Origin of the sequence: Stenotrophomonas maltophilia, from assembly GCF_002799245.1 — a bacterium.
GTDB lineage: Bacteria > Pseudomonadota > Gammaproteobacteria > Xanthomonadales > Xanthomonadaceae > Stenotrophomonas > Stenotrophomonas maltophilia_S.
In genome coordinates this window covers 112438-163070 of record NZ_NEQV01000005.1, presented here as the reverse complement: position 1 = coordinate 163070, position 50633 = coordinate 112438, and the positions used below count along the sequence as shown (strand labels likewise).

Sequence of the window (50633 nt, the reverse complement as noted above, 5' to 3'; positions counted from 1 at the left end):
CGGGGTTCCGGCGGTTCCTCTACCGGCGGTGGCCCCGGGGCAATGATCGTGACCCGTGGCAGCTCGCCGATCTTCTCGGCCAGCAGCACAGTGCCGTCCTGCAGCTCCCGGCGCAGGTTCGCGATTCCGAGGCCATTCCGTTTGGCCTCTTCGAGCACGAAGCCCAGCAGCTTCCTTGCTTCCGGGACGTGCTGAGCCGCGACTTCCCGATCGCCAACGACCACGATCGGCGTCCACCCGCTGTACCGCGGCCCGCTCATCAGGTGACGTCGCCCTCGTCCTTGGCCGACAGCACGTATTCCAGCGCCAGCTTGTCGCCGGCGAGCTGGTTGGTGCGCGGCGTTGCGAAGCGGGTAGCTGCGATCAGGATGTTCGCCGTGGCGCCCTTGGCGGACCCCGTCAGCAAGCCGATGCCGTAGAGGTTGTAGGGCCCGCCTGCCGAGTAGACCAGCGTCGCCGCGGCAAGCGCGGCGCTATTGCCGATCGCCTCAGCCGTCGAGGGTGTGGTGGTCCAGGGCAGACGGCTGGCGTTGGTGTACCCCGTGAACTCGGTGGCCACGTCCTTGAAGGTGGATCCCTTCCAGTCCGCTGCCGGCGTCACGTTGCCCGCGAATGGCGCCAGGTAAAAGGCTGTCTGCTGGCTGGTGCCCCCGAGTGCGGTGTTGAGGATGTAGTTCAGGCCCTCCTTGACCAGTCGATTCGGGTCCACCTGCCATGGACCGAACTCACCGCCTGCAGTGGCGTGGGCATGCCGGAAAGTGCCGCCGATGGTCGCGCGCGCCGCGGGAATGTAGATGCCCGCTTCGGACAGCTCGTATTTGTGCCGGCGGATTGCGCGAATGGCGTCGCGCCCCACCGTGCCCAGATTCTGCAGGGCCTTCATGATTTTCATCGGTTTGCTCCTTCGGTGGTTACCATTTGCCCGCGGGGCAGGAAGCCCCTTGGAATCGGGTCTTGCTTGCCAGGGGACAGCTGCAGAGCCTGCAGCGCAGGAAAAGGCGGCGTCCGAGCCGTTCGACGTTCGGACACGCACGGCAGATATCCAGGCGACGCTTCACGTCGTCTGGCTTGGCCAACACAGCCATGGCTCAGGGGTCTCGGTGGATGACGTGGGCGACTGCCCGGTCGGTGACGGCCAGCGCCTGGCCCTTGGGTGCCCGCAGCGCTGCGACGAGCTGGCTCAGTCCGTCCTGCTGGCGCAGTAGCAGTGCGGCATGGTCGGCGTCATCAACGACCGCCTCACCCTTCTTCAACCCCTGCACCTGGCCGCCCGGCAGCCCGATGCAGAAGTAGCCATCGCGGGCGAGCCAGATCAGCACCGGTGCCGCGGACTGCAGTCCAATCACGTCACCGTTGACGACCATGGCCGAGCCCGGCACCGCGCCGCTACCGCGCGCGACTGCCTGGGTGTAATCCTTGGGGTCCGCGCCGGCGTACCAGTAGGTCCGCGCGCCGGCGGCGACATAGAGGCCTGCGCCATCCGGGGTTCCGTCGCCAATGGGTTCCATCAGATCGATCGGCGCGTTGAAGCGCATGCGGTTGGTCGCGGGCCGGAACATCCCGTATCGCAGCGCCTCCGACCACAGCACCTCCTGGCCACTGGCTACGAACTGCCGGCCGTGCGCACCACGGACGATGTGGCCCGGTGGCAGTGGCCGCAGGAACTGCGTGGTGAGCGCCCTCCCCTCGCCCGGCGCCAGCACCGGTGCCGAGCGGGTGCCGGCGGGCAGGATGACGTACTGCCGCATCACCTGGTCATTCGGCCCGGAGACGTACACCGCGACCGAGACTGTGTCCGGCGCCACCGGCAGCGGAATATCACTGAGCTCGAACCCGCCGCCCTCGGCGACGTCGATCGCCGCGGCCAGGGTACTGCCCGATTCCCGCCCCAACCGATCGATGAAGGTCGCCGCTACCTGGTACTGACCTGGTGCAAGGGCGCTGTCAGAGGTTGGTTCCAACAGCGGTTGGCCCGCAGGGTGTTCCGGCGACCAGGGTTGCACCTGCAGGTCGATGTCGAGGACGCCGCTGGCGGTGCTGTTGCTGAAGAAGACGCGATCGCCGATCAGTGCATAGCTCAGCGGATCCAGGCCGACATCGATGCCCAGCGCTTCCACACGCTCATCCTCGTGCAGGGCATGAAGCTGACCGCCATCGACGAAGAGCCCGTGCTGCAGTTGCCCATGGCTCCACAGCGAATGAGTCAGCGCGCCCGGGCGGAAGCGCTGGTGCCCGCGCCGGCGCTGCGGCCGGCCGGCGGCGTCCAGGTCAACGTTGTCGGCCTCGCGCAGCGCGCGCGGGATGCCGTTCTCATCGGTCGGCAGCGCTCCTTCCCCGGCCACGTTGTTGATGCCCAGGGGCCAGGGGCCTGCTGGGCGGAGATCTTCATCGCGAACGGGCATGTCAGAACCACATGGGTTGGGTGCCGGTGGTGGGGTCGATCGACAACTGCTGCAGCGCCCGCGCGGTGGGCCGCTCGCCGAAGTAGCTCTCGAACAGTGCGAGGTGACGGTCGGCGTCGGCGGTGCTGCGCTGCTCGGAATCGCGCTTGTTCAATGCCCGCCAGCAGGCCCAGTGCACCAGCTTCGGGTGGTGGATGGCATCGATCACCGGCTCATCCTCGCTGTCTTCCATCGCCTCGGCGGCTTCTGGCACGCGCCAGAGGGTGAGCTGCAGCACGTCCGACTCTGCCGGTACCGGGCTGACCGATACCTCGCGCGCCTGCCGATCGCGCACCAGATACTCCGGGCGCCCTGCCTCGGTGCGCCAGTGGCAGTGCCGTCCGTCCAGGGCGCCGCTGGTGGTCCGGCAGAGCGGGTCGGACAGATTGCTGGCCAGCACCGCGCGGCGAATCACGTACACGGTTGGATGGAGCGTGTAGTCAGCGCGGCCCGGCTCCAGGTCGATGTGGCAAATATCGGGGCGGCCGCTCTCCACGAGCAGCCGCGCCCGAATGCACGCCTCTTCCACAGCTTCGTTGAGATGGCGGGTCAGCACGGCGTCACTCCACAGGTAGGGAGCCACGTCGTCGTCGAGCTCTTCCCGGCATTCCTCGATCAACTGGCTGAGGGTGCGCGCCTCCACGTCAGGCTTCCTCGAGCGCCTGGCTCAGCACCTTCAGGGTGGTGCTGCGCTGGTCGGGTTCGGGCTTGGCCAGCTCCAGGTCGAGGGCGGCCTTGATCACGACCTTGGCGATGCCGCCCTTGGCCAACTCGGCCTTCAGCTTCTGCCAGCTCAGTCCGTTCAGTTGGGCCGCGGCTTCGACGATCTCCGGCGGCAGCGTAGCTGCGACGTTCGCGCCTGCTGGCGGCTCACTGCTGCCGGTGTCGGTGCTCGTGGTGCTGCTGGCGCCCGCGTCCGCGCCGCCGGCATCGGTACCGGTGTTGCTGACAACCGGCGGCGCCGGCGGTTCCTGGCCTGCGGCCGGGTCGACCGGCGGGACCGGCTTGGCGGTGGTCTGCAGGCTCTGGGCCCGGGCGATGTAGTAAGCCTCCGGAATGCCCAGCAGCCGCTGGATGTGGTCGGAGTTCTCGACGTCGGCGACGTGCTCCGAATCGGCATTGGCGGGATCGATCGGCACGAAGAAGTACACGGTGCCGTCCAGCTCCACGGGCGCCTTCGGGCGCTTGAACTTGCATGCAATCAGCATGGGATGCTCCTGGTAGGCGGGGCTGCAGGCGCAGCCCCGCTACGGTTGGGGGCTCAGGCCGGGAAAGCAGCCAGGCGCAGGATCAGCTCGCCCTGCTGGGCACCGGGGGCGGTATTGAGCTTCACGTACACCGGGCGGTTCACCGGCTTGGAGCCCAGGGCCTCGGCAATCAGATGCAGGCTCACCGGGACGAATGCGGCGGTATCGGCAACCACCGCGGTCGGCGCGATAACGGTGTTGCCGGCCGCCGAGGCGCCATCGATCGCGTCGGGGATGAAGACGCTCACGTTCTGCGCGGCGAGCTTGCCGCCGGCGTCCAGCTTGGCGAACAGGCCGGAGCCCTGGCTGTGCAGCTTGTGGTTGGCCGGCAGCTCACCGATCAACACCAGATCGCCATCCGCACCGGCTTCAACCGGCCAGCTGTAGTCGTTGACCACCAGCAGGCCGGCGGCCGGCGACGATGCGCCGCTATTGCGGCCAATTGCGAGTTTCGTGGACATGGATTTCTCCTGCGAAGGATGTAGGTTCTGAACGCAAGAGCCCCGGCGTGCCGGGGCTCTTGGTGTGAGGCTTACTGCGGGTTCGGATCGGCCGCGGCGGTGTCCAGGGCGATCGTGCCGAAGTCCTTGCCGTTGAAGCGCGTCTTCTTGATGCCGAAGATTGCGCCGGCGCAGATCTCGATGTCGTTGCCATGGTCGAGCGGAACCTCGGACCAGTCGAAGCGCAGTCCGTTGCCCGGCGAACCGAAGGCCAACACCAGGGCCTGGCGGCCCAGGTACAGCGCGCGAGCCGCTGCAACGTTGCCACCGGCGCCGTAGTCCCCGAAGCGCACCACGGACTTGTGCTTGTGCAGGATCGTGTTGCCGATCATGCCCAGGTTGTCCTTGAAGATCGGGTTGCTGGCACCTTCAGCAGCCGCAGCCGCCTTCTGGATGTCCAGCCAGTTGCCCGGATCCGTTGAGGTCTTCAGGTCATGCGCCTGGAACGGGTGCATGACGGTGACGAAGTGCTCGCCGCCGGCAATGGTGATCGGCTGGATCTCCGCCACCTGGGTCGAACCACCACCCTGCGAAGCGGCCTTGGTGTTGGCGCGCTCGATCAGGACCCGGCTCATCTTGCCGGCCGCGGTCAGCGATGCCTTGCTGGCGCCGTCGCCGAACAGGATGTGCGAGCTGTCCGGCGACTCGAACGCGTTGCCTGCGCGGCCTGCGTAGTTCAGCGGGACGTTGTAGTCCTCGTTGATGCCGCGGGCGCCCGAGCCGTACATGAAGAAGAGCTCGTCGTAGAAGCGCGCCCAGAATTCCGTCAGGCGGTTGCGGCCGACCTTGCGCAGGTCGTGGACGGTGCGCTTGCGGCTCATACGGCCACCGCAGCTCACCGGCTTGCGGGCCTGGTCGATGAAGACCTTATCGGTGAAGAAGTCGAGCTTCTCGCCCTTGCCCTCGGCCTTCTGGTCGCCTTCGATGACGCCACCGGACAGCTGCACGGACAGGTCGTAGCTGATGGTGTCGCCCGCTTCCTGTTCCAGGTCGGTCTGCAGCATGACCGGCATCGAGGTCTCCGACCCCTTGCCCATCATCTTGCGCGTCCAGTAGGACTGTTTGGATACCGAAACCATGAGGTCCGCAGACCACAGCTTCCGGGCCTTGGGGTCGTTCAGACCCACGATCGTCTGTGCCATGTTGCTTCTCCAGGGAGATCACGGCACTTCTGCGCCTCTGTCGTTGACCCGCACTACTGCGCAGGTGTTTGAGGATGTTCAGCCCGCTGTGGGCGTTGGCCGGCGCGCCACGCGCTGCAGCGCGCCGCCAGTAGGTTGCTGCTCACCGGCTCGCGTGATGGTCACCGGGGTGTTCGACTCGATGATCACGCGCGAGCGCTTGCCGCTCTTCTCGGTGAAGGTGATCGATGCGCCTGACCCGGACGGGATCAGGACCACGTCGCCAGGCTCCAGGGTGGTGTGCAGCTTGGGCATGAGGCTCAGTTGTCCGCCACGAAGGAGCCCGGCACGTCGCGCAGGATCCGATCGCGTTCACTCTCCGACTTGCCTGCCAGGAATGACTCGATGTCCTCGATGTTGTCCATCCCGGCGGCCGCATCGGCGGTCGAGCGGGAGGTCGGGTCTGCCGCCGCGGGCACGGTGCTCAGGGTGTTCGGCACTTCGGCCAGCGGCGCGCTGCGGTCCGGCTTTGCCGGCGCCTGCGCTACCGGCGGCGCCGTTGCCGCGGCGGAGGCCTGCAGCAGACCCTCGGTCACCAGCAGATCGCGCGCGCCGGCCAGGATGTCCCAGTCGGTGAGCTGGCGGCCAGCAGCTGCGGCCTCGTTGACCACCGACTGCATCGCCTGCTCCCACGCAGCGAAACGCATCGGGCTTGCGGCGATCGCGGCATTCTCCGGGCGGGAGAGGAACTGGCGCTGCAGGTATGCCCAGGATTGGTCGGCATTCTGCTGGCTCATCTGCTGCTGCAGGGTGGCCATGTCCTGGGCGCGCTCGACGCGGCTGCGCTCGTCGCGCAGATCCTCGTACTGCTGCTCGTAGGCCTCATCCTCCACGTCGCCGGCCTTGTACTTCTCCTTCAGGGCCTGCAGCTTGCCGTTGATGTCGCCGATTTCCTTTCCATAGTCACGCTCGTCCGCCGCATAGGTCGGCACGAAGGGCGTCGCCGGCGGCGGTTCGGACACTGCCGGGACCGCCGAGGCGGCGCCTTCAACAGCTGCAGCAGCTGCTGCAGCCGGCTGTGCCACACCTTCCGCTGGCGTTGCTGCAGCTGCAGGAGAAGCTGAGCCATCGGACGCCGGCGTAGCGGTCGCGGGTGCTGCGGCGGCCGCCGACGTCTCGGCGGTGCCGGTTGCTGCGGCGGCATCGCCAGGGGCGGCACCGTCGGCGCTGGCCAGCGCCGCACGCTCGCCCTCGGTCATTTCCAGTTCGTTCGCGGCCAGCGACTGCTGGCCCGCGTTGTCAGGCTGCTGCATGAGCGGTTTCCTCGGGGGTCTGTTGGGTGCTCAGGAGGCGGTCGGCCGCCGGAGCGAGGGGGAGCAGGATCTCGATCAGCTCGGCGACGTTGAGGGCGTCACCCTTGGTCTTGATCTGCAAAGACTTGGCCTTGGCCATGATCTCTTCGCGCTTGGCCTCGTCCAGTCCGACCTTGGCCATACGCTCGCGCAGGGCGACGTCCCGCTCCTGTGCTTCCTGCTGCTGGCGCGCCTGCGCCTCGGGGCTGTCGACGTCCTGCTCGTTGTCGGACTGCCCGGTGATCTTGCGGATCCGCTGCACCACCTCGTCCTTGCCCGGCATGTCGATCATGTCGAAGGCGAGGTCCAGCAGCTGGACGGACATCTCCGGCGGCAGCTTGCCGAGCATGTCAAAGAACTGCTCCGCAAAGGCCTGCCGCATTGATTCGCGGAAGTCCTGCTGGTCGACGATGAAATCGGCCTGGTTGCGACTGATGTCGTTGTCGACCACCCAGATATTGTTCAGGGTGTCCAGGCGCAGTTGGTTGATCACCCGCCAGTCCAGACCCTTACGCTCGCCAACGATCCGGAACTGCCGTTCCTCGGTCATGAACTGCTCGGTGAGCGACAGCTGCTTTTCGCCGCTGAGCTGAATGCCCAGACGGTAGTTGTCGAAAAGTTCCGCGGTACTCACGGCGCCTTCCTGCTGCTTGGCCAGGATCGCCCGGCCACTGGCCGCGTTGGTCTCGCGTCCCAGTAGCTCGCGGTTCACGCCGGTGCCGTCATGGATGTGGGCCGCGTCGAGCTCGAGGAGCTTGATCTGCGCCTCGGCCACGTCGAGGTTACGCTCCACCTTGATCCTGCCCAGTCCGTTGTTCTTCAGCGGGATCACGCCATTCGGCTTGGCGATCTCACGCTTCACTTCCTCGATGCGGTCCTCATCGATGGCGCCGTCCTCGTAGAACAGCTGGTTCGTGCTCAGCGCCCAGAGCAGCTTGCTCATGCGCTTGTTCAGATCTTCCTGGGAGTCGCGCACGCCGCGGACCAGGCCGTATTCCATTCCGTCGCGGTTGCGGCGATAGCACCAGTACGGGGTATACGGGAAGCGCCCGTGGCGGAACGGGCTGCGTTTGAGCTGCAGCAGGCCGCCTTCGGTGAAGATTGCGCACCACATTTCCTCGACCACAGCGTCGGACAGCGAGTAGACCGGCGAGGCCTGGCCCTTCATTGCTGCCAGCGCCGCCTGGTGCTCGGCATTGTTCGGGTCGAAGCGATCACCCCGGAACTCACCACCCCACAGGCGCTTGTGCGCGACCGGGCGTTTGAACCAGCACTCGATCAGGCGGACCCGCAGGCGACACCGGCTGTCCAGGGAGGCCCTGCCGGTGATGCGCCGGCCGGTCACGGTGTGGCCACGGCTGTCGTATCGGCGGAAGACCTGGGGCAGGTCCAGCTCTTCGTCGAAGGCGCCGTTGTCGCCGTCGTAGTGGTCCTGGGCCGCCCGGTTCACCAGCTCGATGCGATCGGGGAACATCGCTTCGGAATAGTCCAGGTCGGCGAACTTCTCCCGTAGTAGGAATCGGCAGTCGCTCAGGTCCAGGGCGCGGCTGACCGGATCGCGCCGCATCTGCCGCCAGGGAATGTGGCCCACCATCACCGGCTCGTCGGCGCGATCGGTCCGGATCGATTCCTCGGTCCAACCGCACCCGGCGATCGCGGCGTCCTTGAACGCCTGGCTGCGCGCCCAGGGAATGCGGTTCGTGTCGCTGAGGTACTTCATCAGCTCCGACTTCACCGCGGCAATGTCGACGTCGTCCTCCGCACGTGGGTGCACGACACCATCGATGCGGGTACGGCGCTCGGTGCCGATGACCCAGTCGATGGCCATCTTGATCTTGTTGTAGGTCAGCGGCGCCTGGTGGCGCGCTGCGAGCACCGCGCGGTCTTCTTCGGACCACTGGATATGGTCGTAGAAGTCGTAGTCCAGCATCTGCTCGATGCGGTTGTCGTAGAACGCATCGAGGGCGGTGTACCAGTAGTCCAGCAGCTTCGCATGGAGGCGACGGTTCTCCATGCTGTCCAGCGGGTGGCCTTCCACGTCCGGCGGCGCCGCGGTGGCCACGTCGGCAGCGCCGGGGTCGTAGGCCGGCTCGCTGCGCAAGTTCTCGATCGTCTGCATCAGTTCACCTTCTGCCCGTTGATCTTGATCTGGATCCCCATCCGCGCCATCTCGCCGAGCCACTGCTCCCGGGTCTGCTCCGCCGGCGGCCGCAGGTTCTTCACGTCGTCGCAGAATTCGAGAATGGCGTCGTGGATGCGGTGCCGATAGGCCGGGACGTCAAGGCCGTAGAGCGCAACCGAGGCGTTCTGAAGACGGGCGACCATGTCGCCGATGTGGTGGTGCCGGCCCCGATCCCTGTCCTCCGGGCGGAAGATCCAGAAGTCGCGGAACGGCACCAGGTAGGCCGGGCTGCCATAGGCGATCATCCCGGTCACGGGGTTCACACCCTCGACACGGCGGTTTTCGTTCCGGATGTAGAGGGCGGCATCGTCGTCGCCATCGCGCACGATGTGGGTCAGGTACAGGGTGAGGTCTCCCTTCTTGCCACACCACACGAAGCCATCTGGGGCGAGCTCGAGCTCGGCGCTCATGCCTCAGCTCCAAGCAGCTCCAGGGCTGCGTCCAGCTCTTCCACTACCGCCGCTGCGGCCTGGTCCGGTGACAGGACGTGGTCCTCGACCAGGCTGCCGTGGTTCTCGCCCCCTGGCAGGTACCGCGCGTAGGCGCGCGCCTGCTGCAGGTGGATGGCCAGCTGCTCGACGTCATGGTCTTCCACGTCAGTTCGCCTTCCTGGCGAGGTCGGAGGCGATCTGGGCAGCGATCGCCGGATGGGTGCCGGCAACGTCCTGGGCAATGCGCTGCAGGACGGTGCGAGCGGTGAGCTCGCTCAGCTCGTGGCTGCCGCGGTAGTCGACCATCGTGTCGCCTTCCGGCGATCGCAACATGAAAGCGACGCTTACCAGTTGCCCTTCATCAGCGGCGGCCACCAGCATCGACAGCAGGTCGACCAGCTCGACCGTGGTGGGTTGGTTCCGCTCGCGGCGGGAAACGCTCATGCAGTTCTCCAGTTGTCGTTGTCGGCGCCGCGCGATTCGCCGACGCGGCGGCCGCTGCTGCTGACGTAGCCCTGGGCGACCTGCCGGAACGCGTCGGCAGGGTTACTGGCCCAGTTGTGGAATGGGAGGTCGGAATACGTTTCGGTCTTCTCGTTCCAGACCTTGGTGTAGCGGCGCAGGGCCTCCAGCCCGCCGCGGCCCTCACCGGCCTTGGGCGGGCCGCACCGGACCCTGTCGAATCGGCAGCGCGGCAGGATGTTGCGGACCATTTCGATGCCCTCGGTGATGTCATTGATCCGGGGCACTACCACGATCGGCTTGACCCCCAGCTTGCCAGCGACCTGCACCCGATTCTCGTTGGCGGACCAGTCCTCATTGGCACCGTCGTGCGGCCAGTAGTGCTTGCCGTACAGGTAGCCACGCTCCTTCAACACCTTGGCGTAGTGCGCCACGCCAAAGCCGGAGTTTTCGTAGAAATCGACGAAGTCCAGCCAGGGGCCGTTCTCCTGCATGAACCAGATGCTCGTCGCGTCGCTGCGGCCGATGTCCCAGAAGGTGTGGATGGGCACCTGCGGGTTGATCGGCAGGTCGGTGATCCGTCCGCTGCTGTCGGCGGCGGCCATTTCCTTGCCGTAGTACGCACCTTCGGTGCTCGCCTGGAAGGCCTCTTCCGGCGTACTGGGGTGCTCGCGCTTCATCTTGTCGCGCTGCTCGGCCGCCTTCTTGACGTACCAGGCCTTCTGCTCAGGCCGCAGCGTGTAGTGCATCTCCGCCTCGACCTTGGCGAAGTAGGCCTCATCCTCGGCGGTGAGCGTGACGCCATCCGGGTCGAGCTCGTTGATCGGATCCCGGAACCACGGATAGAAGTGGAAGCGGTAGTCCATCGCCGTCAGCTTGGCCGTGCCGGCGCGGATCTGCCGGTCCAGCTCGATCGCTGTCTGGCAGCGCTCGTAGAAGTCGCCTGCGGCACCGTAGGCGGTCGACTCGATCACCACGATGTTGCCGGAGGCGATCGCGTTCAGTGCACCGGATGCCACCTCTCCCGCCCGCTCCGGGTACATGGCGCACATCGGGCCGTACTCGGAGATATGCAGGAACGTCAGCGTGCCGCCACGGTGGGACACCGAGACCTCGATGCTGGAGCCATTGGCCAGCTCAAGAACGCCGTCGCGCATGTCCCGGCGGACGGCCGGCCGGATCTTCTTCAACCAGTCCGGCAGGTTGTCGTAGGCGTAGAGCACCTTGCTGCGGAAGAACTTAGCGGCGTCCCCGGCGGTGTGGGCGACCACGCCGGCCTTGGTGTTCTTCTTGAACAGCGCCATGTCCAGGGCCCGGATGCAGGCCCAGGTCGTGATGCCGTGCTGGCGCGACTTCAGCGCCAGGTTGAGCGTGTGCAGGTTGTCATCGAGGTCCGCCTGCACCTCGTTCAGCTTGAACTGCACCCGCCGACCGAACTTGTCGGTGATGTAGTACAGGTTGTTCAGGCGCCACCACCGATCGCCCAACTTCTCGATGATTCGGCTGGCGTCCTGGTCGCTAAGTTCCTCCACGGCTTACTTGCTCCGCGAGCTCGAAGGCCCGGGGCCGGTGTCGGACCCATCGATGAGATCCATCACATCGCCAAGGATCCGCGTCTGGCTCTCGATCGGGCCACCGTTCTTGCCGGTGTGCTCGACCTTCTTGGCGAACATGCCGAAGTGCGTGCCTAGGGTCTTCACCGCGTCAAGGCGGCTGACCAGCTTGATCTTCTTGGTGAGGCCGACCGCACGCCGCTCGTCGCCTCGCCCTTCCCATTCTTCGAACACCTCCACGCCCTGGACCAGGCTGGCCTCTTCTGCCGTGAGCTCGCTCATCGGCTTCAGGTTGCCGTGCTGATCGAACAGGGTGCGGATGTCACCCAGCGCCATGAACGCCAGCCGGGCCAGCACCGCTTCCTGATCGACCCGCTGCGACAGCAGCAGCTCTTCCTTCCTGCTGGCCAGGTAGGCCTGCACCTTGGAGTTGGCCAGCAGCCTCGCTGCGGCAGCACTGGCCGCGGCGCCGGTGGCCTTGTAGCCGGCGCGTACGTAGGCGGCCGTGCCATTGAAGTCGACCAGGTACTCGTCCGCGAACCGCCGTTGCTGGTCCTGCAGGCCCGTCGCCGGGTCAATCTTTCCGGCCACTGGCGGGGTTCCTCTCAGATTGGATCAAAGTTGCACTGCGGGGCCGTCACCTACCCCGAGCGGGAGCTCTACGCTGGACGGCCAGTTGAACCGGGACGGCTGAGGCAGCAGCGCCTGCACCTGTTCCCACGTCTCGATGTTGGCGGGCGGGTTTACCACCAGCGCTTCCAACGCCTGATTCACAGCGTCGCGCCACGCGACCATCGCACGGGCTTCGAGCCGATAACGCTCCACCCCACTGTCGAAGTAGCTGCAACAGCTTTCGACCGTGTCGTACCGGCGCTCCTGCACGAACTCCGTCATCCACTTCCATGCGGCTGCACGAATGGCGCGGTAGTGCTCCGGCGAGTGCAGCTCGTAGGGCGGTGGGATCGGTAGCGGGGTGCTCGTCTCCAGCCATTCTGTCGGCCACAGGTAATGACCGCGCGGGATGAAAGCGCCGGTTTCGATGCAGTACAGCACATCTGGATTTGCGGTAAGCCGGTACATGTCAAAGCTCCGCGTCAGCAGTCCAGTGACCTTGAAGGTTGATCTGATTACTCGCCACGGTGCTTGCGAAGACGTAGAACCCGCATTGCCCTGCGCCTGCAACTGTTGCTGCGCGTTGTGACGATGCGGCATCGTCAGTCATGAATCCGCCAGACCCGCCGTACTTCGGATAGATAGTTACAGCTGGTGTTGCACGCATCGGTGAATCGAAAGCAATCTGTATGCCGCTGCTGTAAGAGGCGTTCGCAAGAGTCTGCAACAGGATCACGAACAGGCCCTGCCCTGAATTAGAACCCGGAGCGACGTCAAGATCGTAGCTCTTGCGGAAGTACCTACGACACATCAGCAGTTCCAGCGCGTCGGGGCGGGTGTCGAACGGAGTGGCCAAAGAACCATTTTCCAGTTGCGCGTTTGCGATCCAGTAGGTACCGCTGCGCTGGCCCAGAGATGCCGTAACCGTGTTGTAGTCAGACCCTGCATCGAACCAAATCTGCAAGATGAGGGAGTTGGACGCGCCGATAGTTTTACCGGAGACAGAAGGGATTGCGAAAGTCGCGGTGATGGTCTGCCAACCGGCAACCAGGGAGAACTTTTGTGCGGTTGTGTTGACCGCAGCACTCCCGTTGACGCCGAAGTTCTGCGCAATATTCACCGATACCTGACTGACGGCCTGCGAGAAAATACGGACCGAAAAAGTCACGTTCTTACCGGAAGACGTACGAACGTCTTCAATGTGCTGGCGGACGAACGCGATGTTCCCGCTACCTGCGACGCTGTTGACGATCACGCGCTTTGCATATCGTGCTGGAGGATCAAGGCTGCCGTCATTGATAGCCATCGCGTCGACCTGAGTGGACGAACCGATGCTCCATGTCTCCCAGCGGTCAGCCACGTAGCGCCGCGTTGCGCTGGCCGGCGAGGTAGTTGCGCGCTGCCAATAGCGGAAGTCGCCGTTGATCAGCAGATTCCGCCCGCCGTACCCCTCGATGAGGGTACCGGCCAGCGTATCCGCTGCGGCCAACTCTTCGACGCGGGCCGTGTCCTGGTTGAGGATCAGCGGGGTGCGGGTGGCCATCAGGTGGTCGCCTGAACGGTGAACGTGCCACCAGCGCGCAGGCCGATCGTCATCGCGTAGGTCGAGGTCAGGGCGACGTTGAACACTCCGCCAGCCCGGAGCCCGACCGCGAGCTGCAGCGGAACACCGATCAAGATGTCATCGGCGGGCAGCTCCCTGGTGCGATTGCTCGCATCGAGGACGAGCGGACGGCGCGCAGCCATATCAGGCCCGGACCACCGGATTGCCGATCTCGGCGTTGATCTCGCCTACGTCGGTGGCCACGCCCAGGATCTGCAGGATGTGGCCCGCCGTGGTGCTGCCCGATGCCAGCGGCACTACACCGCCGGGGGTGGTGTGGCTCAGCACGTAGGTCGCGCCCGGGGTAAGCCCCGAAAGCGAGCTGTTCGGCCCTTCGAAGTACACGGTGGCGTCACTGCCGATGGCGCCGACGCCAGCGCGCACGAAGCCATGGGCGCGCTTGCCTGCGTTTGCGGCGCTGGCATCAGCCTTGCGCACCTTGGCCGTGCCGGCGTCGTCCCAGATGTTCACGTAGTCGCCGGCGGCCAGTACCTCGCTGGCCGGGTAGATCTTGGTGTCTGCGCCAATGCCAGCCGGCAGCAGCGAGTCGTCGAAGCGGCCATCCGGGCCCAGGGCCGCGATCTTGCCGGCATCGGCAGCACCAGCTGACGCGGTGACGCCTTCGACCTCAGTGGTGATGTTGTTCTTGAGCTGCAGGGTCTTGTCGGCCATGGGTTCAGATCCGCGCAATGGGTGAGTCGAAGTCGATCATCAGGGTGGTGGCGTTGAGCGCCCGGCCAACGCACAACAACCAGCCGGTGGTGCCCGGGGCTTGCGTGAGCGCGCCGTCGGTGCCGCACCACACCGCGCCGTCGCGCCAGGTCCAGCTGGCTTCCTCGATCGTGCCGGCCAGGCGCACCGCGACCTCGCCGCTGTTGGCCGACTGCAGGGCGATGCCAATGCAGGCCTGCGCGTGTTCCAGCACCGCCGTGTCCGGGTGATAGGCCTTGCCGTTGTCCAGGCGAACCACGCGGTGACCATGGATCGGCTGGCCAACTGGGTACGTCGCTTCTGGCGAGGTGCCGGCCGGACCGGCCGGGCCCTGCGCGCCGCGCGCTGCAACCTCGACCGTCCGCGTGTCTGCCTGGATTGCCTCGACCTGTGTCGGGCGGGCCGTTGCGACGATCGGTGTGCGGGGATCGCGAATGGCGACGGCACCGCGGCGCTCGACCACGATCACGCGGGCCGCGCCCTCGCTGGCTCGAATCACAGGCATCAGCGTGTCGTCTCGCCCTGGACCGTGACCTTGCCGGCCACCAGCGGGATCACGTACTCCGGATCCGCGCCCGCCGGCTTGAACAGCTCCAGGCTGTAGCAGTGCTTCACCTTGCGTGCGTTCGCCGGGTTCAGCACCTCGGTGGCCACCGCTGGCACGGTAATCGAGACCATCCCGTCCAACGGATCGGCAATGACCAGCGAACCGGCCGCGGTACTGAGCTCCATGACCAGGGTGTCGGCCTCGGTCAGCCCGAACTGGCCCGCCAGCGTCCGCACCTGCATCCGCGCCTGGTAGCCGGTCAGGTCGAACGGGCTCCCATCCGGGTTGGTGTAGGTGAAGTCGTCCTCCCAGGTCGCGCCGCGCACGACCGTGAGGCTGAAGCTGGCGGGCGTCCGGCTCACAGGGTCAGCTGGGCGTGCAGTGCGTTGACGAAGTCGAGGGTCTGCGCAGCTGCGTCTCGCCTCTTGAACAGGTCTTCGAGCAACGGGGACGCACCGACGGCACGTCCGGTGGATGCCTGGGAGTCGGGCTTCGCCTCTGCCAGCGCCGGCGCGAGGCGAAGCGCCAGCTGCTCGACAGCGATGTGCAGATCCTGCTGGGCCCGCGCCAAGTCCTTCACGGCGGATTCGATCGGGGTCTGCGGGTCCGCCAGTGGGGTTGTGCCGGCTTGCTGGTTCAACATGCTGCTCTCCTATGGCGTCGGGATGGCGATCAAAGCTGGATTACGTTCTTGGCGTCGAGCCGGCGCAGGCACTGTTCGCAGGCCTTCCGTCGCACGTCGCAGGTGCGGAGCTTGTCGGCCAGCTGGCCGACCACGTCCCCGCCGATGCTGTCCCAGGCGTCCGCGGCGGCAGGATCGGCCGTCACACGCACGCCGGTGTCTTCGCCGGCGTCGACGCACGGCCGGAAGCACATCGCGTCGCACTGCGCCGGCACACGCTGCAGGTGCTGCGTGCAGCCCACCAGCAGGATCAGTGCCGCGATCGGGAGAGCCTGGCGCAGCTTCATGGCGTCAGCGCTGCGGCCAGTGCCAGCGGCCGGGGTGGCTGCCGGATTCCTCACTGGCCTCGTCACGGCTGGTGACCCACAGCACGTCATTACCGTCCAGGAACACCTGGGCGTTGACCTGGCCGTTCGGCTGGACCGCCACGACCAGGGCGGGCAGCACGTCGCCGGCGGCTGCCCGGTTGCCGACGTGGGCCTGTGCACCGACTGGCCAGGTGCTGTCGAGCAGCCGCTCCTGCATGGACGGACCGTCGGTCCGGCGCGCATTGATGCGCAGCGCGTCGGTGTCGCTCAGGGTGTAGTGGACGATCCGTCCGATCGAGGGCTTCTGGGTCACTTCCCGGTCCTGCTGGTCGGCCCGAGGGCCTGGTTGATGGCGTCGACCCGGGCCTGACCCGGGGCGCAGTTGGCTGGCAGTGGCTGCGCTGCAGCTGCCGCTCGGTAGATGGTTCTGGTTCGCTCGCCGCGTGCAGCGATCGCCTCGAGCCGCTGCAGCAGCTCGGCGCTGTCGGTCTGAGCCTGGCGTGCGATCCCGGCCGTCACCTCCAGCGTGTCTTCGAGGGTCGCGGCGCGAGCTGCAGCTGCAGCCTCACGGCGATCGCCGTACTGCCTGACGTTGAGCCAGAGCGACATGGCCAGCAGGCCGGCCAGGATGGCCACCCACTTCCAGGCTGCCCACCAGGCCCTGATCGCCGACCTGGTGATCACTGCAGGCGGCCTTGGCAGGTGGCCATTTCCCACTGCCGGCGATCGATGATGCCGCCGCACTTCGAACGCCACTGCGGAAGCGCGCAATCGCGCTTCACGCCGTCGATCCTGACGAGCCGCCACTTCCACATTTCGGTGCATGCGGCCTGGCGCTCGCCGGCGTTGAGCCGCTTCGCCGCGGTGCTGGCACAGAAGGCCGGCGTGCCGATGTTGTAGGCGAAGTGGCCCCAAGCCTTGATCTCATGGAATTCGAACTCACCACGGACGCACTGCCCCATGTGGCCGAGCATGGTCCGCACGTAGGCCGTCTCCAGCCTGGTGCACTCGTCGTCGGTGTAGCGCTTGCCCTTCACCACCGCCGGGCCAGTGATGCCGGCGCAGACAGTCAGGATGCCGGCCGAATCGTAGTACGGCGTATATCGGCGCCCTTCGTGCGCTGAGTCGTTCGTGCCCAGGGCAGCGACGAGCGCTCCGATCAACGCCAGCGGCGCGGCGGCGAAGCCGACGCGTTGCTTGGTGCTGAGCTTGGTATCAGCCACGGCGGCGGATCCACGCCCAGAATCGCTTGGCGTTGCCCATGCGGGCGGTCCACCAGGCCGACCAGTCACCCCAGTTCTTCACCATGACGGTGAAAGTCTGGACGATGGTGAAGATGATCGTGCCGATCAGGGCCCAGTCGCTCAGGGTGTAGCCCGGCGAGTAGGTTGCAGCGGTGACGCTGACGGCCGCTCCGATCTTCGAACCTGCGACCGCCAGGTCCGTCGTGATCTGCTCTTTGATGCTCACCGCGGTTCCCCCAATGAAAGGAGGCCGGCATGGCCCACCACTACCGCGGTTGCAAGGTCGCGCGGACACCAGCGGCGCGTCTCACGACGGCCTATGTGCTGGCTTGAGTGGTGGCCATGACTACCGGCCGTTTGGTAGCGGGAGGTGGATTCGAACCACCGACCTCGTGGTTATGAGCCACGCGAGCTGCCGGACTGCTCTACCCCGCAAACAAGAAGGCCGCTGATCGACCAGCGGACTCCCACGTCCTGGTCAATCAACGGCCTTTGAATGGAGGCGCCCATAAGAACGCCCACTGTAGGAATTCAAACCTACTTTCGGTTCCCGAGGCAACTGCGGTTCCTCATGAGGAAGATTTCTTCCTCATGAGGAAACAAGTGAGGTCAGCTAGGTGAACGTTTTACGCGCCGGGGCCACGCTCCAGCAGCGCCACAACGAGCCCACCTATCATCGACGTGTAGATAACCGACGTGCCGATGGCCACCAATGCCGCAGTGCGCCGGTGGGCGAATGTTCCCCCTAGGCTCCACCCCGCACCAATGCAGATCCTCAACGCCAGAAAGGCAACGGCAATCGCTACCACGTAGTTCAGTCCCGGAATTGGGAACAACCGAGCCGGCGCAGCGAACATTGCACCGGCTGCGGTCACCAAGGCGGCAGTGATGGCCAGGGCCTCACCAAACTCGTACCACTTGTCCTTTCCGCTCAACGATCTACCCCTGTCGGCGCAAGCAATGGGCGCAGCCATGGGACTGACCATCAGCCCCTAACAAACCTTAACAAATGTGATAATCCCGGCCAATACAGGGAGGGTGTCGCAATGGTTGAGACCGTACTGGGCATGACCGATCTTCAGATCAAGCTCTTCACTGCAATCGGCCAGATCCTCGTGGCTGCAGCAGTCGGCATCATCGCCTGGCGCCAGTGGCGGACGGCGAGGAACAAACTTAAAGCTGATTTGTTCGACAGGCGATTCACGCTCTTCCGCAACCTCGAAGATGCGCTCGACGTCGCTATGACCGTCAGCAAGCGTCAGGAAGGTTTAGAGGAGCTTGAGTACTACGCCCGGGAGGTGAAGTGGGTGTTCGGCAAGTCTCTCGAGAAGAAGCTCCGGGAACAGGTGATCAAGCCAATCAAGGAACTCGTCGATCTTGTTTCCAAAGCGACTGAGCAGAGGAGATTGGAGAACATTGCCAAAGCCGCGAGGGCCCCTTTCAACGACACTCAGCTTCGAAAACTGAGAGAAAGGATTGCGACCATACGCAAGACTATAGAGAGTTCCCCGGGCAAGCTGCGTACCCTCTTTGATGAACAGCTCACCCTTAAGCACTAGCGCCGAGGGAGCTATCGGTCCGGCACAACCCATAGAGCGTTTCGGAAGCCCCGCCTGCCACCGTGAAGCGCTTCCTGCAGGGCAGCGCTGGCGCACTTGTGGGCCTTGATGTAGTTGCCCTTGCGCATCTTTGCCGACTTGGCCAGGCCAGCGAACGGCTGGCGCCGCTCCGGCCACACCAGTTCGTGGGCTGCGTCGTAGATCACCAGGCGAAGGCGCCACCGATCTGCCGGCTTGCCGAGATCCAGCGGCCGCGGGCGCATTGCGCGCACGTCCTTGGCCACCTGGCGGTAGGCAGCGAGGGAGAGCCTTGCGATCGCAGCGGGGCCCATCCGCGTCGCTACAGCCAGCGCGGTGTGCTTCTCCAGCGGGTTGCGCATGTAGCCGACCGCGCCGGCGATGTCGCTGCTGCCCAGCGGCGCCAAGGTACTGCGCCCCTCCACTGGCATACGGTAGCTCCCGCCAACCAGCAGGCGCGACAGCAGCTCCAGGACATCGCCCTTGCCCTCGTCATCGAATCCATCCGGGGCTGCGCCGCGGCGCCGCTGGCCTGCACCGTCGTCCGCCGGCGGCGGAAGAACCGGTGCACGGCGGCACCAGGCATCCAGCGCCGCCGCCAGGGCACCGGCAGGATCCTGGCCAACGAACACGGCTGAGGATGCCCCGCAGCTGCAGCACTGGATCTGTGCGCCACGCGGGAACAGGCCAGTCGGGGCGGTACCACAGCGGCCACACCGGACTGGCGCGCTGCTATCGAAGATGGCTCCCTGCGACCCGCAGTGCCGGCACTGGAACTGTACGAGCTGCGACTCCCGGCCAGGCCAGCACACCCTCGCCTTGCCGTTGCAGTTGGCGCAGGACGGGATCTTCTTCCCATTGAGGAACGCCACTTCGAGCTCGCGTGCGGCAGCGAGCGCGGTGGTACCGACTGCAGTTTCGTTCATGGCGTCTGTTCCAGGGTCTTCTTGGGATCCGCTGCAGCGCGCGCGGCGCGCGCCTGGGCCAGCACCTGGGCATAGGCCTCGGGGTGCTGGACCTCGAAAGCAGGGAGGGTTCCGCGGGCCCATTTCCCGCCGCCCAGTTGCTTCAGCCATCCGTCGGTCGCGCAGAAGCGGCGCGGATCTACGCCATGGGCCCGGACACCCTTCGCCGTCGTGAAGCCATCGAGCTCGAGATCTGCCAGCACCTTCAGCGCGCCGACCTTCCAGGGCGTCAACTGCAGCGGCGCCGGCACACCTGCGGCCACTTTCGGCACAAACTCAGGCAGCTCACAGCGCCTGGTGGGGTTCCAGTCGAACCATGCCGTGGGCCCCCACTCGCGGAGATCGCCGGATGCCCGGTCCCATGGGGCGGCCTGGTGCAGGCCATGCCGATGCACCTCGCGCTGGATCTGCTGCCCGGGCTCCGTCTTCCACCGGCCGGTGCAGCTGTCCGGCACCAGGACCTGCACACCTAGCGCATCGAGCATGCGTGCAATGCCGTAGTTTGCTGCCGTCGTACAGGGAACCAGCACAGCCCTGAAGTCCGGGCCCCGCTGGTCGGCGTTGCTCCAGTGCGCCGGCAGGATCTGGTCGGCCACCTTGGCGTTGAGCTGCAGCTTCGCCTCGATGCCGAGCTGGTGCCCGGTCGCCTTCCACACAGCGAGGATGTCGAAGCCTGCCGTCTCGGGGTAGATCTCCCAGCCGTCAGTCGCGGTCAGACAGTCGATCAGGCACGTGCACAGGGCAGCTTCGGTCGGGAACCGCGCCTTCAGCTCCGCAGGTTTCATTGGCCCTTCCTCTTGAATGCCTTGGCCATGCCGTCGTACTTGACGACGTCGGCGACCAGTTGCGAGTCCTGGGTGGAGCGGGCGGCGCGCTCGGCCTCGCAGGTCGGTACCGGCAGCGCGCGGAGCTCGGCAAGCCGGGCACGTGCCTGGTTGACCTTGTCCTCGGCCCAGAGCGCCTTGGTCGCGAATGGCCGGTCCTTCGCAGGGCGGTCGACCTTGGGCGGTCCGCCCGCCGAGCAGCGCCGTTCGATCTCCCGCAGCAGGTCGGTGGTGGCCACCGCACTGAGGTCGACGCCGGTACCGCCTAGGCGGCCACTGGATCTCCAGCCGCTCATGCCAGCAACACCTTGATCGGGTAGTGGTGCTCCACTTCGCGCTTCTTGATGCGGAATTCCTTCGTCTCCCGGCCCTTCACGTCCACGAAGTCGACATGCCCGTCGCGCAGGAACACCAGGAAGTCCAGGACGTACCTGGTGCCGCCGGGTAGGTGGATCGGTACCTGGCGCAGCCAGAAGTGCACCTCGCCGGCCTGCTGGCGCAGTTTCAGCTGCTCGTAGTAGCGGGCCTCGCGCTTCGAGTCGAAGCGGATCCCGTCCACCGTGGTGATCACATTGCCGTACTTCGGCCGCTTCTCCACCGGTGCGCGCGGCTGATGGTCGGCCGGCCCACGTGCAGGTGCAGCCTGGCCAGCCTTGTGCACCAGCTGCTGCATACCCTGCGGCATGTCCTCAATTCGGTTGTAGCGGAGCCCACGGTTGCTCATTGGCCACCGTCCTGCGGTAGACCGAGCAACCGTGCAGCGCGCGCTTCGAACGCCTCCAGCTGGTTTCGAACCCGGAGCTCGAACGCCGCATGTTCCTTTGTCACGTCCGCCAGCAGCGCCGCGCACTCGGCCTGCAGGAATGCCAGGCGCTGATCAATGGTGATCTGGCGGAGCTGGGTGCCCTGCCCCGCCATCGGTGACGCGGCAGCCAATGAGGCCGTGCTCCTGCCCGGGGCCGATGGCTGCAGGACCCGCGCCTGGCCAGCTGCGATCGACCAAGTCGGCTCGGCACGCCCATAACGGCGATTCGCCCTGTCGTCGCCCTGGGTGACCAGTTGCTCGCCGAGCATGCCACGCAGTATCCCGGCCACAGCGGCTGGGGTGATCGCTGCGCATTCCCTGGGGTGGCCCATGGCCAGCGCCAGGGTCGTCATGGCCTCGTGCACTTCGGAGGCCGTCATCGGTTCGCTGGCCTCCTGCAGGGCATACAGCACCTGCGACCGGTGGTAGCTGCGCAGTTGCTCCTGGTCGATCATCGATCCAGCCCTGCCGCTGCCATCTTGCCCGTCGCCGGCGGATGGTCGTCGTTGCCTGGCTCTGCAGATCCCTTGCCGAAGATCTCCGCGATCTCGCGCTCAGCACGGCGGAGTGCTTCAGGGCTGGCCGGTACCGGCGTGGCCACAGCGGCCTGGCCCAGGACCGCCACCGGCTCGTCCGGCAGCTGCCCGCCGCGCATCACGTATTCGCGCGCCTGGTCGTAGGCCTCCCGCAACAGGCGATCGCTCTTGTCGGCACTCGATGTGCGGTAGCGATGGCCGTCCAGGTACTGCCACACCAGGCGCGTGAAGCCGTCCCGGCGGCCGGTGTCGTTGCGGACAGCGGCGAAGCTCGGCACACCCAGGCAGCGCAGCCGGAACTCCGGCAGGGTCGGTGGCCACGGGTCGGCCGAGGCGATGCTCGAGCCCAGGCCCGCGGCCAGCTGGTCCCCGGTGAGCCCGGCAAGCCCTTTCGCCCAGGTAGCGGCAGCGCCGCCGCTGGGATCCTCGCCGTAGGCGCTGGTCCAGCGGTAGCCGTAGATCTCAGCCATGCGCACCCACAGCGTGCGCGTAGCCCGGGCCGTCAAGGGCGCCTGCTGTGCCGGCGGCGGCGTCTGCCTCTGCAGCGGCGTCACGGAGCTCGTCTGCCTCTGCGCGACGTCGGACTCGTTCGGCAGCAGAGCCTGAATTGTTGGCATGGTCGGTCCCCTCGGGTTTCGGTGTTACGGGCAGTGCCAGGCCTGCAGCCATCGTCTGGCGCAGGGAGCGATTGAGGTCGTGGCCGTCGGCCGTGAGCTGACGGAAGCGCGGCTGTAGTTCCAGCCAGCTGCTGATCGTCATCGGCTTGCCCAGCACACGGCGGTGCCGCACGAACCTGGCCAGGACTTGCGGGTCCAGACCCGGCGGCAATCGGGGGATGCCCATCAGCTCGCGCTTGACCTCGTCGTCGCTGAGCTGCGGCACCACCGCATCGTCGTCGCGCGCCTGCGCGTTTGACGGTTCAATGACCTTTACTGACCTTTCATGACCTTTAGGGTCCGTCTCGCGGACCGGTTGAGTACGCGAGACGGACCGGTCAGGTCCGCCAGACGTACCGGTCGAGTTCGCGAGACGTACCGGTCGTTCTTGCGCACCGGTACTTCCCGCGTACCGGTCGGAGCCTTCAGTCTCTTCCAACCCGTCCGTATCGCGTACCGGTTCGGCATTCGTACCGGTCTGCGTGCCGGACCGGTCTACACCTTCGCCGTTCTCCGACCGGTCCGTCGGGCGAACCGGTTTGGATGCACGCCGTGGCTTCGACGCGAACACCTCTGGGTCCAGGCGGCCAAGGTTGAGGCTGTACCGGTTGCTGTACTTGGTGCCGCCGGCATCACTGCCGCCGCGGCGGATGGTCAGCACCTGGTTGTCTTCCAGCCACGCGATCGCGCTGAGCAGCGCGGTCTTGCTCAGGCAGGTCTTCTGGATCAACGTGGTGAATCCCGGATAGGCCATGCCGAAGTCGTCCGCGTGCCACGCCAGCGCCATCAGCAACGCCTTTGCGGGCGGCGGCATCTGCAGCTTCCAGCAGAGCTCCGTGATTTTGTTGCTCATTGCGCAGGCCTATCCCGTTACGGGCAGCCCACGCTTTGGACGGCGTTGCCCCTGATGGGCGCGCTCCAATCGCTCGGGCTGGTGCTGAACTGCGCGCGACCCTGTCCATGGATGGCACCTGGGCGCGGCTCCGGCGCGGGCGTGTTGAGGCGTTCCAGCTGGCCGGCGGCGCGCTCCACGGCGGCTGCACACTGCGCCTGGACGTCGAGCAGCTGCTGCATCAGCTCCTGCCGGCGGTGCTCGGTCGGGATCGAGCGGACCTCATAACCAAGATCCGCGGCCATGGCCAGGAAGAGCTGGTGCCGGCCGAAGCGGCGCATCAGCGCCCACAGCTCGCCGATCTTGAAGAACTCGGCCTTGTTCGGGTTGAGGCAGCTGTTGAACTTGGCAACAGCGCTGGTCCAGTCCTTCAGCTTCTCCTGATCCCAGAAGCCGTTGTCCAGCAAGAACTGAATCATCGCGTTGCGGGTGTGTGCGTCGACATCGCACGTGGCCTTCAGGGCCGCCAGTGCGTCCTGCAGCCAGGTTTCATCGATCCAGGGCATGGGAGTCCTCGGTAGTAAGGGCGGGTCCTCCGGCTGGCAGAATGGCGGTGCAACCCAACCCAAACACCAACCGGAGACACCCATGGCAGATTTGCAGCAACTTGCAATTGACTTTGACGGCTTCCAGCACCGCGTCCGCGGACAGTTCGAGGCGGTCGCTCAGGACATGCACGTACTCCATGGTGAGAAGGCAGCCATGGACCTATGGATTCATGCGCTGATCGCTACTCATCCAAACCCAGCCGCTCTGAAGGCTCGGGTCCAAGACCTTGTCGGACAGGTAGAGAAAGCGGGTACGCCAGACTGGGCGGTTCAGAGACGAGATTCCCTGACCCGGATGCTTCAGCGGTATGGCGCCTTCTTCGATCAGATTCATCCGGGGGTCTGATTTCCCCGGAGTTGTCGTCGAAAACCGGCGCCCAATGCCCTGGTCGACTCGGATCTCGAGTTTCGGCGGTAAACACCAGGTCCGATGCGCCGACATGCTTGTCGGCCATCGGCTTGCAATCGCCAGACATCACTCGGCACCTCCAGATGAACGTGGCACACCCTTGTTCGTAGGCATCAGTTGCCGACTACTGACAGAATCGACCCCCGCCCAAAGGACAATCTCCCCCATGACCCCATCCGAGCTGGAAGCCCGGTTCGCCCAATACGACGAACGAATCGCCGCCTTGGAGGCTGAAAAGCAGGCGAACAGCTGGTTCACGCTGGCCGTCATTGGCAGTCATCCCGACACAGAAATGCTGCTGGAGGTGGTTCGCGCCGCCATCCAAACACTGCGCGGCAAAACCTCGCCCGAAGCCCCAGCCGGCGTGGCCGCTGCGACCGTGCTTCGCCTGTTGGAGATCGAGCGTCAGATCCTGAAGGCGCAGCAGAGCCGCCAGGAGCTGGCGGAGGCGGCGGAAGCGGAGCGGCTGTTGGAACAGCAGCGCGCTGGTTCTGAGCAGGAACGCTAGACGCCGGCTGCCGCTGCTCCAGCGCGCGCACTCGGCGCTCCAGCGCTCCGATGCGCTTCAGCGCCGCGGTCATGACGGTCGGCGTGCTCGCAGGCAGCGCGTTCGACCGGCCTGCGGTATTGCGGCCGCTGTTCATCGCGCCCCCTTACCGAACACCACCAGAAGGCGGCCCCAGAATCCGACCGGCGGCGGCGGCGCTTTCGTCGCGGTCCGCATGGAATCTTCGTGCTGCTGGACGCGCCAAGCGCTGAGGTCGTCGACCTGGCGCTGGAGGTCCCGGACCTGGTTGCGCAGCGCGCGCAGCTCACGGATCTCACGCCCGTGGCCTTGGCCCTCCCCTTCGCGAGGATTGCTGAGGTGTCGACGGGCCATCAGGCTGTCTCCAGCGGAACGATGCGGCCGGCGTCCACGTCGCCGCTCGGTTCGGTGCGCTGTTCCATAACCGGGTCCATAACCGGGTCCATAACCGGATCGGCCTGCGCCACCACTTCGGCCAGGCCGCCCCGCTCCAGGCCTTCGAAGGCGTTCAGCGCCTCGATGAGCTGCTGCAGGCTGGCGATCGTCGGGTTCGTGATCTGCCCGTGCGCCAGCTTTGTCAGCCACGAATAGCCGATGTCCGGGTTCTGCCGGGCGATCTCGGCGTACTTCCCTTCATGCGCACGCAGGCGCACCACGGTTTGATGCAAGAGGGTATCGGCGTCCATGGGCAGTTTTGTAGCAAACTTTTGCTCAGATGAAAAGCAATACTTTGCCGACCCTGATCAATATCCTGCTCAGGTGGCTAATGATTCCTCCCGCACCCTCGCCGACAACGTCCGCCGCCTGATGGAAGCGGCTGGGGACACGCAGGCGAAGGTGGCCAAGCGCGCCGGCCTCGCCCAGCGCAGTGTCGGGAACGTAGTGACCTACGGCACGACCCATGAGACCAGCCCGACGTTGCGGACGGTGGATGGCATAGCTGACGCATACGGGGTGCCGGTCTGGATGCTGCTGCTCGACCAGGTCCCCCTTGAGGTCCTACAGTCGCCTGAGTTGGCTCGACTTATCGACAACTACATCAAAGCCCCTGCCTCTGCTCGTGCGAACATTGATCGTGTCGCAGATGCCGAAGTCAGGTACGCCGAGATCCCGGGCGTTCCTTCACGAAAAACCGGGTAGTCGACATGGAGGTGACCCGTGCGAATCCTCACCTTGGTTGCCGCAACGTCACTGGCCTTGAGCGCTTGCTCGGCCACGACGGGATCTTCCTCGGCCGACTGCGTCAATCGATACTCCGTTGCCGCGAAGAGCAATGAAGGGTCACGGGTTAACCTCAGCTTCTGCCGCGAACTTCATGAAAATCAGCCTGAGCCCCAGAGGCGTAGCTTCCTAGAGTGCGCCATCCCTGCTGCCGGCGCCGCCGGATCGGACACGGGGGTCAAAGTCGCATTGGCGCAGTGCAATCGTCAGACTGCCGCAACTCGAGAGCCTGCTGAGGCAACGCGCCGACAGCCGGTCATGACGCCTGTCGTAGGCAACCCATTCGCGCGCGATGTCCCTTCCGACGCCTTCGGCGCAACGGACCGCGAACTCGCGCGGAAGCTCGGCATGACGTTGCCCTCCCCTGCCTCACCGGGTGAGGTACGGGAGACGCGAGAGCGAATGTTCTTGGCCCTCCCGGAGAACAGCAATATCTCCGCGAGCGACGCGTCCTTTTCGGCATGGAAGGAGGCACAAGGCCGTGCGTTTGACGAGGCCCTGGCCCAGCGGCGGCGACTGGATGACTACCAGCTGATGGAAGCGGCCAGAGACCGATCTGTGGCAGCGAGATAGCATTAAGCAAACTTTTGCTTGACACGTTAAGTTTTGCGCAATATTTTGCTCACCATCCCAAGCACGGATGGTTGAGCACATGTCTGCACTGTCTTCGTCGCTGTACCTGGCACTGGGGGCTCTCGGAGCCACCGGCCTTGGCGCCTTCTTCTCCCCATCGTCCCCTTCCACAGACGAACCCGGCCAGGCCGTCCGGGCACCAGCTGCGCTGGTGATCACCAGCCCGCGCATCTGCGCGGCGCTGGAGGTCTACACCCTGGCCAACGAGAACGACTGGGGCCTGCGCACCACCATCGCGCAGGCAGTGCTCAACGGCTTCAACGATGCCGGCCGCGTGCCGGACTGTGCCTCCGGCGTCTCCGCCGCGCTGGCCAAGGACTTCTCCCCCTACCGCTGGCAGCTCGCGCTCGACGCCGTCGACGCGGTTGTCGTCGGCACCTACTCCGTTTCCCCCGACGCCTGCGCCCGGGCCAATACCGTCGTCCCCCTGTCGACGGAAGCCACCTCCCCAGTGGTGGCCCGGGCGCGGTGCGTCATCTATGACCTGGCTTTCGTGGAGGTGCACTGATGGCCTTCACCGAACGCCGCTGCCGCATCTGCGGCTGCACCGAGCTGCAGGCCTGCCGGGGCGGCTGCTCCTGGATCGACAAGGATCTCTGCAGCAGCTGCGGCGAGGCTGCCAGCCATACCGCGCCCGTCATCATGGGACAGCGCCTGCTGATCGCCGGCAGCAGCATCAAGCTCAGCCGCACCGAGACCGTGGTGATGCAGGTTCTGGTCGCGGCCCCGGATCGCCTGGTGGAAGTCGACGCACTGCATGCCGCGATGTACCCGGGCAGCAAGCCGCCGTCGCGGGAATCCAACGTCCTGCAGGTGCTGGTATCGCGCGTGCGCCGCAAGCTCGCTGCCGCTGGCCATAAGCACGCCATCGAGACCATCCGCCTGCGCGGCTACCGCTTCGTGATGCCCCAAGGCGGTGCCGCATGAGCGCCCCTGTCGATGTGCTGGCAGTGATGGATCAGGCGATAGAGCGCGAGAAGGGCGCAGGACAGGCCTACGTCGCGCAGGAGGCCGCCCGCGCCGCAGTCGCCGAGCTGATCGCGGCCGACGAGGAATACAACCGTGCACGTGAGGCGTGGTTGGGCTGGCCGGCAAACCATGACGAGTTCCAGGCTACCCGGGATGCGTGGAAGCGCCGCCTCGACGCCTTGGCGCGTGTCAAAGGCGGTGCAGCATGAAGGCGGAGGACATCGTCGCCGAGGCCACCGCAGTGCTGTTCCGACGGGTGCTGGCGATTGGTGGCACGGCCGGCTTCCTGCTGGGCGTGGCGGTAGGCCTCGGATCCCGGGCGGTGCTGTCATGAACTCGGTGACCATGACCGTCGACGCTGAGATCGACCTCGACGACCTGATCGGGAACCTGAGTCCTAGCAGCAGGGAATACCTCGCCGGCCTCCTGAAGGTTGAAGGCGAAGCCGCGCGCGCACCAGATGGCCGCACCTTCGAGCAGATCATCGAAGCCGCCTTCAACGAGGTGCGCACCATGTCCCCGGTGCCGCCGGCGCTGGCCGACCTGTTCTGGGTGGTGCACGGGAGGGCCATGTCATGACGGCAGACCTGCACCTGCTGGGGCACGGCGTCGACGCGATCCTGCAGCACGACCTGGACCGCATGCCGCCGGCAATCACCCCCGCGGCGCGCGTGCAGCGCTACCAGCGCGCGGTGTCGACTGCACCGCCGGACCAGTGGCGCGCGCTGCGGATCCGCTTCGGCACGATCTTCCAGATCGCCTGGAGCGCGGGCATGAAGCCGGACCTGGCCACCTGGGCGCGCAAGTTCCAGCGCATCGCCGAGGCCTGCCGACCATGAGGCTCTTCCACGTCCATATCCCGGGCGTGGCTGGACCGCACAGCGTCATCGCAGAAGCCGAGCAGGCCGCGATCGACGACGCGCTCTACACCTTGGGCCTTTCCGAGCTGCCCGAAGGCAGCAGCGTCACCTCTGAACAGACCGGAGACACCTGATGTTCTTCCGCAACCTCACGATGTTCACCTACCCGCAGCTGCAGATGTTCGACTGGCAGGACGGCCTGCAGGCGCGCGCCTTGAAGCCGGTGGGCCCGCTAGAAATGTGCTCGGCCGGCTTCATTTCGCCGTTCGGCCGCGAAGAGAAGGAGCTGCTGTCGCACGAAATCGGACGCTGCATGTGGATGGCCATCGGCGCCGAAGAGAAGATCCTGCCGCCGGCGGTGGTGAACAACCTGCTCGACCTCAAGCTGCTGGAGATCGAGGAACGCGACGGGCGCCGCCCCGGCGGCCGCGAACGGAAGCGCATCAAGGACGACCTGCTGCACGAGCTGCTGCCTCGTGCCTTCGTCCGCCCCTCCCGCACGGATCTCTACCTGGACCACCAGCGCGGCGTTGTGTTCGTCGACACCAGCAGCCGTAAGACCGGCGAGGCCGCCATGAGCCAGCTGCGCAACGTGGTCGGCAGCTTCCCCGCCCTGCCCTTGAATGCCGAGGTTTCGCCGCGGGCGATTCTTACCGGTTGGGTTGCCGGTGAAGCCCTGCCCGACGGCCTCAGCCTGGGCGAGGAATGCGAGCTGCGCGATCCGGTCGAGGGCGGCGCAATCGTTCGCTGCCAGCACCACGAACTGCGCTGCGACGAGGTCGACCTGCACCTGGAGACCGGCAAGCAGGTGACCAAGCTCGCCCTGGTGCTGGACGACCACCTCTCCTTCGTCGTCGGTGACGACCTGATCGTCCGAAAGCTCCGCTTCCTGGACGGCGCAGTGGAGCAGCTGCAGCACGGCGACGAGGACGGCAGGCGCGCCGAGTTCGATGCCCGGTTCGCCCTGCAGATCGCCGAAGTCGGCCGGCTCTATGACCTGGTCCGCGAGCACTTCCGCCTCACCACCTACGCATGAGGTCCCTATGCACCCGCATCTTCTGAGCACTGGCCGCTTCTCCCTCGACCTCCTGCTGCCCGCGCTGCTGGCCAGGCCGCAGCGCGCAGCGCGCGCCGCCCCTGTCCGCCGCGTGCCAGCACGCCATCGCACCACCTGGGCACCGGCCGGCGGCGGCCGGGCTGAGCGTGCCCGCCGCCTGCGCCAGATCGAGGCCGGCACGTTGACCGCAGCCAGCGGCCTGGTCGCGACCTACAAGGGCGAGCAGCCGTGAGCCGTGTGCGCGCCTTCATCTGTGCCCTGTTCGGCTGCGCCCGAGACTGGCCGGATATGGAATCGTGCGGCCGCTGCGGCAGCTACATGGATCTGCAGGCGCCGCCCCTCACTGTGGGCCGGCGCGTGCTGGACCGCGTTGCCGCTGCACTGATTCAGCGCGGCACCCGCACCCCCTACTTCCACCTGGTCAACGCCGATGGCACGCCGTACATGGACCGCTTCTGGCTGCTGCGTATCGGCCGCGCCGGCGTCGACGACCGTGGCCAGCCCCGGCCCTGGTTGGCCCTGCGTCTGCACCACATCCGCAGCAGCGACGACGGCGGCGTCTTCCACGACCACCCCTGGTCCTTCTTCAGCCTGATCCTGCGCGGTGGGTACTTCGAGCATCGCCCCTTCGACGGGCCGCTGCCGGCGGTACCGGACGCGCTGCCCTCGGCGATCGCCGAGGAACCTTACTCGTCGACCTGGTATGGCGCTGGCCAGCTGCTGTTCCGCCGTGCTGAGGGCTGGCATCGTATCGCGCTGGCTGACGACCTGCAGGCCGAAGGCACCTGGACGGTGGTGCTGACCCTACCGCCGCGCGCGCACAGCTGGGGCTTCCGAATCCGCGGTCAGAAGATCGAGCACGGCGAGTTCTTCCGGAAGGAAGCCATTCGGCAGCGCGCGCGGCGGCAGCCCCCCGCTCCAGGGCGTTCCGGGTGGAACCCGTGACCCATGACGCGCAAGTCACACCCCAACGCGCGCCGGCCCTGGACGGTCGACGAGGACGAGACGCTGCGGCTGAACTGGCCGCGGTTTCCCGCCTTTCTGATCGCCCACGTCCTCGAGCGACCCAAGGCCGCGGTGTACCGACGAGCAGCGTTGCTGGGCCTGCAGAAGGCCGAGGACTTCCACACCCAGCCGATGGCCGCGCTCTGGAACGGGACGCAGGAACCGGGATCGATCGCGTCACGGATCAAGCCCGGCAGCACCCCACCGAACAAGGGCCTGCGGCGACCTGGCTGGTATGCCGGCCGGATGCGAGAAACCCAGTTCAAGAAGGGGCGCCCGGCCAGCGAGGCGCGCAACTACGTGCCGATCGGGACCGAGAAGGTCGATCCGAAACGGAAGGTGCTGATGCGCAAGGTCACAGACGACCCAGCCCTGTTCCCAGTCAATCGCTGGCGCCCGGTGCACGTGATGGTCTGGGAGGCGGCAAACGGCCCGGTACCGGAGGGACACATCGTGGTGTTCCGGCCCGGCCTGAAGACGCTGGTCGCCGCCGAGATCACTGCTGATCGCCTCGAGACCGTGACCCTCGCCGAGAACATGCGGCGCAACAGCTACCACAACCGGTTCCCGCCGGAACTGAAAGAACTTGTCCACCTGAAGTCCAGCATCACGCGCCGGCTCAAGAGGCGAATCAAGGAGCAAGAAGATGAAGAACAAGGTCAGTGACGTCCGCGACCACCTGGTCGCCATGCTCGAACGCTTGGGCGACGACGACCTGAGTGCCGAACAGATGGGCCAGGTCATCGAGCGCGCCAAGGCCTCGACCATCGTGGCCACCACCTACATCGGTGCGGTGAAGGTCGAGCTCGACGCGATCCGGTTGGCCCATGAAACCGGAAACCTGACGGCGGCAGTTGCCGAGCCCCAGCAGCTCCCCACGTTGCCGCCCGGCCAGAGGCGCTGACGATGACCGCAGATCGCCCCGTAGCAATCGAGGGCTGCGACATGGCCACCGGCCCTGACGTCACCTCCGTAGCGGACATCGTGGACGGCAAGGTCATCAACGTCCGCCATCTACCTCGGCAGGATCCGCTCACGAAAAAGTCGCAGGTGCTGCTGGTTCTGCGCGCCGGCGGCCGCATCGCAGCTGGCCATCGGCCCGGCCTGCTGCAGCTGCTCGGCGCCGACGACAGCCCGATACCCGCTTGGCAAACCGCCCTGAAGGCCGCCCAGGCCTCGTCCGCACAGTCCGGAGATACCAATGAGCCGCAGTGACGTCCTCCCTCGCTTCCTCGCCGATACGGCCTCCCATGAGCTGCGGATCGTGGTCGACGACGGCGTGCACCGCCACCTGCAGTTCCGGCGCCCTGGTACCTACTGCTACGGCTTCGACATCGTGACCTGGCCCGGGCACCTGGCGATCTCCGGCGACATGGGCACGGCCGTCTTCAGCCGCCTGCACGACATGTTCGAGTTCTTCCGCGCCAAGCCCGCCCACCATGAAGAGGCCGGAGGCCTGTTCGTCAACGATGGCTACTGGGCCGAGAAGTGCGTGGCCAACGACGGCGAGAAGAAGGAATTCAGCGCTGACCTCTTCCGCGCGCTGGTGACCCGCCTGTTCAAGGAATACGTCGAGGAACGCGTGGATCCCGACGACCTGGCGGATCCGGACACGCCCCCGGAATGGGTGGCCCGGCTGTGGCAGGAGCTCGAGCTCGAAGTGCTGAACGACTCGGAAGATCACGATGCCCTGAGCAACGCGATCAGTGCCATGTCGGACTTCAGGCCGAACGACCCGGACTACAGCGACTTCCGGATCACCGACGCCTGGGAATACGCATCGTCCCTGCAGCAGTACACGTTCCACTTCATCTGGCGTCTCTACGCGATCGCCCGCGCGGTCCGTGCATACGACGATGCCGCCGGCGCGGCCGAACCGACAGGCCTGCCCGGCGACATTGCCGCGCCGGCACCGCTGGCGGAGACCGCCCATGCGTGAGCGTCCCATCCTGTTCAACGGTGTCATGGTGCGCGCCATCCTGGCAGGCCAGAAGACGCAGACAAGGCGCGCGATCAAGGACATCCCTTGGCGCCCTGGCTGCAATCCAGATTTCAGCCAGGCCCGCGCCTTCTCCAATGCCGGCGAGTTCCGCATCGCGGGCAGCCAGGAAATGACCACCGGCTTCCGGTGCCCCTTCGGCCAGCCCAGGGACCGGCTGTGGGTACGGGAGACGTGGACCAACGCTTGGGACGAGGACAAAGGCCAATGGTCGGATCCCGAGCGCTACCACTACCGGGCAGATGGGGTTGAGGTCGCCCACGTCGATGACATGGAGCGCTCGCCTTGGATTCCGAGCATCCACATGCCGCGCAGGGCCTGCCGCCTGGTTCTGGAGATCACCGACGTTCGCGTGGAGCGGCTGCAGGCCATCAACGAGACCGATGCCGTCGCCGAGGGCGCCAGCGCGGCCATGCTGCCGGACATCCGACTGCGTCGCACCCACCCGCGCGCGGCAAAGCCAATGGTCTACGAGGACAGCCGGGAGATCTTCGCCGACCTCTGGGACAGCACCGGCGGCGACTGGAACAGCAACCCCTGGGTGTGGGTCATCACCTTCAAGAGGATCGACGCATGACCAACGACAACAAGCCCCTGGCGGACGTGCAGCCCGGTGGGAGGGTGAGGCTGGGGGATCAGGCAGAGCGGGCGCCGTGGCGCTCGATGGACACGTGCCCGCGCGATGGAACCGTGGTTCGTCTGCGGTGGGGTGAAGATCATGTATCGCCCGGCTGGTGGTCTGCGCCGGTGTCGCCGGTGCAGAACGACGATGGAACCTGGCCGTCCGATACGGGTGGATTCCCGTGGGCATTCATTGATTTCAACAACGGAGCCGCCTTCATCAACCATGCCGTAGACAGTCAGTATGGGCCGACGCATTGGGCTCCCTATGCCGCCCTCTCCGCCCAGCCCTCCCCGGGTGGTCAGGGGGATGCCTTTCACTGCGGCAAATGCAAGGGCCGAGGCTATGTTGACTTTGACGTGGATGTTGACGAGAGCGGCAGCAGTATTGGGAACATCGAAGCCTGCCCGCATTGCACCCTCGCCGCCCGCCAGCCGGCTCGCATCTACGGATGCTGCGCCCAGCCGGAAGGTGAGCTGCACACCGCCGAATGCCCGAACATGCGGCACCTCGCCGCCCGCCGGCCGGTGAATGGGCTCTCATGGGCTGACTACTGGATGGAGTGCGGACAATCCGACGTCGCCCACGACTTCGACGCGTTTTCTCGCGCTGAGGCTTGGGCCCTTCAGCGCTTCCCAGACGCTCGCCAGCCGGTGGGGCAGGTCACGGATGCCGAGATCGACGGCCAGGCGGTGGACAAATGAGCCTCCCCTACGAGAACGCGTCCAGCGGCAACAACGCGATCAATGACATCCAGAAGATGCTGCGCAGCTTCGGCTGCCAGCGCTTCGCTACCGGTGAGGACTACGAAAGCGGCGAGCTGTTCATCCAATTCGAGCACCGCGGCCGGCAGGTGCAGCTCAAGGCCAGCGCGCGCGGCTACGCAGCGGCCTGGCTGCGCGAGCACCCCTATGGCCCCCGGATCCGGGCCACTCGAGCCGAACACGAAGCCAAGGCGCTCAAGATCGGCGGCGTCGCCGTCTACTCGATCCTGCGCGACTGGGTGAAAGGCCAGGTCACGGCAATCGAGATCGGCATGCTGACCTTCGAGGCCGCGTTCTTGTCGCACATCCTGCTTTCCAGCGGGCAGACGGTGATCGAGCACGTGCAGCAGCAGAAGCTGCTGCCGCAGGAGGCAGACCATGGCTGAGGTCGCAATCGACATCACCGGCGAGGAAGGGCAGCTGACCATCGAGAACACGGTCGCTTTCGACCTGCAGCTGAGCGGCTGCGGGTTGTGCATCGACATGACCCACGACCAAGGCCATGCGATCTACCTGGCTTTGGCAGCCTTCTTCGGCCCGGGAGATACGACCAATGGCTGAGTGCATGACCCTGGTCGCCCATGGGGCAAAGGCCGCTCAAAACTTCGACCCTGACCCTCCGCGTTGCATGACGTGCGTCTATTTCCGCCGCGAGCCCCACACCCTTCACCGGTTTGTCTCCCGGCCGAATCGTAGGGGCAACATGGTTACGCGCAAGGTGCCACTGCGGAAGGATCCGATCTTGAACCCCATTGTGGACCGCTGCAGCTTCGGGAACTTCCTGACCAAGCCGCATGCCATCTGCGACGAATGGCGGAGCCGCAAGGGGGAGGTCATCGACCATGGCTGACCAGGCAGCGCGCGATCGCGCCACCGACCACAACATTCACCCAGATCTAGCCAGGGAGCTTCGCGCGATCGCCGCGGTCCCCATGGATCTCCGCCGGCCGGCGCTGCGGCACCTGGCCGAGAACATCGGCACCGCCGCAATGGTCGATCTGTTCGGCGAGTTCATTGGGCTGGCCAACCAGGTCGCTCGCAATGCCCGCGAGCAGGCCGAGGACCTGCTGGTGCTGCAGGGCCACGTGTGGCCGCACGAGGCCGAGCGCGTGAACATGCCCTGCATCCTGGGCGCCCTCAACGGCATCGTGCTGGCCGCCGGCATCGACCCTGGCCCGCTCTGCGGGGGCTGTGCGTTCCGCGCCGGTACCGTGGCCAACCAGTGCCTCCCGACCACCGAGGACGCTGACTACTGCTCCACCCCGGGCGAGCGCCCCTTCCTCTGCCACGAAGCCGTGGACGAGCACGGCAACGCCATCAGCGCCTGCCGCGGCTTCGCCCAGCGGCGCGCCGCCTTGAATGCTGCCGAGCGCAGCACCGAACACCAGGAGCCCGACGCATGAATACCTCTGACCGCCTGCCTGTGCACTACCACGTGCACCTGGACGTCGCCGGCGCACTGACGAACTTCACCGACCAGGATCTGGACGGGCTTTTCCAGCGCAACCCGCCCGGCGAGCCGGTGACTGCAGCCGAAGCCCGCCGAGTGCTGACCGACCACCTGGCCGGCGGCCGCAGGGTCATCCCGCTCGCGCCCTGCGAGGGCTTTGATTACAGCGGTACCGGCTGCCCGGGCCACCTGGCAGAAGCTGAGGCAGACCATGGCTGATGCAGGCACTGCCGACGGCACTGCCACCCGGATCCTGCAGCTGCTGCAGGAGGGGCCGGGCCTGGCCGGCGAGCTGGCCGCCGAGCTGCAGCTGCCTTCGAACCGGGTCAGCAGCTACCTGCACCAGCTGGCCAAGACCGGCCGTGTGCAGCGCGCGGCCTTCCACGGTCCCGACGAGCGCCCATCGGTCCTATGGAGCCTGCAGGCGGTGCCCCATGAGTAACCACGTCCCCTCAGCGCGAGGGTTGTCGAGGACCACATCCCCCGCGAACCTGCGCCCGGTCCGATTCGTCACGCTCAAGCAGTTCGAGACGCTGACCGGCTACACGGTCGATGCCATCAACTCGAAGATCAAGCGTGGCGATTGGCTGGAGGGCGCCGTGTTCATCAAGGCGCCAGATGGAAGAAACCTGATCGATTTGGAGGGGTACGAAGAGTGGGTAGTCCAAGGCAAAGCGGCGTCCGGCCAGTTTCACAAGGCAGCATCGAGATAACGTTCCACTACCGCGGCAAGCGCTGCCGCGAACGACTGAAGCTGCCCCCGACCGCTCGGAACCTGCGGTACTGCGAAAACCTGCTGGGCCAGATCAAGATCGAGATCGAGAAAGGCACGTTCGACTACGCCACCCACTTCCCCAACAGCAAGCGTGCCCGTCAGGTCGCCACCCGCCCTGCAGCCCTGGACAACCTGGAGCAGGTGCTGACCCGGTGGCTGGCGCAGAAAGAGCCCGAGCTCGAGCACAGCAGCCTGATCGGTTACCGGCGCATCGTCGAGAACATCCTGGTGCCGCGCTGCGGAGCGATCGCGCTGCGTGACTTCGACCGTATCGCCCTGAAGGAGCTGGTGGCCACGTTCGACGAGTCGACATCGGCCAAGCGCATCAACAACGTCCTGGGCCCGCTCCGCGGCGCCCTGGATGAGGCCGTGGCCGACGACCTGATCCCGAGCAATCCCCTCGACGGGTTCAGGGTGAAGCGGCGTGCCAAGGCCAATGCGCGCGAAGAGGTCGACCCCTTCACGCCGGAGGAAGTCCAGGCAATCCTGGCCTCCTGCCGCGAGGACCAGGTCCGCAACTACTGCCAGTTCAACTTCGCCACCGGCCTGCGCACCTCGGAAATGATTGGTCTCTGCTGGTCGGACATCGACTGGCGCAAGGGAACGGTCAAGATCCGGCGCGCCTGGGTCATGGGCAAGATGAAGGCTCCGAAGACCGAGTCCGGTGTGCGTGAGGTGCAGCTGCTGCAGCCGGCGATTGATGCCCTGAAGGCCCAGCGTGCCCATACCGCCACCGCCGGCGAGTTCGTCTTCCATGATCCCAGGACGAATGCGCGGTGGGGGTCGGATCAGAGCATCCGCGCTGGCGAATGGCAGCGCGCGCTGCGTAAAGCTGGGGTCCGGTACCGGTACCCGTATCAGATGCGCCACACCTTCGCCTCCCAGGCGCTCAGCGCCGGCGAGAACGTCATGTGGGTGGCGCGGCAGATGGGGCACCGAGACTGGACGATCACGGCGAAGAAGTACGGCCGCTGGATCCCCTCGATGGTCCCCGATGCGGGCGCTAAGGCTGCCGCGGTTTGGGGCGTGGTGTCCACACCTTAGTGGGCTATCCTGAGCTTCCTGAACGGCATGAGGAAGCGAATGAACGACGAATCGAAAGGTACGGATGCCGGCTCCGCCTCCCAGACAGACGCCGATGCGGACAGGGATACGCTATTCATCCGTTCCCCGGAGGACTTCACCTCCGACTTCTTGTCAGGTTGGATCGTAGACGGTCGTAGCGGAGGCTTGGTTCGCGGCCGCCTTCACGAAGAGGGGCATGTATCTATGATTGAGCATGTCGGTCCACTCGGAACGTTCGAATTCCGAGGGGTGATGGAGGGTGGGGAGTACATCATGAGCACCGACGCGACAGCGGCTCATTTTGATCGCCTTGTGCAGATCAACAGCGACAAGACCCCTTGCGACATCCCGCTACCGGATGCGCCGCCAGGGCGCGTAATTGACGTGGCCGCGGAACCACACGACAAGCTGTTGTTGATCCAACGACAATTCATCATCAACCGCGTTTCCACTCGCAGGCACCTCAGCGAGCTCGTCGCTCTTAACGCCTCCCACACCTATTACCGTGGCCAGTTCTTTAGTGACGATGTGGTTACCTATCTGAACGATCATCCTGAGCTCGGGGATGGTCCAGCCGTTGACGGCGACTGACGCGTGACTGTTCAGGAAGATTGCCGTAGTATTCGCGTCGTTGGGCAGGGTTAGTGCCAGCTTTTTGCCAGCATTGACCCCAAAAGCCTTGCAATACTTGAAGAAACCGGGGGTGCATTGGTTTCGACGGGGGTTGTGAAGTCGCCTGGCGCATGCCGAGGGGGTAGCTGTCCTCGTAAATCCAGCTGCAAAACTCTAGTTGCCAACGACGACAACTACGCTCCGGTCGCTCTCGCAGCCTAAAAACTGCGGTGCGTGACCTTCTGCCGACTTAGGCGGAGCCTCGAAACTGCTTGTGTCCATGCTCGCAGCGTAGAGTCACTATCATGGAATCGCGCTGGGTGGCTGCCTGTCAGTCCGGCACTAGAACACAACAGGCTGGTTCCCGGATGCGCTTTGCGCACCGTGCTGTTCGGGGACGAGATCCAACGGTGAGCTAAGCATGTAGTGCTGGGGATGGAGTGCCTTCGGACGGCGGTTCAATTCCGCCCACCTCCACCAACGAACGGTTCGTCAAGGACCGGAGAAGCCCGGAAATTCCACCAGCGTGGGTTTCCGGGCTTTTTTATTGCCCCTGGTTCGCCCAAGTGACGCTCAGGCAGCTTTCATTCCCTGAACAATCCAGCAAACGTCTGGATCGCAATTTTTCCGTTGCGAACGATGAGCGTGTCGGTCGCCATGATTGCATTCTTCGCTCTCCAGCGGATGTATGCCGTCTCCCCATGTACGGCGAGCTCATCAATGGTGATGTTGCGAGTGCCATCAGGGAAATAGTCCCGATAGACCTGCACGCAGAAGGTGGGCCCGTCTCCATCTACTACGCGAACCGGCAGTTCCTGCCTGCCAAAACGCGTGCATTTGTCGACTACGTGGCGGAGTCCTTCCGCAGCAGGAAGCTTGCAGAACGCTTCTGATGGATGATGCAGGCGCCTTCATGCCCCTGCAGAGCGTCTTCGTCACCGTGACAGGCCATTCGTCGTACCGTATCTCCCTTTCACGAAAGCCGTCACTACACTCAGCCGATCGCCAACCCGAATCCTGGAACGAGCATGATCAGGCCTGCTTTCCTCTGCCTATCCAGCGTTGTCATGTTGTCATTCACGGCGGGGCTGCATGCTTCGTCCCCCGGCCAGCTGCCCCTGCCAAACGGCTGCGAACTGGCGCAGCGATCAACCGCCACCGCCGACAGAGTGTCGAACGCAGCGCCCTCGTTTCCTCCGCCCCAGCTGGAGATCCGCTCGCCGTTTCCTCCAAGCGCGTTTCGCGCAGGCGGCTACCGCTATCTCGTATACGAGCTTCAGCTACTGAATGCATCCGAGCAGGCAATGCAGATCAAACGGCTGGACATCATCGCGGCGGATGACGGCGCCCTGGTGTCGTCCATGGCCGGACCGGCCCTGGAAGGCAAGCTGAGCCTGATAGGTGGCGGCCCCATCAACGCCACTCACCCGTTGGCACCGGGCCGATCGGTCACAGCATTCCTGTGCGTAGCCTTCGCAGGTGACGCTTCGGTTCCACAGCAGCTTCAACATCGCGTGCTGCTGGATGACGCGGTCGCAGCGGGCCCGATGATGGGAACCCGGCAGACAGTGGTCAAGTCACTCGCCAGCCCGGTTCGAGGCGAACACTGGCTGGCTGACAACGGCTTGGCGCTGGATCTCCACCATCGCCCCGGCCTGTTTGTCGCCGGAGGCCTGGCGCAGATCTCGCGTCGCTATGCCATCGACTGGAAGCAACGCATCAATGGCCATTTGCAATCCGGTGACCCTCTGGACGTCCGCACCTACCACGCCTATGCGCAGCCCGTTTTTGCCGTGGCCGATGCCGTGGTCGTACAGGCACGGGATGGCATGCCCGACAACACACCCCGCACTGCAGCCGGATTTGCGCCTGCATTGCCGCTCAGCATGGAAACGTTGGCAGGAAACTACGTGGTCCTTGACCTGGGTGAGGGCCAGTATGCGCACTATGCCCACCTGCAGCCGGGCAGCGTCAACGTGAAAACCGGCGAGCGCGTGCGCCGCGGCCAAGCGCTGGCTCGCATCGGAAACTCCGGCGACGCGCGTTGGCCACACCTGCACTTCCAGGTGACCACCGGGCCGGATCTGATGGGCAGCCAAGGAGTGCCCTTTGAGATCGAGGAGTTCCGGGCCCGGAACACTGACGGTACGTGGACGTTGCGCCGCCAGGAGTTCCCGCTCCTGGGGGATGAAGTGCAGTTCTGAGGCCGCGAGCAGTCCCCCTCAACTCCGCAACGGATGAGGCCCCCTGGACGGCTCCTGTGCGTAGCGCCCCGGCGCCACCAATCGTTTCCGCCCCCCCCTCTGCATGACCTGTCCAGGCCGCGGAACGCCGGATCTCCTTTCAAAAGGGGTTCCGGCTTTTTTTGCCTGCACGCCTGGAAGGCTGTAACTCCAGCCCCTTTTCATTGCATCATTCCGGCCATCGAGACACCGATCTCCACCAAGGAAGAACTGTGATGAAGAAGCTGCTCATCCCTGCCCTGCTGGTTGCCGCACTGTCCGGCTGCATGCCCACCAAGCAGGCCTCGCCCGAGCAGATCAAGGACGCACCGGCCGCGCGCATTTTCCCGATCGACGCCCAGGGTGAGCCTACGGGCACCATTACAGTCACCCGCGACGTCGGATTCGTGGGCAGCGGCTGCTACATGGGCGTCATGGTCGACGGGAAGATGGCCGCACATCTCGACCCCGCCGAGCGCCTGTCCCTTGTCCTGGCCGAGGGGCGCCACGTACTGACCGCCACGCCTGTCCAGGGGCGTGGCCTGTGCGGCGTTCTGCAATCGGAGAAGACCAATAATTCCCGCCGGCGCTCGACCGAAATCAACGTCCGCGCAGGCGCCACACAGGCCTATCGCCTCTACTCCTCCGCTGAGGAATTCCCGGTGATCGAACCGGCGTTCTGATTCCTGCTCCCATCAGAAGGATCTGCAATGACAACTGCCCTCACGATTTCCCTGTTCCTCGCAACCCTCGCCGCCGCCCCAGCCACGCACGCTGCGGCACCGGCCATCGCGCCGCCCGGCACCGCCACGCTGGAAGCGCTGCTGGCCTGCAAGGCCGGCTCGAATTTCAGTGCGGCCGAAGCCATCGATGCGCTGCAGGCCGCCGGCCTGGCCAAGAAGCCGGGCGGTACGTTCGAACCCGAGGACAAGCCGGTCGCGCTGTTTGGCGGCACCGTCACCAGTGCCGATGTGAACGTGGCCGAAGGCGAGAAAAGCCTCTTCGTCTACTTGAACGGTGTCGATTCCAAGCGCCTGGCCAAGGCGTGGTCGGTGACCGAGGTCAACGAGCATGCCAATACCGAAGAACCGTCGTACGTGAAGCGCATCGACAAGCGCCACACCCTGCACGTGATCGCGGGCGACGACTACGAGGGCTATTCGGCTGCGGTGAAGTGCCAGATCAGCCGCTGATGGCGTAGCCCACGCTACAACCATCGCGATCACCGTGTCCCTGGCATTCACCGCAGTGTCACACGGGAATGGCTGAATCGCCCACGGCGGCCAGGCCCAGACCGCCCGCCCGGTCTATTCCGCTTTGACAGGCCGGCCGCTAGAGTGGCGCCACCGCGCAGGAGGACCGTATGGCTACCACGGGCTTGGGCTTCATCGGCCGCACGACCCTCATCATCACCGTGCTGCTCACCCTGGGCGGCTGCGCGACGCTGCGCCAGTTCGGGCCGTCGGTGCAAGTCGCCTCGGTCACGCCCGGCCAGTACATCGCGCTCAAGCGCGGTGACATCCTCACCAGCGGCAAGCTCAGCGCGGCGACCACCGAGACCCTGCGCGTAGCCGGGCTCGATGAGGGCGTCTGTGCCAAGCCCGGCCTGCCCTGCATCGAGGCGATGGAAGCCAGCATCGTGGTGCGTGAGGAAGACAAGCGCTCCAGCCTGGCCGAGCTGTGGCTGCAGTATGCGATGACCCTGCCGGCACCGAAGCGGGAGTACTCGGCATCCGGCCGCGCCAAGACTGCGATCACCGAACTGGATGCCGACTTCCAGCCTCGCCTCGATGCATGGATGCAGGTCGCGCGGCAGGCCTATGCCTATCTGTTCTTCACCGAGCGCACCGCCAACCAGCGTGGCTTTGAAGACCGCCAGACCCAGGTACGCGACTACTACAACCTGGCTGTGCAGGAAGCCTCAGTGCAGCTGTACAACGCGTATGCCACCGGGCGCGTGCACGGCCAGGCCAGCCATTTCCAGCTGGGCCGCTGGACCTTCGTGCTGGCCCCTTCAGGCGAAGCATCGCCGCTGGATACGCGCACACCCACCGAGCTGGTACCGGCAGCCTCGCTGTCCTTCACCGGCACGCTGCGCAGCGTGCATCGCCGCGATGGCTTCGGTGCCGAACTGGTGGCGGTGATGGACGACCCGGCTGGCAGCACAGCCAGCACGCCGTCGGCAACGACGCCCGCCGCGCAGGCAGCCCCCCCGGCCCCCCGGAGCTGGAGCGAAATGCCCTCCCCTTCGATGACGGTGCTGCTGCGCTTCTCGGGAAAGAACCTGTGGGAAGTGCTGCACGATGACGGGCCGGAACTGGAGATCCATGATCCCTACCAGGTTTCGGAAGTGACCCTGCACGGCCAGCAGGTGCCACTGGCGGCCAACTTCACCGCGGGCTATGCCCTGTGGCTGGCACGCTCCAACTTCAGCCACCAGTCGCTGCGCTCGTTGTTTGGTGGCAAGGGCGGCATCGACACGCCCCATCTGTACATGATGCAGCCCTACGACCCGAACCGTCGTGTGCTGCTGATGATCCATGGTCTGGCCAGCAGCCCGGAGGCCTGGGTCAACGTGGCCAACGAACTGATGCGCGATGACGAGATCCGCCAGGACTTCCAGGTCTGGCAGTTCTACTACCCGACCAACATGCCCATCGCGATGAGCCACGATGCAATGCGCCACACGCTGGCCGAGGTGTTCAGGCACTTCGACCCCAGCGGCAAGGCGCAGGCCTCGCATGACATGGTGCTGGTCGGGCACAGCATGGGCGGGGTGATCGCGCGGTTGATGATCTCCTCCTCCGGCGACCATCTGGTCGATACCCTGCTGGCCACCGCGCAGATGACGCCTGCGCAGCGTGAGCTGCTGCGTACCAAGGGTGCGCCGGTGCTGACCTTCCTGCCGGAACCGGAAGTATCCCGGGTAGTGTTCATCGCCACGCCCCACCGCGGCACCGACGTGGCCGGCACCCGCCTGGGCCGTTGGATCGGCCGCTTGGTGCGGCTGCCACTGACCGTGCTGGAAGACGCTGCCACCATCGCCAACGACGGCCAGATCGATCGCAACGATGGCAAGCACGGCTACCAGATGAACAGCATCCAGAACCTGGACAAGGACGACCCGTTCGTCCGCGCCGTGGCCGACCTGCCGATGTCACCGCGGGTGCACTACCACTCGATCATCGCCCGCGCCAAGGCCGATGGCCCGCTGGAAAAGACCGACGACGGACTGGTGCCCTATTGGAGCTCGCACCTGCCGCACGCGGATTCGGAGAAAGTGATCGTGTCCGGGCACAGCGTGCAGGAAGCCACGCCGGCGATCGTCGAGTTGCGGCGGATCCTGCATGAGGACATGCAGGAACACGGACGAGCGGGAAAGTAAGCCGCCGGCCCCGACAGGTCACGCCCCCGCCGTGCACCGCGAGAACGTGCCGTGCAGCGCTGCCGGGATCGCGAAGCCGTCCATGCGCACCTCGGGCCGGTAGTCGACGCTGGGGGTGAAACGGAATTCGCGGGCCAGCAGCGCGCACAGCAGTACCAGTTGCGCGTTGCCGACCGCCGACCCAACGCAGGAGCGCGTGGGAAAGCCATAAGGCACATAGATGCCGGCAGTGCGCTTGCGCCGCTCGGGCAGCCAGCGATCGGGATCGAACTGCAACGGGTCATCCCAGTACTTCGCCGAGCGATGCTGGATGAACGAGCTCAGCTCGAACACCGTGCCCTCGGCGATGGCCTGCCCTTCCACCTGCAGATCGCAGGCGGCCACCCGGCGGTTGTTGAAGGGCGTGGAATACAGCCGCATCACTTCCTTCAGGAAGCGCATGGTGCAGGGAATGCTGGCCATCGGCAGCGCATGGATCTGCGCATCCGAGAGCGGCGCGAACTCCTCCTCGATGCGCTGGCGCCATTGCGGATGCATCTGCATCGCCAGCAGCAGGCAGGCGGCCATCATGCCAGGCACCCCGGAAATGGCGATCAGCTGCACGGTCACCAGGTAGGTGACCTTGTCCAGGCCGATGCGCTCGCGCAGGGTCAGCAATGACTGCGCGTAGTCCAGCGGAGCACGGCCGTCGCGCACGCGCCGCTTCAGTTCGGAATGAATCGTGCGCGACTCGGCACGATTGATCAGGAAGTTGCGCAGAAGGTCGCGTCGATGGATGACCTGCTCGACCTGGATGGAATAGCGCAGATGCAGCGCACGCTCGATGGCGGCGCGCCCCCGTGCATCCAGCCCGTCGATCACCATCGGGACCAATGGATGGGCCATTGCCTTCCATATCGTCGGCGTCGCATCCAGTTCATGCCCGCACGCCGCATCCAGTGCCTGCCGCATGCGCGACTGCAACGCCTCCAGACTCTGTGCACTGGTGAGTTCGGCACTACGCATGGCAATCAGGCTGCGCACTTCGGTCCAACGCACGCGCTCATGCCGCCGGAACAGATCGGCCAGCGATTCGATCACATACAGGTGCTCGGAATTTTCCTTGTCGACCTTGCCGGCCAGCTCCGGGCAGAACACCCCGATGCCGCCGGTTTCCAGCTTCAATACCGGCCCTTCGCGCTCGACGCGCGCGGCCAGGCGTTCGGCAGCAACAGTACTGCCTTCGTTCGACGTCCCTTGCATGAAGTACGCCTCCGGCAAGAAGGGACTCGAAGACGAGTCCCTTCGTCTTGCTGCAGATCAATCGCGGGTATGACGCCGTGGAATCAGAACTCTACCCAGATCTGCCAGACAGTCCACACACTGCTCTTCTCGGTCGGATGGATGTTGAGGCTGACGCGCAATGCTCGGGCGAATCTTTTCATTTTCACTCCTTTGCTTGCTGTGTGGTTATGCCGGGATTATCCCGGCACCGGCTAGATAACACGACATAATCCGGCTGTCCAACCGGCCGGGTGGCGCGATGCAGCATCCGGATCGCGGCCGATTGAGGGGAATCCCTCATCGCGCCTGCGCACGCAGCCTCCTATGCTGGACTCACTTTCCCCCGATGGAGGTCCGCATGAACACGCAAGAGCCCAGCCGCCAGCCCAGCCCCGATCCGGCCGAGCGCGATGCCTTCTTCCCTTCACCGTACTCGCTGTCGCAGTTCACGTCGCCGCGGAGCGACCTGTCCGGGGCCGAGTATCCGGATGCGCGCCGCGATGGCCGCTGGAAGGTGCTGATGATCGCCGCTGACGAGCGCTATCTGCCGACCGCCAATGGCCACCTGTTCTCCACCGGCAACCATCCGGTGGAAACCCTGCTGCCGATGTACCACCTGGACAAGGCCGGCTTTGACATCGACGTCGCGACGCTGTCCGGCAACGCCGTCAAGTTCGAATGGTGGGCCTTCCCGCGCGAGGACCGCGAGATCGGCGCCCTGTACGAACGCTATGAGGCGCGCTTCCGCCAGCCGTTGCAGCTGGACGAGGTGGTGGCCGGGCTGGGAGCCGGCTCGGACTACGCCGCCGTATTCATTCCCGGTGGTCACGGCGCGCTGATCGGCCTGCCTGAGAGCACGGCAGTGAAAGCCGCGCTGCAATGGGCCATGGCCGAGCAGCGCCACATCATCACCCTCTGCCATGGCCCGGCGGCGCTGCTGGCGGCGGGTGTCGACGAAGCCGAGGGCGGCTCGCTGTTCCGTGGCTACCGCATCTGCGCCTTCCCCGACGCGATGGACAGGCAGACACCGGAGATCGGCTACATGCCGGGGCAGCTGCGTTGGTTCTTCGGTGAACGACTGGCCCAGCAGGGCGTGCAGATCGTCAACGAGGGCATCGATGGCAGCGTGCTGCAGGATCGCCTGCTGCTGACCGGCGACAGCCCGCTGGCCGGCAACGCGCTGGGCAAGCTGGCCGCGCGCACCCTGCTCGACGCGCTGGCCGGGCGCTGAGCCCATGCTGCCTGCGCTGGTCCCAGCGTTGCTGAAACTGGAACAGGCGCGGTCACTGGCCGCGGTGGGCGGCGTGCTGCGCGCCGCCGCCTCGCCACTGGGCTACGACCGCCTGCTGGTGTTCGCCACCGGAACCGGGCTGGAGCGCGACGCGCAGCGCGTGTACTGGATCGAGGGTGACTGGTTTGGCGACGGCAGCGAGACCGACCTCGCGCGCTACCTGCACGCCTGTCCGGTCAACCGCCATGTGCTGGACAGCAATGCGCCGTTCTTCTGGAGCAAGCGCCAGGGCGTGCGCGGGGAACGCTATCAGGTGGTGAAGCAGCCACGCGGCGATGGCCTGCATGGCCTGCAGGTGCCGGTGTTCGGACCGACCGGCCTGGAGGGTGCGGTCAGCTTCGCCGGCACCTCGATTGATGCGTCCGCCAGCGCGCGTCTGCTGCTGGAAATGGCCGGCACGTCAGCGTTCCGTGCGGCGCGGCGGCTTGCCGAAGCGCCGGCGGATGCGCGCGCAGGCGCGCTGAGCGCACGCGAACGCGAAGTGCTGCGCTGGGTTGCCGCTGGACGGCGCCAGGCGGAAATCGCGGCGACGCTGGGGCTGTCCGCACGCACGGTGGAGAACCATCTGCGGCGGGCGCGGCACCGTCTTGGCGTGGCCACCACCGCACAGGCGGTGCGTGCTGCAGGCCGCCGTGGCGAGATTGAAGACTGAGCCGAGCACTGCAGTCACGGCAAGGTGCGGCGCGGCGTCAACGTACCGATGAAATCAACCGGAATGGCAAAGCCCTCCAGCTGCATCCACGGTGCCGGCACCTCCTGTACCGTCAACTCGAAATCGCGGGTCACCAGCGCACAGAACAGCAGCAGCTGCGCATGGCCGACCGCACTGCCAATGCAGGCCCGCGAGGAGAATCCGAAGGGCACGTAGGCGCCCTTGTTGGCCTGGCGCCGCTCCGGCAACCAGCGATCAGGATCGAAGCTGTCCGGGTCCTGCCAGTACTCCGGCGAATGATGCTGGAAGTAGGACGACAGCTCGTATGCCCCACCCTTGCGGATGCGCACACCCTCGATGTCGATATCGTGCGAGGCCGGACGATGCAGGGCGAACAGTCCCGGCCACAGCCGCAGGGTTTCCTTGACGAAACGCGAGGTGCACGGCAGCGACTTGATCGGCAACGCGTACAGCTGCTCCAGGCTCAGCGCCGAGGTTTCCTCGCGGATGCGCGCATGCCAGTGCGGAAAACGATGCATCGCATACAGCAGGCTGGCCGCGGTGATGCCCGGCAGGCCCGACATGCCGGCCAGCACCATCGACACCAGATAGGCCACACGGTCCACCCCGACCCGCTCCACCAGCGGCAGCAGGGATTGCAGGAAGTCTTCGCGCGGCTCGGTGCCGCGCGCACGACGCCGGATGTGCCGCGACACCGTACGGGCCGCGCGGCGGGAAAGATGGAAGTCGATGATCCGCCGCCAGAACGAGAAGTTCTGCAGCACGATGGCGTTGTATCGGGTCTTCTGTTCGCCGATGAGGGCATCGACGTCGGCGCGGCTGAGGCCATCGATCAGCAGCGGCAACAGCGACTGCGAGATCGTCCACCAGCTCAGTTCGCTGAGGTCATGCGGTCGATCCGCGCGCTGGGCAAGGAAGCCGTGCATGCGCGTGTAGAGGTCACGCATATGCCCGGGACTGGCAAGGCGCCCGGCCTGCTCGCTCAGCAGTGCCCGTACCTCGCGCCACGCAACCGGGTCCCTGCCACTGCGCAGCCCGAGAAAATCAATCAGTGAATCCGGTACGGTGTGCTGGTCGGTGTTGGCCTTGTCGATCCTGACCGCCAGGGCCGGATCAAAGATGCCGACAACATCATTGTCGAAGCGCAGGACCGGCCCTTCGCGACGCACGCGTTCGAGCAGGTCATCGATCGAAACCACTTCCGCATCCGCTGCACGCTCATCCATGCCCTGCCTCCGATGCCAGGGAAGATCATCGACCTTCCCTGGCGATGTCATCGAATACGTGGAGTCCTTCCGGTCAGAAGATATTCCAGTAGCGATACTTGGAACGGATGCACTGCGTGGAATTGTCCGAACGCAGGTTCAGCGACACCTGCAGGGCGCGAATCAATCGTGTCATGGCACAGCTCCTTGTGGTTCCGTTGAGGATTGTTGCTGCGGTGCCGGACTCAGTGGCCGGCAGGGCCGTTCTAGCACGCAGGCCCGGGCCGCCGGGTCAATGCGCCGTCAAGGTCCTGCTGAATGCGCCGCAGCGACCGGCCGATACCGCCAGCGCACGCACAGCCATGAACGGTCGATCCGTGCGATGCTCCGTGAAACCGTTTTCATGGAATGGAGGGATTCCACGATGTTGTCGCGTTTTCGTCGCCCCGCGCTGTCTGCACTGCTGGCGCTTGCCTTGCCTGTGACCGGCGCCTGGGCTGCCACCCCTGCGCCGTTGAAGGTGATGTCGTTCAATGTGCGCACCCCGGCCGATACCGAACCCGGCAAGCGTTGGCCCGACCGTCGCGATGCGATGGTGAAGGTCATTCTCGACGCACACCCGGCGGTGATCGGCACCCAGGAGCTGGTGCAGGAGCAGGCCGAGTACCTGGCCGGACACCTCCCCGGCTACCGCTGGTTCGGCGAAGGCCGCCGCGGCGGCAGCGGCGACGAGCACATGGGCGTGTTCTACGACAGCACGGTGCTGGCCATCGAGGAGTCAGGCAACTTCTGGCTGTCCGACACGCCCGATGTGCCCGGCAGCATCACCTGGGGCAACCTGTATCCGCGCATGGTCACCTGGGCGCTGTTCCGCCGCATCGACGACGGCCGCCGTTTCTACTTCATGGATACCCACCTGCCCTACCGCGACGAGGACGAACCCCGCCGGGTGAAGGGTGCCGAGCTGATCGGCAAGCGCGTGGCCAGCCTGCCGGCCGATCTGCCGGTGGTGCTGACCGGGGACTTCAACAGCGAGCCCGGCGGCGACACCTACAAGGCATTCACCCGCGTGCTGCACGACACGCGTACCCAGGTGAAGGCGCCGCAGGGCCCGCGACTGACCTTCCACGATTTCACCGGCAAGGCCACCGTGCAGCTGGACTGGGTGCTGGTGCGGGGTTTCCATGCGCGCAGCTTCCTGACCGATGACCGCCGCATTGAGGGCGTGCTGCCCTCGGATCATTTCCCGCTGGTGGTCGAACTGGACTGGCCGAAGCGTTGAGCCATCGCGGCAGCCGCAGCTACAGCGGCGGCTGCCGCGACAGCAGGCGGTACAGCGCCTGATGCTGATCGCGCGCCTGGCAGATGCGGGCGCAGATCGCCAGGAATACGGCGACGCCGATCAGGCCCAGCCCCAGCATCGAATCCTGCAGGCGCAGGAAACCGACCGCCGCAGCCATCGTCGCCAGCACCAGCAGCATCACCACCGCCACCGACAGCCCCGCACCCGGTGGACCCGGATCGCCGAACAACATCCGTTGGGTATCCCGCCTTCCCTCCGCCATCGCCTGTCCTCGCAAGTGCCTGACCCACTAGTTACACGGCGGGCCGGAATTCCGGCAGAGTCAGAAGCGTCAAGACGATGGCGATGTGCACGGCATGCACCGCCCTTCCTGCGCCGGCCGCCGCAGCACCAGGCAGGACATACCGCTGCCGAGGACCGGGAGCGCCCCGGCCCATCACGTGCGGTGAAAGCAGGAGGGGACGGACGCCATGGCCTCCGTCCCCCGCTGCGGTTACTGCACCTGCGCCACGCTCGGTTGCTGCGGTGACTGCCCCCAGCCGCCCAGCGCCTTGTACACGCCCACTACGCTGACATTGACTTCAGACTCGGCCGCCGCCAACGCATCATCGGCCGCCAGCTGCGTGCGTTGCGCGTCCAGCAGGGTCAGGAAGTCTTCCGAGCCCTCGCGATAGCGGATCTGCGCCAGCGATTCGGCACGCCGTGCCGCCTGCGCCTGCTCGACCACGATCGCCAACCGGGCCTGCTGCTTGGAATAGCGGGTCAGCGCGTTCTCGGTGTCTTCCAGGGCCAGCAGTACGGCCTGCTCATACTGGGCCGCCACGCCTTCGGCTTCCGCCTTGCTGGCACGCAGGCGTGCACGCACGGTACCGAAGTCGAATGCTGCCCAGCTCAGCGATGGGGTCAGCGACCAGGCCTTGTTGTTGCCATTGACCAGGCCGCTGGCGTCGCCGCCGAGGAACCCGACGAAGCCTGACAGCGACAACCGCGGGAACAGGTCCGCCGTGGCCACGCCCACGCGTGCGGTCGCGGCAGCCAGGCGACGCTCGGCCACGCGCACGTCGGCGCGCTGGCGCAGCAGTTCGCGGGTATCGCCCAGCGGCAGTGCCTTGGCGAAGGCCGGTACGTCGTGCGGCGCGAGCATGTCGGTCAGCACTTCCGGGCGCTGGCCCAGCAGCACTGCCAGCCGGTTGCGCGACTGCGTTTCGGCCACTTCCAGCAGCGGAATATCCGCCTCGATCGCCTTCAGGCGGGCACGGCTGCTCTGCACATCCAGCTCGCTGCCTGCACCCAGTTCCCAGCGCGCCTCGGTCAGCTTCTGCGTATCGCGCAGGTTTTCCAGCGTGTGCTGGGCCACCGCGATGCGCTTCTGCGTACCGCGCAGCTCGAAGTAGTTGCGTGCCACTTCGGCGGCGACCAGTACCTGCGCGTCGGCCAGATTGGCCTGCTCGGCACCGAGGTCTGCGCGCGCGGCTTCTGCAGCACGGCGCTTGCGGCCGAACAGATCCAGCTCCCAGCCGGCGTC

79 protein-coding genes, 1 tRNA gene and 1 other RNA gene (2 of these 81 only partly in view) are annotated in these 50633 nt (G+C 65.8%); 38 read left to right on the top strand and 43 right to left on the bottom strand.

What is annotated here, in order from left to right:
- From B9Y64_RS15735 to B9Y64_RS15595, 29 genes are all read right to left on the bottom strand, one after another.
- Positions 1 to 224, bottom strand: partial view of a hypothetical protein gene (locus B9Y64_RS15735; protein WP_238379915.1) — the 5' portion only. The gene continues 1642 nt to the left of window position 1, outside the view; the window shows 224 of its 1866 coding nt (coding positions 1-224); it begins with the start codon at positions 222 to 224; its stop codon lies off the left edge, out of view.
- A 35-nt stretch (positions 225 to 259) separates the two neighbouring features.
- Complete coding sequence (locus B9Y64_RS15730) at positions 260 to 892, bottom strand: hypothetical protein (RefSeq protein ID WP_100441512.1); 633 nt, start codon at positions 890 to 892, stop codon at positions 260 to 262.
- A gap of 196 nt (positions 893 to 1088) precedes the next feature.
- Positions 1089 to 2402: a hypothetical protein gene (locus tag B9Y64_RS15725; protein ID WP_100441511.1), complete on the bottom strand. Its 1314-nt coding sequence runs from the start codon at positions 2400 to 2402 to the stop codon at positions 1089 to 1091.
- A 1-nt stretch (position 2403) separates the two neighbouring features.
- A complete protein-coding gene (locus tag B9Y64_RS15720; RefSeq protein ID WP_100441510.1) occupies positions 2404 to 3084 on the bottom strand; it encodes a DUF6682 family protein in 681 nt (226 codons plus the stop codon).
- 1 nt (position 3085) lies between these two features.
- A complete protein-coding gene (locus tag B9Y64_RS15715; RefSeq protein ID WP_100441509.1) occupies positions 3086 to 3649 on the bottom strand; it encodes a hypothetical protein in 564 nt (187 codons plus the stop codon).
- 53 nt (positions 3650 to 3702) lie between these two features.
- Positions 3703 to 4149: a hypothetical protein gene (locus tag B9Y64_RS15710; RefSeq protein WP_100441508.1), complete on the bottom strand. Its 447-nt coding sequence runs from the start codon at positions 4147 to 4149 to the stop codon at positions 3703 to 3705.
- Between the two features lie 71 nt (positions 4150 to 4220).
- On the bottom strand, positions 4221 to 5330 hold the full coding sequence (locus B9Y64_RS15705; protein WP_065195896.1) for a N4-gp56 family major capsid protein: 1110 nt from the start codon (positions 5328 to 5330) through the stop codon (positions 4221 to 4223).
- A gap of 78 nt (positions 5331 to 5408) precedes the next feature.
- The gene (locus B9Y64_RS15700; RefSeq protein ID WP_100441507.1) at positions 5409 to 5624 is read right to left on the bottom strand and encodes a hypothetical protein; all 216 of its coding nucleotides are present in this window, start codon (positions 5622 to 5624) and stop codon (positions 5409 to 5411) included.
- Positions 5625 to 5629: 5 nt separating this feature from the next.
- Positions 5630 to 6622: a hypothetical protein gene (locus tag B9Y64_RS15695; RefSeq protein WP_100441506.1), complete on the bottom strand. Its 993-nt coding sequence runs from the start codon at positions 6620 to 6622 to the stop codon at positions 5630 to 5632.
- The gene (locus B9Y64_RS15690; protein ID WP_100441505.1) at positions 6609 to 8780 is read right to left on the bottom strand and encodes a hypothetical protein; all 2172 of its coding nucleotides are present in this window, start codon (positions 8778 to 8780) and stop codon (positions 6609 to 6611) included. Before B9Y64_RS15690 ends, B9Y64_RS15695 begins: the two co-directional genes overlap by 14 nt.
- The gene (locus B9Y64_RS15685; protein ID WP_100441504.1) at positions 8780 to 9253 is read right to left on the bottom strand and encodes a hypothetical protein; all 474 of its coding nucleotides are present in this window, start codon (positions 9251 to 9253) and stop codon (positions 8780 to 8782) included. The genes B9Y64_RS15690 and B9Y64_RS15685 overlap by 1 nt, the downstream gene beginning before the upstream one ends.
- Positions 9250 to 9438 (bottom strand): hypothetical protein, encoded by a 189-nt coding sequence (locus B9Y64_RS15680; protein ID WP_100441503.1) that lies wholly within the window; start codon positions 9436 to 9438, stop codon positions 9250 to 9252. The genes B9Y64_RS15685 and B9Y64_RS15680 overlap by 4 nt, the downstream gene beginning before the upstream one ends.
- A gap of 1 nt (position 9439) precedes the next feature.
- Positions 9440 to 9718: a hypothetical protein gene (locus B9Y64_RS15675; RefSeq protein ID WP_100441502.1), complete on the bottom strand. Its 279-nt coding sequence runs from the start codon at positions 9716 to 9718 to the stop codon at positions 9440 to 9442.
- Positions 9715 to 11268, bottom strand: a complete 1554-nt coding sequence (locus tag B9Y64_RS15670; RefSeq protein ID WP_100441501.1) for a DNA packaging protein — start codon at positions 11266 to 11268, stop codon at positions 9715 to 9717. Before B9Y64_RS15670 ends, B9Y64_RS15675 begins: the two co-directional genes overlap by 4 nt.
- 3 nt (positions 11269 to 11271) lie before the next feature.
- The gene (locus tag B9Y64_RS15665) at positions 11272 to 11880 is read right to left on the bottom strand and encodes a terminase small subunit (protein WP_100441500.1); all 609 of its coding nucleotides are present in this window, start codon (positions 11878 to 11880) and stop codon (positions 11272 to 11274) included.
- A 24-nt stretch (positions 11881 to 11904) separates the two neighbouring features.
- The gene (locus B9Y64_RS15660; RefSeq protein ID WP_100441499.1) at positions 11905 to 12369 is read right to left on the bottom strand and encodes a hypothetical protein; all 465 of its coding nucleotides are present in this window, start codon (positions 12367 to 12369) and stop codon (positions 11905 to 11907) included.
- A gap of 1 nt (position 12370) precedes the next feature.
- Positions 12371 to 13444, bottom strand: coding sequence for a hypothetical protein (locus B9Y64_RS15655; RefSeq protein ID WP_100441498.1), 1074 nt, complete (start codon positions 13442 to 13444; stop codon positions 12371 to 12373).
- On the bottom strand, positions 13444 to 13647 hold the full coding sequence (locus B9Y64_RS15650) for a hypothetical protein (RefSeq protein ID WP_100441497.1): 204 nt from the start codon (positions 13645 to 13647) through the stop codon (positions 13444 to 13446). The genes B9Y64_RS15655 and B9Y64_RS15650 overlap by 1 nt, the downstream gene beginning before the upstream one ends.
- A 1-nt stretch (position 13648) precedes the next feature.
- On the bottom strand, positions 13649 to 14176 hold the full coding sequence (locus tag B9Y64_RS15645) for a hypothetical protein (RefSeq protein WP_100441496.1): 528 nt from the start codon (positions 14174 to 14176) through the stop codon (positions 13649 to 13651).
- Between the two features lie 4 nt (positions 14177 to 14180).
- Positions 14181 to 14720 carry a hypothetical protein gene (locus B9Y64_RS15640; RefSeq protein ID WP_100441495.1) on the bottom strand — a complete coding sequence of 180 codons (540 nt, stop codon included), beginning with the start codon at positions 14718 to 14720 and terminating at the stop codon, positions 14181 to 14183.
- A complete protein-coding gene (locus B9Y64_RS15635; RefSeq protein WP_100441494.1) occupies positions 14720 to 15124 on the bottom strand; it encodes a hypothetical protein in 405 nt (134 codons plus the stop codon). Before B9Y64_RS15635 ends, B9Y64_RS15640 begins: the two co-directional genes overlap by 1 nt.
- Positions 15121 to 15405, bottom strand: a complete 285-nt coding sequence (locus B9Y64_RS15630; RefSeq protein ID WP_100441493.1) for a hypothetical protein — start codon at positions 15403 to 15405, stop codon at positions 15121 to 15123. The genes B9Y64_RS15635 and B9Y64_RS15630 overlap by 4 nt, the downstream gene beginning before the upstream one ends.
- Positions 15406 to 15434: 29 nt before the next feature.
- Complete coding sequence (locus B9Y64_RS15625; protein WP_100441492.1) at positions 15435 to 15731, bottom strand: hypothetical protein; 297 nt, start codon at positions 15729 to 15731, stop codon at positions 15435 to 15437.
- Positions 15732 to 15735: 4 nt separating this feature from the next.
- Entirely contained in the window at positions 15736 to 16065 is a 330-nt protein-coding gene (locus B9Y64_RS15620) for a hypothetical protein (RefSeq protein ID WP_100441491.1), read from the bottom strand.
- Positions 16062 to 16388, bottom strand: a complete 327-nt coding sequence (locus B9Y64_RS15615) for a hypothetical protein (RefSeq protein WP_157804530.1) — start codon at positions 16386 to 16388, stop codon at positions 16062 to 16064. The genes B9Y64_RS15620 and B9Y64_RS15615 overlap by 4 nt, the downstream gene beginning before the upstream one ends.
- A gap of 44 nt (positions 16389 to 16432) precedes the next feature.
- Positions 16433 to 16975 (bottom strand): lysozyme, encoded by a 543-nt coding sequence (locus B9Y64_RS15610; RefSeq protein WP_100441489.1) that lies wholly within the window; start codon positions 16973 to 16975, stop codon positions 16433 to 16435.
- Positions 16968 to 17222, bottom strand: a complete 255-nt coding sequence (locus tag B9Y64_RS15605; RefSeq protein WP_238379914.1) for a hypothetical protein — start codon at positions 17220 to 17222, stop codon at positions 16968 to 16970. Before B9Y64_RS15605 ends, B9Y64_RS15610 begins: the two co-directional genes overlap by 8 nt.
- 132 nt (positions 17223 to 17354) lie before the next feature.
- A tRNA-Met gene (locus tag B9Y64_RS15600) sits at positions 17355 to 17431 on the bottom strand.
- 191 nt (positions 17432 to 17622) lie between these two features.
- Positions 17623 to 17970 carry a hypothetical protein gene (locus tag B9Y64_RS15595; RefSeq protein ID WP_157804529.1) on the bottom strand — a complete coding sequence of 116 codons (348 nt, stop codon included), beginning with the start codon at positions 17968 to 17970 and terminating at the stop codon, positions 17623 to 17625.
- A gap of 72 nt (positions 17971 to 18042) precedes the next feature.
- Between B9Y64_RS15595 and B9Y64_RS15590 the strand changes: the two genes are divergently transcribed.
- Entirely contained in the window at positions 18043 to 18555 is a 513-nt protein-coding gene (locus tag B9Y64_RS15590; RefSeq protein ID WP_100441486.1) for a hypothetical protein, read from the top strand.
- Positions 18556 to 18566: 11 nt separating this feature from the next.
- Here B9Y64_RS15590 and B9Y64_RS15585 read toward each other — a convergent pair whose 3' ends face one another.
- The 8 genes from B9Y64_RS15585 to B9Y64_RS15550 form a co-directional block, all read right to left on the bottom strand.
- On the bottom strand, positions 18567 to 19205 hold the full coding sequence (locus B9Y64_RS15585; protein ID WP_238379913.1) for a hypothetical protein: 639 nt from the start codon (positions 19203 to 19205) through the stop codon (positions 18567 to 18569).
- A 290-nt stretch (positions 19206 to 19495) separates the two neighbouring features.
- The gene (locus tag B9Y64_RS15580; RefSeq protein WP_100441484.1) at positions 19496 to 20323 is read right to left on the bottom strand and encodes a hypothetical protein; all 828 of its coding nucleotides are present in this window, start codon (positions 20321 to 20323) and stop codon (positions 19496 to 19498) included.
- Positions 20320 to 20658, bottom strand: a complete 339-nt coding sequence (locus tag B9Y64_RS15575; protein WP_100441483.1) for a hypothetical protein — start codon at positions 20656 to 20658, stop codon at positions 20320 to 20322. Before B9Y64_RS15575 ends, B9Y64_RS15580 begins: the two co-directional genes overlap by 4 nt.
- Positions 20655 to 21047, bottom strand: a complete 393-nt coding sequence (locus tag B9Y64_RS15570) for a DUF1064 domain-containing protein (protein WP_238379912.1) — start codon at positions 21045 to 21047, stop codon at positions 20655 to 20657. Before B9Y64_RS15570 ends, B9Y64_RS15575 begins: the two co-directional genes overlap by 4 nt.
- 35 nt (positions 21048 to 21082) lie before the next feature.
- The gene (locus B9Y64_RS15565) at positions 21083 to 21622 is read right to left on the bottom strand and encodes a hypothetical protein (protein WP_100441481.1); all 540 of its coding nucleotides are present in this window, start codon (positions 21620 to 21622) and stop codon (positions 21083 to 21085) included.
- Positions 21619 to 22173 carry a hypothetical protein gene (locus tag B9Y64_RS15560; RefSeq protein WP_100441480.1) on the bottom strand — a complete coding sequence of 185 codons (555 nt, stop codon included), beginning with the start codon at positions 22171 to 22173 and terminating at the stop codon, positions 21619 to 21621. The genes B9Y64_RS15565 and B9Y64_RS15560 overlap by 4 nt, the downstream gene beginning before the upstream one ends.
- Positions 22166 to 23212, bottom strand: a complete 1047-nt coding sequence (locus tag B9Y64_RS15555; RefSeq protein WP_100441479.1) for a helix-turn-helix domain-containing protein — start codon at positions 23210 to 23212, stop codon at positions 22166 to 22168. Before B9Y64_RS15555 ends, B9Y64_RS15560 begins: the two co-directional genes overlap by 8 nt.
- 17 nt (positions 23213 to 23229) lie before the next feature.
- Positions 23230 to 23757, bottom strand: a complete 528-nt coding sequence (locus B9Y64_RS15550) for a hypothetical protein (RefSeq protein WP_100441478.1) — start codon at positions 23755 to 23757, stop codon at positions 23230 to 23232.
- Positions 23758 to 23839: 82 nt separating this feature from the next.
- Here B9Y64_RS15550 and B9Y64_RS15545 point away from each other — a divergent pair, with 82 nt between their 5' ends.
- Positions 23840 to 24145, top strand: a complete 306-nt coding sequence (locus B9Y64_RS15545; protein WP_088475871.1) for a hypothetical protein — start codon at positions 23840 to 23842, stop codon at positions 24143 to 24145.
- Between the two features lie 229 nt (positions 24146 to 24374).
- Complete coding sequence (locus B9Y64_RS15540) at positions 24375 to 24716, top strand: hypothetical protein (protein WP_088435592.1); 342 nt, start codon at positions 24375 to 24377, stop codon at positions 24714 to 24716.
- 132 nt (positions 24717 to 24848) lie between these two features.
- On the opposite strand, the gene B9Y64_RS15535 is transcribed toward B9Y64_RS15540, so the two are convergent.
- Both B9Y64_RS15535 and B9Y64_RS15530 read right to left on the bottom strand, forming a co-directional pair.
- Positions 24849 to 25088, bottom strand: coding sequence for a hypothetical protein (locus tag B9Y64_RS15535; RefSeq protein ID WP_088475872.1), 240 nt, complete (start codon positions 25086 to 25088; stop codon positions 24849 to 24851).
- The gene (locus tag B9Y64_RS15530) at positions 25088 to 25420 is read right to left on the bottom strand and encodes a hypothetical protein (protein WP_100441477.1); all 333 of its coding nucleotides are present in this window, start codon (positions 25418 to 25420) and stop codon (positions 25088 to 25090) included. Before B9Y64_RS15530 ends, B9Y64_RS15535 begins: the two co-directional genes overlap by 1 nt.
- Here B9Y64_RS15530 and B9Y64_RS15525 point away from each other — a divergent pair.
- The 32 genes from B9Y64_RS15525 to B9Y64_RS15380 all read left to right on the top strand — a co-directional run bounded on the left by B9Y64_RS15525 (position 25419) and on the right by B9Y64_RS15380 (position 43373).
- The gene (locus tag B9Y64_RS15525) at positions 25419 to 25874 is read left to right on the top strand and encodes a helix-turn-helix domain-containing protein (protein WP_157804528.1); all 456 of its coding nucleotides are present in this window, start codon (positions 25419 to 25421) and stop codon (positions 25872 to 25874) included. The two genes, B9Y64_RS15530 and B9Y64_RS15525, sit on opposite strands and share 2 nt — an antisense overlap.
- A gap of 733 nt (positions 25875 to 26607) precedes the next feature.
- Positions 26608 to 27096, top strand: a complete 489-nt coding sequence (locus B9Y64_RS15515; protein ID WP_238379911.1) for a hypothetical protein — start codon at positions 26608 to 26610, stop codon at positions 27094 to 27096.
- The gene (locus B9Y64_RS15510; protein ID WP_100441473.1) at positions 27096 to 27515 is read left to right on the top strand and encodes a helix-turn-helix domain-containing protein; all 420 of its coding nucleotides are present in this window, start codon (positions 27096 to 27098) and stop codon (positions 27513 to 27515) included. The genes B9Y64_RS15515 and B9Y64_RS15510 overlap by 1 nt, the downstream gene beginning before the upstream one ends.
- A complete protein-coding gene (locus tag B9Y64_RS15505; RefSeq protein ID WP_100441472.1) occupies positions 27512 to 27766 on the top strand; it encodes a hypothetical protein in 255 nt (84 codons plus the stop codon). The genes B9Y64_RS15510 and B9Y64_RS15505 overlap by 4 nt, the downstream gene beginning before the upstream one ends.
- Positions 27763 to 27891 (top strand): hypothetical protein, encoded by a 129-nt coding sequence (locus B9Y64_RS22420; RefSeq protein WP_265350044.1) that lies wholly within the window; start codon positions 27763 to 27765, stop codon positions 27889 to 27891. The genes B9Y64_RS15505 and B9Y64_RS22420 overlap by 4 nt, the downstream gene beginning before the upstream one ends.
- Complete coding sequence (locus tag B9Y64_RS15500) at positions 27888 to 28136, top strand: hypothetical protein (RefSeq protein WP_157804527.1); 249 nt, start codon at positions 27888 to 27890, stop codon at positions 28134 to 28136. Before B9Y64_RS22420 ends, B9Y64_RS15500 begins: the two co-directional genes overlap by 4 nt.
- Entirely contained in the window at positions 28133 to 28396 is a 264-nt protein-coding gene (locus B9Y64_RS15495; protein ID WP_100441470.1) for a hypothetical protein, read from the top strand. Before B9Y64_RS15500 ends, B9Y64_RS15495 begins: the two co-directional genes overlap by 4 nt.
- Positions 28393 to 28551 (top strand): hypothetical protein, encoded by a 159-nt coding sequence (locus B9Y64_RS22005; RefSeq protein WP_154344339.1) that lies wholly within the window; start codon positions 28393 to 28395, stop codon positions 28549 to 28551. The genes B9Y64_RS15495 and B9Y64_RS22005 overlap by 4 nt, the downstream gene beginning before the upstream one ends.
- Positions 28551 to 29453: a recombination-associated protein RdgC gene (locus B9Y64_RS15490; protein ID WP_100441469.1), complete on the top strand. Its 903-nt coding sequence runs from the start codon at positions 28551 to 28553 to the stop codon at positions 29451 to 29453. Before B9Y64_RS22005 ends, B9Y64_RS15490 begins: the two co-directional genes overlap by 1 nt.
- A gap of 7 nt (positions 29454 to 29460) precedes the next feature.
- Complete coding sequence (locus tag B9Y64_RS15485; protein ID WP_100441468.1) at positions 29461 to 29706, top strand: hypothetical protein; 246 nt, start codon at positions 29461 to 29463, stop codon at positions 29704 to 29706.
- A complete protein-coding gene (locus B9Y64_RS15480) occupies positions 29703 to 30419 on the top strand; it encodes a hypothetical protein (RefSeq protein WP_238379910.1) in 717 nt (238 codons plus the stop codon). The genes B9Y64_RS15485 and B9Y64_RS15480 overlap by 4 nt, the downstream gene beginning before the upstream one ends.
- Before the next feature lie 3 nt (positions 30420 to 30422).
- Positions 30423 to 31145: an HNH endonuclease gene (locus B9Y64_RS15475; protein WP_100441467.1), complete on the top strand. Its 723-nt coding sequence runs from the start codon at positions 30423 to 30425 to the stop codon at positions 31143 to 31145.
- On the top strand, positions 31126 to 31383 hold the full coding sequence (locus tag B9Y64_RS15470) for a hypothetical protein (RefSeq protein WP_049406742.1): 258 nt from the start codon (positions 31126 to 31128) through the stop codon (positions 31381 to 31383). The genes B9Y64_RS15475 and B9Y64_RS15470 overlap by 20 nt, the downstream gene beginning before the upstream one ends.
- A gap of 2 nt (positions 31384 to 31385) precedes the next feature.
- A complete protein-coding gene (locus B9Y64_RS15465) occupies positions 31386 to 31694 on the top strand; it encodes a hypothetical protein (RefSeq protein WP_100441466.1) in 309 nt (102 codons plus the stop codon).
- The gene (locus B9Y64_RS15460; RefSeq protein WP_100441465.1) at positions 31681 to 32418 is read left to right on the top strand and encodes a hypothetical protein; all 738 of its coding nucleotides are present in this window, start codon (positions 31681 to 31683) and stop codon (positions 32416 to 32418) included. The genes B9Y64_RS15465 and B9Y64_RS15460 overlap by 14 nt, the downstream gene beginning before the upstream one ends.
- The gene (locus B9Y64_RS15455; RefSeq protein ID WP_100441464.1) at positions 32411 to 33055 is read left to right on the top strand and encodes a hypothetical protein; all 645 of its coding nucleotides are present in this window, start codon (positions 32411 to 32413) and stop codon (positions 33053 to 33055) included. Before B9Y64_RS15460 ends, B9Y64_RS15455 begins: the two co-directional genes overlap by 8 nt.
- A complete protein-coding gene (locus B9Y64_RS15450; RefSeq protein ID WP_046430037.1) occupies positions 33052 to 33804 on the top strand; it encodes a hypothetical protein in 753 nt (250 codons plus the stop codon). The genes B9Y64_RS15455 and B9Y64_RS15450 overlap by 4 nt, the downstream gene beginning before the upstream one ends.
- Entirely contained in the window at positions 33801 to 34250 is a 450-nt protein-coding gene (locus tag B9Y64_RS15445; protein WP_046430036.1) for a hypothetical protein, read from the top strand. The genes B9Y64_RS15450 and B9Y64_RS15445 overlap by 4 nt, the downstream gene beginning before the upstream one ends.
- Positions 34243 to 34425 (top strand): hypothetical protein, encoded by a 183-nt coding sequence (locus B9Y64_RS15440; RefSeq protein ID WP_046430035.1) that lies wholly within the window; start codon positions 34243 to 34245, stop codon positions 34423 to 34425. The genes B9Y64_RS15445 and B9Y64_RS15440 overlap by 8 nt, the downstream gene beginning before the upstream one ends.
- A 4-nt stretch (positions 34426 to 34429) precedes the next feature.
- Entirely contained in the window at positions 34430 to 34714 is a 285-nt protein-coding gene (locus tag B9Y64_RS22000; protein WP_152665611.1) for a hypothetical protein, read from the top strand.
- 82 nt (positions 34715 to 34796) lie between these two features.
- Positions 34797 to 35267, top strand: coding sequence for a hypothetical protein (locus B9Y64_RS15435; RefSeq protein WP_049420516.1), 471 nt, complete (start codon positions 34797 to 34799; stop codon positions 35265 to 35267).
- Entirely contained in the window at positions 35264 to 35533 is a 270-nt protein-coding gene (locus B9Y64_RS15430) for a hypothetical protein (protein WP_046430034.1), read from the top strand. The genes B9Y64_RS15435 and B9Y64_RS15430 overlap by 4 nt, the downstream gene beginning before the upstream one ends.
- Positions 35526 to 35756, top strand: a complete 231-nt coding sequence (locus tag B9Y64_RS15425) for a winged helix-turn-helix domain-containing protein (protein ID WP_046430032.1) — start codon at positions 35526 to 35528, stop codon at positions 35754 to 35756. Before B9Y64_RS15430 ends, B9Y64_RS15425 begins: the two co-directional genes overlap by 8 nt.
- Complete coding sequence (locus B9Y64_RS15420) at positions 35749 to 36027, top strand: excisionase (RefSeq protein WP_080342732.1); 279 nt, start codon at positions 35749 to 35751, stop codon at positions 36025 to 36027. Before B9Y64_RS15425 ends, B9Y64_RS15420 begins: the two co-directional genes overlap by 8 nt.
- Positions 35970 to 37133, top strand: coding sequence for a site-specific integrase (locus tag B9Y64_RS15415; protein ID WP_046430030.1), 1164 nt, complete (start codon positions 35970 to 35972; stop codon positions 37131 to 37133). The genes B9Y64_RS15420 and B9Y64_RS15415 overlap by 58 nt, the downstream gene beginning before the upstream one ends.
- Before the next feature lie 39 nt (positions 37134 to 37172).
- Positions 37173 to 37745: a hypothetical protein gene (locus B9Y64_RS15410; protein WP_046430028.1), complete on the top strand. Its 573-nt coding sequence runs from the start codon at positions 37173 to 37175 to the stop codon at positions 37743 to 37745.
- A 108-nt stretch (positions 37746 to 37853) separates the two neighbouring features.
- Positions 37854 to 38246, top strand: a transfer-messenger RNA (tmRNA) gene (ssrA, locus tag B9Y64_RS15405).
- Positions 38207 to 38659 (top strand): hypothetical protein, encoded by a 453-nt coding sequence (locus tag B9Y64_RS21995; RefSeq protein WP_157804526.1) that lies wholly within the window; start codon positions 38207 to 38209, stop codon positions 38657 to 38659. The genes ssrA and B9Y64_RS21995 overlap by 40 nt, the downstream gene beginning before the upstream one ends.
- Positions 38660 to 38794: 135 nt before the next feature.
- The gene (locus B9Y64_RS15395; protein WP_100441462.1) at positions 38795 to 39970 is read left to right on the top strand and encodes a M23 family metallopeptidase; all 1176 of its coding nucleotides are present in this window, start codon (positions 38795 to 38797) and stop codon (positions 39968 to 39970) included.
- Between the two features lie 254 nt (positions 39971 to 40224).
- A complete protein-coding gene (locus tag B9Y64_RS15390) occupies positions 40225 to 40671 on the top strand; it encodes a lipoprotein (protein ID WP_100441461.1) in 447 nt (148 codons plus the stop codon).
- 27 nt (positions 40672 to 40698) lie between these two features.
- Positions 40699 to 41181 (top strand): hypothetical protein, encoded by a 483-nt coding sequence (locus B9Y64_RS15385; protein ID WP_100441460.1) that lies wholly within the window; start codon positions 40699 to 40701, stop codon positions 41179 to 41181.
- Positions 41182 to 41351: 170 nt separating this feature from the next.
- Positions 41352 to 43373: an esterase/lipase family protein gene (locus B9Y64_RS15380; protein WP_100441459.1), complete on the top strand. Its 2022-nt coding sequence runs from the start codon at positions 41352 to 41354 to the stop codon at positions 43371 to 43373.
- A gap of 18 nt (positions 43374 to 43391) precedes the next feature.
- Here B9Y64_RS15380 and B9Y64_RS15375 read toward each other — a convergent pair whose 3' ends face one another.
- Positions 43392 to 44615 carry a cytochrome P450 gene (locus B9Y64_RS15375; protein ID WP_100441458.1) on the bottom strand — a complete coding sequence of 408 codons (1224 nt, stop codon included), beginning with the start codon at positions 44613 to 44615 and terminating at the stop codon, positions 43392 to 43394.
- 379 nt (positions 44616 to 44994) lie between these two features.
- Between B9Y64_RS15375 and hchA the strand changes: the two genes are divergently transcribed.
- Entirely contained in the window at positions 44995 to 45867 is an 873-nt protein-coding gene (gene hchA, locus B9Y64_RS15370) for a glyoxalase III HchA (protein WP_100441457.1), read from the top strand.
- A gap of 7 nt (positions 45868 to 45874) precedes the next feature.
- A complete protein-coding gene (locus B9Y64_RS15365; protein WP_100441751.1) occupies positions 45875 to 46579 on the top strand; it encodes a PA1136 family autoinducer-binding transcriptional regulator in 705 nt (234 codons plus the stop codon).
- Positions 46580 to 46593: 14 nt separating this feature from the next.
- Here the strand turns inward: B9Y64_RS15365 and B9Y64_RS15360 are convergent, their stop codons facing one another.
- Positions 46594 to 47826: a cytochrome P450 gene (locus tag B9Y64_RS15360; RefSeq protein ID WP_100441456.1), complete on the bottom strand. Its 1233-nt coding sequence runs from the start codon at positions 47824 to 47826 to the stop codon at positions 46594 to 46596.
- A gap of 403 nt (positions 47827 to 48229) precedes the next feature.
- Here B9Y64_RS15360 and B9Y64_RS15355 point away from each other — a divergent pair, with 403 nt between their 5' ends.
- Positions 48230 to 49087: an endonuclease/exonuclease/phosphatase family protein gene (locus tag B9Y64_RS15355; RefSeq protein WP_100441455.1), complete on the top strand. Its 858-nt coding sequence runs from the start codon at positions 48230 to 48232 to the stop codon at positions 49085 to 49087.
- Positions 49088 to 49106: 19 nt separating this feature from the next.
- Here B9Y64_RS15355 and B9Y64_RS15350 read toward each other — a convergent pair whose 3' ends face one another.
- Entirely contained in the window at positions 49107 to 49370 is a 264-nt protein-coding gene (locus B9Y64_RS15350; protein WP_100441454.1) for a hypothetical protein, read from the bottom strand.
- Positions 49371 to 49601: 231 nt separating this feature from the next.
- Positions 49602 to 50633, bottom strand: partial view of an efflux transporter outer membrane subunit gene (locus B9Y64_RS15345; RefSeq protein ID WP_100441453.1) — the 3' portion only. 390 nt of this gene lie beyond the right edge of the window; only the last 1032 of its 1422 coding nucleotides appear in the window; its start codon lies beyond the right edge, outside the window; the stop codon is at positions 49602 to 49604.

Bases quoted from the DNA above. Each gene is read 5' to 3' on its own strand.
- B9Y64_RS15730 (WP_100441512.1), bottom strand. From the start codon at position 892: ATGAAAATCATGAAGGCCCTGCAGAATCTGGGCACGGTGGGGCGCGAC.
- B9Y64_RS15725 (WP_100441511.1), bottom strand. From the start codon at position 2,402: ATGCCCGTTCGCGATGAAGATCTCCGCCCAGCAGGCCCCTGGCCCCTG.
- B9Y64_RS15715 (WP_100441509.1), bottom strand. From the start codon at position 3,649: ATGCTGATTGCATGCAAGTTCAAGCGCCCGAAGGCGCCCGTGGAGCTG.
- B9Y64_RS15710 (WP_100441508.1), bottom strand. From the start codon at position 4,149: ATGTCCACGAAACTCGCAATTGGCCGCAATAGCGGCGCATCGTCGCCG.
- B9Y64_RS15705 (WP_065195896.1), bottom strand. From the start codon at position 5,330: ATGGCACAGACGATCGTGGGTCTGAACGACCCCAAGGCCCGGAAGCTG.
- B9Y64_RS15700 (WP_100441507.1), bottom strand. From the start codon at position 5,624: ATGCCCAAGCTGCACACCACCCTGGAGCCTGGCGACGTGGTCCTGATC.
- B9Y64_RS15695 (WP_100441506.1), bottom strand. From the start codon at position 6,622: ATGCAGCAGCCTGACAACGCGGGCCAGCAGTCGCTGGCCGCGAACGAA.
- B9Y64_RS15690 (WP_100441505.1), bottom strand. From the start codon at position 8,780: ATGCAGACGATCGAGAACTTGCGCAGCGAGCCGGCCTACGACCCCGGC.
- B9Y64_RS15685 (WP_100441504.1), bottom strand. From the start codon at position 9,253: ATGAGCGCCGAGCTCGAGCTCGCCCCAGATGGCTTCGTGTGGTGTGGC.
- B9Y64_RS15675 (WP_100441502.1), bottom strand. From the start codon at position 9,718: ATGAGCGTTTCCCGCCGCGAGCGGAACCAACCCACCACGGTCGAGCTG.
- B9Y64_RS15660 (WP_100441499.1), bottom strand. From the start codon at position 12,369: ATGTACCGGCTTACCGCAAATCCAGATGTGCTGTACTGCATCGAAACC.
- B9Y64_RS15655 (WP_100441498.1), bottom strand. From the start codon at position 13,444: ATGGCCACCCGCACCCCGCTGATCCTCAACCAGGACACGGCCCGCGTC.
- B9Y64_RS15650 (WP_100441497.1), bottom strand. From the start codon at position 13,647: ATGGCTGCGCGCCGTCCGCTCGTCCTCGATGCGAGCAATCGCACCAGG.
- B9Y64_RS15645 (WP_100441496.1), bottom strand. From the start codon at position 14,176: ATGGCCGACAAGACCCTGCAGCTCAAGAACAACATCACCACTGAGGTC.
- B9Y64_RS15640 (WP_100441495.1), bottom strand. From the start codon at position 14,720: ATGCCTGTGATTCGAGCCAGCGAGGGCGCGGCCCGCGTGATCGTGGTC.
- B9Y64_RS15630 (WP_100441493.1), bottom strand. From the start codon at position 15,405: ATGTTGAACCAGCAAGCCGGCACAACCCCACTGGCGGACCCGCAGACC.
- B9Y64_RS15625 (WP_100441492.1), bottom strand. From the start codon at position 15,731: ATGAAGCTGCGCCAGGCTCTCCCGATCGCGGCACTGATCCTGCTGGTG.
- B9Y64_RS15595 (WP_157804529.1), bottom strand. From the start codon at position 17,970: ATGGCTGCGCCCATTGCTTGCGCCGACAGGGGTAGATCGTTGAGCGGA.
- B9Y64_RS15590 (WP_100441486.1), top strand. From the start codon at position 18,043: ATGGTTGAGACCGTACTGGGCATGACCGATCTTCAGATCAAGCTCTTC.
- B9Y64_RS15580 (WP_100441484.1), bottom strand. From the start codon at position 20,323: ATGAAACCTGCGGAGCTGAAGGCGCGGTTCCCGACCGAAGCTGCCCTG.
- B9Y64_RS15575 (WP_100441483.1), bottom strand. From the start codon at position 20,658: ATGAGCGGCTGGAGATCCAGTGGCCGCCTAGGCGGTACCGGCGTCGAC.
- B9Y64_RS15570 (WP_238379912.1), bottom strand. From the start codon at position 21,047: ATGCCGCAGGGTATGCAGCAGCTGGTGCACAAGGCTGGCCAGGCTGCA.
- B9Y64_RS15565 (WP_100441481.1), bottom strand. From the start codon at position 21,622: ATGATCGACCAGGAGCAACTGCGCAGCTACCACCGGTCGCAGGTGCTG.
- B9Y64_RS15560 (WP_100441480.1), bottom strand. From the start codon at position 22,173: ATGGCTGAGATCTACGGCTACCGCTGGACCAGCGCCTACGGCGAGGAT.
- B9Y64_RS15555 (WP_100441479.1), bottom strand. From the start codon at position 23,212: ATGAGCAACAAAATCACGGAGCTCTGCTGGAAGCTGCAGATGCCGCCG.
- B9Y64_RS15550 (WP_100441478.1), bottom strand. From the start codon at position 23,757: ATGCCCTGGATCGATGAAACCTGGCTGCAGGACGCACTGGCGGCCCTG.
- B9Y64_RS15545 (WP_088475871.1), top strand. From the start codon at position 23,840: ATGGCAGATTTGCAGCAACTTGCAATTGACTTTGACGGCTTCCAGCAC.
- B9Y64_RS15540 (WP_088435592.1), top strand. From the start codon at position 24,375: ATGACCCCATCCGAGCTGGAAGCCCGGTTCGCCCAATACGACGAACGA.
- B9Y64_RS15535 (WP_088475872.1), bottom strand. From the start codon at position 25,088: ATGGCCCGTCGACACCTCAGCAATCCTCGCGAAGGGGAGGGCCAAGGC.
- B9Y64_RS15525 (WP_157804528.1), top strand. From the start codon at position 25,419: ATGGGCAGTTTTGTAGCAAACTTTTGCTCAGATGAAAAGCAATACTTT.
- B9Y64_RS15530 (WP_100441477.1), bottom strand. From the start codon at position 25,420: ATGGACGCCGATACCCTCTTGCATCAAACCGTGGTGCGCCTGCGTGCG.
- B9Y64_RS15515 (WP_238379911.1), top strand. From the start codon at position 26,608: ATGTCTGCACTGTCTTCGTCGCTGTACCTGGCACTGGGGGCTCTCGGA.
- B9Y64_RS15510 (WP_100441473.1), top strand. From the start codon at position 27,096: ATGGCCTTCACCGAACGCCGCTGCCGCATCTGCGGCTGCACCGAGCTG.
- B9Y64_RS15505 (WP_100441472.1), top strand. From the start codon at position 27,512: ATGAGCGCCCCTGTCGATGTGCTGGCAGTGATGGATCAGGCGATAGAG.
- B9Y64_RS22420 (WP_265350044.1), top strand. From the start codon at position 27,763: ATGAAGGCGGAGGACATCGTCGCCGAGGCCACCGCAGTGCTGTTCCGA.
- B9Y64_RS15500 (WP_157804527.1), top strand. From the start codon at position 27,888: ATGAACTCGGTGACCATGACCGTCGACGCTGAGATCGACCTCGACGAC.
- B9Y64_RS15495 (WP_100441470.1), top strand. From the start codon at position 28,133: ATGACGGCAGACCTGCACCTGCTGGGGCACGGCGTCGACGCGATCCTG.
- B9Y64_RS22005 (WP_154344339.1), top strand. From the start codon at position 28,393: ATGAGGCTCTTCCACGTCCATATCCCGGGCGTGGCTGGACCGCACAGC.
- B9Y64_RS15490 (WP_100441469.1), top strand. From the start codon at position 28,551: ATGTTCTTCCGCAACCTCACGATGTTCACCTACCCGCAGCTGCAGATG.
- B9Y64_RS15485 (WP_100441468.1), top strand. From the start codon at position 29,461: ATGCACCCGCATCTTCTGAGCACTGGCCGCTTCTCCCTCGACCTCCTG.
- B9Y64_RS15475 (WP_100441467.1), top strand. From the start codon at position 30,423: ATGACGCGCAAGTCACACCCCAACGCGCGCCGGCCCTGGACGGTCGAC.
- B9Y64_RS15470 (WP_049406742.1), top strand. From the start codon at position 31,126: ATGAAGAACAAGGTCAGTGACGTCCGCGACCACCTGGTCGCCATGCTC.
- B9Y64_RS15465 (WP_100441466.1), top strand. From the start codon at position 31,386: ATGACCGCAGATCGCCCCGTAGCAATCGAGGGCTGCGACATGGCCACC.
- B9Y64_RS15460 (WP_100441465.1), top strand. From the start codon at position 31,681: ATGAGCCGCAGTGACGTCCTCCCTCGCTTCCTCGCCGATACGGCCTCC.
- B9Y64_RS15455 (WP_100441464.1), top strand. From the start codon at position 32,411: ATGCGTGAGCGTCCCATCCTGTTCAACGGTGTCATGGTGCGCGCCATC.
- B9Y64_RS15450 (WP_046430037.1), top strand. From the start codon at position 33,052: ATGACCAACGACAACAAGCCCCTGGCGGACGTGCAGCCCGGTGGGAGG.
- B9Y64_RS15445 (WP_046430036.1), top strand. From the start codon at position 33,801: ATGAGCCTCCCCTACGAGAACGCGTCCAGCGGCAACAACGCGATCAAT.
- B9Y64_RS15440 (WP_046430035.1), top strand. From the start codon at position 34,243: ATGGCTGAGGTCGCAATCGACATCACCGGCGAGGAAGGGCAGCTGACC.
- B9Y64_RS22000 (WP_152665611.1), top strand. From the start codon at position 34,430: ATGACCCTGGTCGCCCATGGGGCAAAGGCCGCTCAAAACTTCGACCCT.
- B9Y64_RS15435 (WP_049420516.1), top strand. From the start codon at position 34,797: ATGGATCTCCGCCGGCCGGCGCTGCGGCACCTGGCCGAGAACATCGGC.
- B9Y64_RS15430 (WP_046430034.1), top strand. From the start codon at position 35,264: ATGAATACCTCTGACCGCCTGCCTGTGCACTACCACGTGCACCTGGAC.
- B9Y64_RS15425 (WP_046430032.1), top strand. From the start codon at position 35,526: ATGGCTGATGCAGGCACTGCCGACGGCACTGCCACCCGGATCCTGCAG.
- B9Y64_RS15420 (WP_080342732.1), top strand. From the start codon at position 35,749: ATGAGTAACCACGTCCCCTCAGCGCGAGGGTTGTCGAGGACCACATCC.
- B9Y64_RS15410 (WP_046430028.1), top strand. From the start codon at position 37,173: ATGAACGACGAATCGAAAGGTACGGATGCCGGCTCCGCCTCCCAGACA.
- B9Y64_RS15395 (WP_100441462.1), top strand. From the start codon at position 38,795: ATGATCAGGCCTGCTTTCCTCTGCCTATCCAGCGTTGTCATGTTGTCA.
- B9Y64_RS15390 (WP_100441461.1), top strand. From the start codon at position 40,225: ATGAAGAAGCTGCTCATCCCTGCCCTGCTGGTTGCCGCACTGTCCGGC.
- B9Y64_RS15385 (WP_100441460.1), top strand. From the start codon at position 40,699: ATGACAACTGCCCTCACGATTTCCCTGTTCCTCGCAACCCTCGCCGCC.
- B9Y64_RS15380 (WP_100441459.1), top strand. From the start codon at position 41,352: ATGGCTACCACGGGCTTGGGCTTCATCGGCCGCACGACCCTCATCATC.
- B9Y64_RS15375 (WP_100441458.1), bottom strand. From the start codon at position 44,615: ATGCAAGGGACGTCGAACGAAGGCAGTACTGTTGCTGCCGAACGCCTG.
- hchA (WP_100441457.1), top strand. From the start codon at position 44,995: ATGAACACGCAAGAGCCCAGCCGCCAGCCCAGCCCCGATCCGGCCGAG.
- B9Y64_RS15360 (WP_100441456.1), bottom strand. From the start codon at position 47,826: ATGGATGAGCGTGCAGCGGATGCGGAAGTGGTTTCGATCGATGACCTG.
- B9Y64_RS15355 (WP_100441455.1), top strand. From the start codon at position 48,230: ATGTTGTCGCGTTTTCGTCGCCCCGCGCTGTCTGCACTGCTGGCGCTT.
- B9Y64_RS15350 (WP_100441454.1), bottom strand. From the start codon at position 49,370: ATGGCGGAGGGAAGGCGGGATACCCAACGGATGTTGTTCGGCGATCCG.